The 56,745-nt window shown below is 56.7% G+C and carries 52 protein-coding genes (1 of these 52 only partly in view); 32 read left to right on the forward strand and 20 right to left on the reverse strand.

Translation table 11 applies throughout. The features are described from left to right. Positions 1–537: 537 nt before the first annotated feature. The 4 genes from purU to ABJZ52_RS07425 are packed head-to-tail and all read right to left on the reverse strand — an operon-like array spanning position 538 to position 6,950. Positions 538–1,422 carry a formyltetrahydrofolate deformylase gene (gene purU, locus ABJZ52_RS07410; protein ID WP_348184780.1) on the reverse strand — a complete coding sequence of 295 codons (885 nt, stop codon included), beginning with the start codon at positions 1,420–1,422 and terminating at the stop codon, positions 538–540. Positions 1,423–1,474: 52 nt separating this feature from the next. After that, on the reverse strand, positions 1,475–3,919 hold the full coding sequence (locus tag ABJZ52_RS07415; protein ID WP_348184436.1) for an FAD-dependent oxidoreductase: 2,445 nt from the start codon (positions 3,917–3,919) through the stop codon (positions 1,475–1,477). Between the two features lie 22 nt (positions 3,920–3,941). Further along, positions 3,942–6,383, reverse strand: a complete 2,442-nt coding sequence (locus ABJZ52_RS07420) for an FAD-dependent oxidoreductase (protein ID WP_348184438.1) — start codon at positions 6,381–6,383, stop codon at positions 3,942–3,944. 9 nt (positions 6,384–6,392) lie between these two features. Then, positions 6,393–6,950: an XRE family transcriptional regulator gene (locus tag ABJZ52_RS07425; protein WP_348184440.1), complete on the reverse strand. Its 558-nt coding sequence runs from the start codon at positions 6,948–6,950 to the stop codon at positions 6,393–6,395. A 250-nt stretch (positions 6,951–7,200) separates the two neighbouring features. On the opposite strand from ABJZ52_RS07425, the gene ABJZ52_RS07430 reads away from it, so the two are divergent. The 3 genes from ABJZ52_RS07430 (at position 7,201) to ABJZ52_RS07440 (ending at position 10,090) form a co-directional block, all read left to right on the forward strand. Beyond that, positions 7,201–7,620, forward strand: a complete 420-nt coding sequence (locus ABJZ52_RS07430; protein WP_348184442.1) for a universal stress protein — start codon at positions 7,201–7,203, stop codon at positions 7,618–7,620. 49 nt (positions 7,621–7,669) lie between these two features. Continuing rightward, the gene (locus tag ABJZ52_RS07435) at positions 7,670–9,298 is read left to right on the forward strand and encodes a BCCT family transporter (RefSeq protein ID WP_348184782.1); all 1,629 of its coding nucleotides are present in this window, start codon (positions 7,670–7,672) and stop codon (positions 9,296–9,298) included. 99 nt (positions 9,299–9,397) lie between these two features. Continuing rightward, entirely contained in the window at positions 9,398–10,090 is a 693-nt protein-coding gene (locus ABJZ52_RS07440; RefSeq protein WP_348184444.1) for an SDR family NAD(P)-dependent oxidoreductase, read from the forward strand. A gap of 35 nt (positions 10,091–10,125) precedes the next feature. On the opposite strand, the gene ABJZ52_RS07445 is transcribed toward ABJZ52_RS07440, so the two are convergent. After that, entirely contained in the window at positions 10,126–10,932 is an 807-nt protein-coding gene (locus tag ABJZ52_RS07445) for a creatininase family protein (RefSeq protein WP_348184446.1), read from the reverse strand. Between the two features lie 335 nt (positions 10,933–11,267). On the opposite strand from ABJZ52_RS07445, the gene ABJZ52_RS07450 reads away from it, so the two are divergent. Beyond that, the gene (locus ABJZ52_RS07450) at positions 11,268–12,248 is read left to right on the forward strand and encodes a putative metalloprotease CJM1_0395 family protein (protein WP_348184448.1); all 981 of its coding nucleotides are present in this window, start codon (positions 11,268–11,270) and stop codon (positions 12,246–12,248) included. 114 nt (positions 12,249–12,362) lie between these two features. After that, positions 12,363–13,502 (forward strand): MFS transporter, encoded by a 1,140-nt coding sequence (locus tag ABJZ52_RS07455; protein ID WP_348184449.1) that lies wholly within the window; start codon positions 12,363–12,365, stop codon positions 13,500–13,502. A 45-nt stretch (positions 13,503–13,547) separates the two neighbouring features. Here the strand turns inward: ABJZ52_RS07455 and ABJZ52_RS07460 are convergent, their stop codons facing one another. Together ABJZ52_RS07460 and ABJZ52_RS07465 are read right to left on the reverse strand one after the other, a co-directional pair. Then, the gene (locus ABJZ52_RS07460; RefSeq protein WP_348184451.1) at positions 13,548–14,891 is read right to left on the reverse strand and encodes an 8-oxoguanine deaminase; all 1,344 of its coding nucleotides are present in this window, start codon (positions 14,889–14,891) and stop codon (positions 13,548–13,550) included. A gap of 237 nt (positions 14,892–15,128) precedes the next feature. Beyond that, positions 15,129–15,515, reverse strand: coding sequence for a RidA family protein (locus ABJZ52_RS07465; protein WP_348184453.1), 387 nt, complete (start codon positions 15,513–15,515; stop codon positions 15,129–15,131). 379 nt (positions 15,516–15,894) lie between these two features. Between ABJZ52_RS07465 and ABJZ52_RS07470 the strand changes: the two genes are divergently transcribed. The 8 genes from ABJZ52_RS07470 to ABJZ52_RS07505 all read left to right on the forward strand — a co-directional run bounded on the left by ABJZ52_RS07470 (position 15,895) and on the right by ABJZ52_RS07505 (position 23,335). Continuing rightward, positions 15,895–16,905 (forward strand): ABC transporter substrate-binding protein, encoded by a 1,011-nt coding sequence (locus ABJZ52_RS07470; protein WP_348184455.1) that lies wholly within the window; start codon positions 15,895–15,897, stop codon positions 16,903–16,905. Positions 16,906–16,964: 59 nt separating this feature from the next. Beyond that, positions 16,965–17,780 carry an ABC transporter ATP-binding protein gene (locus tag ABJZ52_RS07475; RefSeq protein WP_289036436.1) on the forward strand — a complete coding sequence of 272 codons (816 nt, stop codon included), beginning with the start codon at positions 16,965–16,967 and terminating at the stop codon, positions 17,778–17,780. Positions 17,781–17,816: 36 nt separating this feature from the next. After that, positions 17,817–18,698 carry an ABC transporter permease gene (locus tag ABJZ52_RS07480; RefSeq protein ID WP_348184457.1) on the forward strand — a complete coding sequence of 294 codons (882 nt, stop codon included), beginning with the start codon at positions 17,817–17,819 and terminating at the stop codon, positions 18,696–18,698. Position 18,699: 1 nt separating this feature from the next. Then, positions 18,700–20,028, forward strand: coding sequence for a cytosine deaminase (locus ABJZ52_RS07485; protein ID WP_348184459.1), 1,329 nt, complete (start codon positions 18,700–18,702; stop codon positions 20,026–20,028). Beyond that, complete coding sequence (locus tag ABJZ52_RS07490; protein WP_348184461.1) at positions 20,028–21,434, forward strand: FAD-binding oxidoreductase; 1,407 nt, start codon at positions 20,028–20,030, stop codon at positions 21,432–21,434. Before ABJZ52_RS07485 ends, ABJZ52_RS07490 begins: the two co-directional genes overlap by 1 nt. A 99-nt stretch (positions 21,435–21,533) precedes the next feature. Continuing rightward, on the forward strand, positions 21,534–22,115 hold the full coding sequence (locus tag ABJZ52_RS07495) for an NAD(P)H-dependent oxidoreductase (protein ID WP_348184463.1): 582 nt from the start codon (positions 21,534–21,536) through the stop codon (positions 22,113–22,115). Beyond that, entirely contained in the window at positions 22,115–22,702 is a 588-nt protein-coding gene (locus tag ABJZ52_RS07500) for an NAD(P)H-dependent oxidoreductase (protein ID WP_348184465.1), read from the forward strand. Before ABJZ52_RS07495 ends, ABJZ52_RS07500 begins: the two co-directional genes overlap by 1 nt. Before the next feature lie 117 nt (positions 22,703–22,819). Beyond that, complete coding sequence (locus ABJZ52_RS07505; RefSeq protein ID WP_348184467.1) at positions 22,820–23,335, forward strand: MarR family transcriptional regulator; 516 nt, start codon at positions 22,820–22,822, stop codon at positions 23,333–23,335. A 78-nt stretch (positions 23,336–23,413) separates the two neighbouring features. On the opposite strand, the gene ABJZ52_RS07510 is transcribed toward ABJZ52_RS07505, so the two are convergent. Beyond that, complete coding sequence (locus ABJZ52_RS07510; protein WP_348184469.1) at positions 23,414–23,866, reverse strand: methylated-DNA--[protein]-cysteine S-methyltransferase; 453 nt, start codon at positions 23,864–23,866, stop codon at positions 23,414–23,416. Positions 23,867–24,023: 157 nt separating this feature from the next. On the opposite strand from ABJZ52_RS07510, the gene ABJZ52_RS07515 reads away from it, so the two are divergent. From ABJZ52_RS07515 to ABJZ52_RS07530, 4 genes are all read left to right on the forward strand, one after another. Next, entirely contained in the window at positions 24,024–24,959 is a 936-nt protein-coding gene (locus tag ABJZ52_RS07515; protein ID WP_348184471.1) for a DMT family transporter, read from the forward strand. A gap of 121 nt (positions 24,960–25,080) precedes the next feature. Next, positions 25,081–25,725: a L,D-transpeptidase gene (locus ABJZ52_RS07520; protein WP_348184473.1), complete on the forward strand. Its 645-nt coding sequence runs from the start codon at positions 25,081–25,083 to the stop codon at positions 25,723–25,725. Continuing rightward, positions 25,668–26,327, forward strand: a complete 660-nt coding sequence (locus ABJZ52_RS07525) for an OmpA family protein (RefSeq protein WP_348184475.1) — start codon at positions 25,668–25,670, stop codon at positions 26,325–26,327. The genes ABJZ52_RS07520 and ABJZ52_RS07525 overlap by 58 nt, the downstream gene beginning before the upstream one ends. Positions 26,328–26,410: 83 nt before the next feature. Next, positions 26,411–27,556: a LacI family DNA-binding transcriptional regulator gene (locus ABJZ52_RS07530; protein WP_348184477.1), complete on the forward strand. Its 1,146-nt coding sequence runs from the start codon at positions 26,411–26,413 to the stop codon at positions 27,554–27,556. Between the two features lie 115 nt (positions 27,557–27,671). Here ABJZ52_RS07530 and ABJZ52_RS07535 read toward each other — a convergent pair whose 3' ends face one another. From ABJZ52_RS07535 to dctP, 4 genes are read right to left on the reverse strand one after another with little or no spacing between them, the layout of a single operon-like run. Continuing rightward, positions 27,672–28,538, reverse strand: a complete 867-nt coding sequence (locus ABJZ52_RS07535; protein WP_348184479.1) for an isocitrate lyase/PEP mutase family protein — start codon at positions 28,536–28,538, stop codon at positions 27,672–27,674. Between the two features lie 9 nt (positions 28,539–28,547). Next, positions 28,548–29,822: a TRAP transporter large permease gene (locus ABJZ52_RS07540; protein WP_348184481.1), complete on the reverse strand. Its 1,275-nt coding sequence runs from the start codon at positions 29,820–29,822 to the stop codon at positions 28,548–28,550. Further along, the gene (locus ABJZ52_RS07545) at positions 29,819–30,379 is read right to left on the reverse strand and encodes a TRAP transporter small permease (protein WP_348184483.1); all 561 of its coding nucleotides are present in this window, start codon (positions 30,377–30,379) and stop codon (positions 29,819–29,821) included. The genes ABJZ52_RS07540 and ABJZ52_RS07545 overlap by 4 nt, the downstream gene beginning before the upstream one ends. Positions 30,380–30,390: 11 nt before the next feature. After that, positions 30,391–31,395: a TRAP transporter substrate-binding protein DctP gene (gene dctP, locus ABJZ52_RS07550; RefSeq protein WP_348184485.1), complete on the reverse strand. Its 1,005-nt coding sequence runs from the start codon at positions 31,393–31,395 to the stop codon at positions 30,391–30,393. Positions 31,396–31,660: 265 nt separating this feature from the next. Between dctP and ABJZ52_RS07555 the strand changes: the two genes are divergently transcribed. From ABJZ52_RS07555 to ABJZ52_RS07565, 3 genes are all read left to right on the forward strand, one after another. Continuing rightward, the gene (locus ABJZ52_RS07555; RefSeq protein ID WP_348184487.1) at positions 31,661–32,623 is read left to right on the forward strand and encodes a 2-hydroxyacid dehydrogenase; all 963 of its coding nucleotides are present in this window, start codon (positions 31,661–31,663) and stop codon (positions 32,621–32,623) included. 132 nt (positions 32,624–32,755) lie between these two features. Next, entirely contained in the window at positions 32,756–33,067 is a 312-nt protein-coding gene (locus ABJZ52_RS07560) for a hypothetical protein (RefSeq protein WP_348184489.1), read from the forward strand. 50 nt (positions 33,068–33,117) lie between these two features. Further along, complete coding sequence (locus ABJZ52_RS07565) at positions 33,118–33,684, forward strand: hypothetical protein (protein WP_348184491.1); 567 nt, start codon at positions 33,118–33,120, stop codon at positions 33,682–33,684. Between the two features lie 28 nt (positions 33,685–33,712). Here ABJZ52_RS07565 and ABJZ52_RS07570 read toward each other — a convergent pair whose 3' ends face one another. Continuing rightward, positions 33,713–34,894, reverse strand: coding sequence for a pyridoxal phosphate-dependent aminotransferase (locus ABJZ52_RS07570; RefSeq protein WP_348184493.1), 1,182 nt, complete (start codon positions 34,892–34,894; stop codon positions 33,713–33,715). 122 nt (positions 34,895–35,016) lie between these two features. Next, the gene (locus tag ABJZ52_RS07575) at positions 35,017–35,721 is read right to left on the reverse strand and encodes a spermidine synthase (protein WP_348184784.1); all 705 of its coding nucleotides are present in this window, start codon (positions 35,719–35,721) and stop codon (positions 35,017–35,019) included. A gap of 236 nt (positions 35,722–35,957) precedes the next feature. Here ABJZ52_RS07575 and ABJZ52_RS07580 point away from each other — a divergent pair, with 236 nt between their 5' ends. The 6 genes from ABJZ52_RS07580 (at position 35,958) to ABJZ52_RS07605 (ending at position 42,315) form a co-directional block, all read left to right on the forward strand. Beyond that, complete coding sequence (locus tag ABJZ52_RS07580) at positions 35,958–36,959, forward strand: fatty acid desaturase (protein WP_348184495.1); 1,002 nt, start codon at positions 35,958–35,960, stop codon at positions 36,957–36,959. Between the two features lie 152 nt (positions 36,960–37,111). Further along, a complete protein-coding gene (locus tag ABJZ52_RS07585; protein WP_348184497.1) occupies positions 37,112–38,179 on the forward strand; it encodes a GTP-binding protein in 1,068 nt (355 codons plus the stop codon). 9 nt (positions 38,180–38,188) lie between these two features. Next, positions 38,189–39,163, forward strand: coding sequence for a WD40 repeat domain-containing protein (locus ABJZ52_RS07590; protein ID WP_348184499.1), 975 nt, complete (start codon positions 38,189–38,191; stop codon positions 39,161–39,163). 26 nt (positions 39,164–39,189) lie between these two features. Then, positions 39,190–39,687 carry a DUF2937 family protein gene (locus ABJZ52_RS07595; protein WP_348184501.1) on the forward strand — a complete coding sequence of 166 codons (498 nt, stop codon included), beginning with the start codon at positions 39,190–39,192 and terminating at the stop codon, positions 39,685–39,687. Positions 39,688–39,716: 29 nt separating this feature from the next. Then, positions 39,717–41,309 carry a gamma-glutamyltransferase family protein gene (locus ABJZ52_RS07600; RefSeq protein WP_348184503.1) on the forward strand — a complete coding sequence of 531 codons (1,593 nt, stop codon included), beginning with the start codon at positions 39,717–39,719 and terminating at the stop codon, positions 41,307–41,309. Positions 41,310–41,400: 91 nt separating this feature from the next. Next, positions 41,401–42,315: a LysR family transcriptional regulator gene (locus tag ABJZ52_RS07605; RefSeq protein ID WP_192109250.1), complete on the forward strand. Its 915-nt coding sequence runs from the start codon at positions 41,401–41,403 to the stop codon at positions 42,313–42,315. 27 nt (positions 42,316–42,342) lie between these two features. Here the strand turns inward: ABJZ52_RS07605 and ABJZ52_RS07610 are convergent, their stop codons facing one another. Beyond that, the gene (locus tag ABJZ52_RS07610) at positions 42,343–43,410 is read right to left on the reverse strand and encodes a Glu/Leu/Phe/Val dehydrogenase dimerization domain-containing protein (protein ID WP_348184506.1); all 1,068 of its coding nucleotides are present in this window, start codon (positions 43,408–43,410) and stop codon (positions 42,343–42,345) included. Between the two features lie 236 nt (positions 43,411–43,646). On the opposite strand from ABJZ52_RS07610, the gene ABJZ52_RS07615 reads away from it, so the two are divergent. Then, positions 43,647–45,461 (forward strand): DUF1007 family protein, encoded by a 1,815-nt coding sequence (locus tag ABJZ52_RS07615; RefSeq protein ID WP_348184508.1) that lies wholly within the window; start codon positions 43,647–43,649, stop codon positions 45,459–45,461. Positions 45,462–45,477: 16 nt separating this feature from the next. Here ABJZ52_RS07615 and ABJZ52_RS07620 read toward each other — a convergent pair whose 3' ends face one another. Genes ABJZ52_RS07620 through ABJZ52_RS07630 form a run of 3 tightly spaced genes read right to left on the reverse strand, consistent with a single transcriptional unit; the run spans position 45,478 to position 48,320 of the window. Further along, positions 45,478–46,230, reverse strand: a complete 753-nt coding sequence (locus tag ABJZ52_RS07620) for a gamma-glutamyl-gamma-aminobutyrate hydrolase family protein (protein ID WP_348184510.1) — start codon at positions 46,228–46,230, stop codon at positions 45,478–45,480. 60 nt (positions 46,231–46,290) lie between these two features. Further along, the gene (locus tag ABJZ52_RS07625; protein WP_348184512.1) at positions 46,291–46,959 is read right to left on the reverse strand and encodes a response regulator transcription factor; all 669 of its coding nucleotides are present in this window, start codon (positions 46,957–46,959) and stop codon (positions 46,291–46,293) included. Beyond that, positions 46,956–48,320, reverse strand: a complete 1,365-nt coding sequence (locus tag ABJZ52_RS07630) for a cache domain-containing protein (RefSeq protein WP_348184514.1) — start codon at positions 48,318–48,320, stop codon at positions 46,956–46,958. The genes ABJZ52_RS07625 and ABJZ52_RS07630 overlap by 4 nt, the downstream gene beginning before the upstream one ends. Before the next feature lie 191 nt (positions 48,321–48,511). Here ABJZ52_RS07630 and ABJZ52_RS07635 point away from each other — a divergent pair, with 191 nt between their 5' ends. The 5 genes from ABJZ52_RS07635 to ABJZ52_RS07655 all read left to right on the forward strand — a co-directional run bounded on the left by ABJZ52_RS07635 (position 48,512) and on the right by ABJZ52_RS07655 (position 55,597). Further along, a complete protein-coding gene (locus ABJZ52_RS07635) occupies positions 48,512–49,612 on the forward strand; it encodes a TRAP transporter substrate-binding protein (RefSeq protein ID WP_348184515.1) in 1,101 nt (366 codons plus the stop codon). Positions 49,613–49,698: 86 nt separating this feature from the next. Then, complete coding sequence (locus ABJZ52_RS07640) at positions 49,699–50,733, forward strand: TRAP transporter small permease subunit (protein WP_348184516.1); 1,035 nt, start codon at positions 49,699–49,701, stop codon at positions 50,731–50,733. Positions 50,734–50,753: 20 nt separating this feature from the next. Continuing rightward, the gene (locus tag ABJZ52_RS07645; protein ID WP_348184517.1) at positions 50,754–53,420 is read left to right on the forward strand and encodes a TRAP transporter large permease subunit; all 2,667 of its coding nucleotides are present in this window, start codon (positions 50,754–50,756) and stop codon (positions 53,418–53,420) included. A gap of 69 nt (positions 53,421–53,489) precedes the next feature. Then, the gene (locus ABJZ52_RS07650; protein WP_348184519.1) at positions 53,490–54,038 is read left to right on the forward strand and encodes a TRAP transporter small permease subunit; all 549 of its coding nucleotides are present in this window, start codon (positions 53,490–53,492) and stop codon (positions 54,036–54,038) included. Then, positions 54,035–55,597 carry a TRAP transporter large permease subunit gene (locus ABJZ52_RS07655; RefSeq protein ID WP_348184521.1) on the forward strand — a complete coding sequence of 521 codons (1,563 nt, stop codon included), beginning with the start codon at positions 54,035–54,037 and terminating at the stop codon, positions 55,595–55,597. The genes ABJZ52_RS07650 and ABJZ52_RS07655 overlap by 4 nt, the downstream gene beginning before the upstream one ends. A 3-nt stretch (positions 55,598–55,600) precedes the next feature. Here the strand turns inward: ABJZ52_RS07655 and ABJZ52_RS07660 are convergent, their stop codons facing one another. Both ABJZ52_RS07660 and ABJZ52_RS07665 read right to left on the reverse strand, forming a co-directional pair. Further along, positions 55,601–56,338: a response regulator transcription factor gene (locus ABJZ52_RS07660; protein ID WP_348184523.1), complete on the reverse strand. Its 738-nt coding sequence runs from the start codon at positions 56,336–56,338 to the stop codon at positions 55,601–55,603. Beyond that, positions 56,335–56,745 carry the final stretch of a PAS-domain containing protein gene (locus ABJZ52_RS07665; protein ID WP_348184525.1) on the reverse strand. Its footprint extends 1,542 nt past the window's final position, so 411 of the gene's 1,953 nt are visible here — the last part of the coding sequence; the start codon falls outside the window, past its right edge; its stop codon occupies positions 56,335–56,337. Before ABJZ52_RS07665 ends, ABJZ52_RS07660 begins: the two co-directional genes overlap by 4 nt.

The following is a 56,745-nucleotide window of genomic DNA, read 5'->3' on the forward strand; positions in this document are numbered from 1 at the left end:
CGTCAAGATAGAACGGCGCAGAAGCGCAAAAAAACAAATCCTGCCCCCCAAAAACAACCGCAAAACAACTCAAGCAGAAAGCCGGGAGCTGCCTAAGCGTCGCGTTCGGAAGGCAGTGGGATATTAAAACCGAAACGAGAAAGCCACTCCCCTGACGAGCCTGCGTTCTTTAGTTCGCTCTGTTCGCTAAACGAGGAGACCGACGATGAAGCGATCCAGGTTCTCTCAAGAGCAGATCCCGGCCTGTTCGATCGATGAGGTCAGCTCGAAAGGACCAGCGGCTGGGGAGGCGACAGTGCCCCGGCACCTGTCCGGGCGGTTTTCATCTCCTGACGGCAGGCCCCGTCAGCTGTTTCGATCGTGTCCGGCGGCTAACGCGCTGCAATCTGCTAGCGGAGTACGCGGAAAGCGGAGCTTGCGATAGAATCGTCAGGCCCAGGTGCCCGTCAGGTCAAGCTCTTCGGTGACACCGAAGAAGCGATTGGTTGGCGCCTGTGTCTGAAGGGATGAAGACGGGCTCTATATGACACGCCTTACTCACCCCATTCGCTCGCTTGAGTAGCTTCCTGGGGAGGCTGGAAAGACGACTGTCTTGTTGCCATTGAGGAAAACACGGTGGTTGGCATGTGCGTGGATGGCGCGCGCCAGAACCTGGCTCTCCACGTCGCGCCCGAGCGAGACATAATCCGCGGCGCTTTGTGCGTGCGTGATGCGGACAATATCCTGTTCGATGATCGGGCCTTCATCCAGATCCGCAGTAACGTAGTGTGAGGTGGCTCCGATCAGTTTCACCCCACGTTCGCGCGCCTGCTTGTAGGGATTTGCGCCTTTGAATGATGGCAAAAAGGAGTGATGGATGTTGATGATCCGGCCACTCATCTTCTGGCACATCGCGTCGGAAAGGATCTGCATATAGCGGGCCAGGACGACAAGCTCCGCGCCAGTGTCCTCGACGACTTTCATGATTGCTGCTTCCGCTTCAGGCTTGTTTTCCTTGGTGACCTTGATGCAATGGAAAGGAATGTCCGCGTTCACCACCGCCTTCTGGTAGTCCATGTGATTGGAAATCACGGCAACGATTTCCACCGGCAAGGCGCCGATCCGCGCCCGGTAAAGCAGATCGTTCAAACAGTGCCCAAAACGGGAGACCATGACCAAAATCTTCATTTTTTGGCTTTCGTCATGGAACTCGAATGTCATACCGAAGTTGCTTGCGATTTCCGCAAAGGCCTGTGAAAGCGCCTCCAGCGCTGCGCCTTGTTCTGAGACGAAACCGATCCGCATGAAAAACTGATCTGTATCCAGATCGTCGAACTGCGAACTGTCTGTGATGTTGCAGCCATTGTCGGCCAGAAAGGTCGAAACGGCAGCCACAATGCCCCGTCGGGACGGGCATGTAACGGTCAGGCAATAGCGGGTCATGTCAGCTTCCTGGGCAGTTGTGCTCTTCATTGGCAGACTCGTGTGATGGGAGTCAGACTTTGACGCGTTCGGACTGGGGGTCGTAGAAGGGCTTCAAGGATGGTGTGGCGGACACGCGTTCGCCGGCAATCTCAATCTCGTAGGTGGAGGCCAGAACGTCCTGCGCCGTCTGGCCTTCGCAAGGCACATAGCCCATACCAACGGCCGCGCCAAGCGTGTGTCCGTAGTTGCCAGACGTGAGATAGCCAACAATCGTGCCATCACGGATAATAGGCTCGGCGTGATAAAGCAGCGGTTCCGGATCGCTTAGGAAGAACTGTACCATGCGTTTTTGCAGTCCTTCTTCGCGTTTGCGCATGACAGCATCGCGGCCGATATAGGGGACATCGGTCTTCTTGAGAGCGAACCCAAGACCAGCCTCGAGGATGTGGTCCTCGCTCGAGATGTCATGGCCGAAATGGCGAAAGCCCTTTTCGAGGCGGCAGCTGTCCATCATATGCAGCCCGCAGAGCTTGGCATCCATATCCTGCCCAGCGGCGAGCAGGGTTTCAAAGACATGCACCGCCATGTCGGAAGAAACGTAAAGTTCCCAACCAAGTTCGCCGACATAGGTCACCCTGTGAGCGCGTGCGAGACCCATGCCGATCTCGATTTCCTGGAAGGTGCCAAAGGGATTTTCCGCGTTCGAAAAACCGTTTGGTGAAACGTGCTCCAGCAACGTGCGTGCATTGGGGCCCATCACGCAAATGACTGCTTCTGCGGCCGACAGGTCAGTCAGGGTGACGCGATAGTCGCCCATGTGGCGGCGCATCCACTCCTGGTCCGCCAGGCGGGTGGCTGCAGGGGTCACGACCAGATAGGCGGTTTCCGACAAGCGGGTCACGGTCACATCCGCTTCGATCCCGCCTCGGGTGTTGAGAAACTGACTATAGACAATCTTGCCTGTGGACACGGACAGGTTGCTGGCGGCGACATGGTTCAAATAGGCTTCGGCATCAGGTCCATCGACCCGGATCTTGCCAAAGGAACTCATGTCATAGATGCCGACATTTTCCCGGATGGCCCTATGTTCGCGCGCCGCGTTGTCAAACCAGTTCTGCCGCTTCCAGGAATACTGATATTCGGCTGTCTGACTTTCATCGGCAAACCAGTTGGCACGTTCCCAACCCGCCAATTCTCCCATCACTGCGCCTTCTGCGTTGAGGGCATCGTGCAAGGGTGAGCGGCGGATACCACGGGCGGTCGCCTTCTGGCGGTAGGGAAAGTGGTCGGCGTAGAGAAGACCAAGCGTTTCTTTCGACCGCTCAAAGAGATAGGTCTTGTTGCCCTGGAAAGGCTGCATGCGCGCGATGTCGACGTCTCCGAGGTCGAACGGTTTTTCGCCCGTGTCCATCCATGCCGCAAGGGCCATCCCAGCACCACCGGCTGACTGGATGCCGATGGAGTTGAAACCGGCAGCAACCCAGACATTGTCCATCTGCGGTGCCAGGCCCAGGTGATAGGCGTCGTCAGGCGTGAAGCTCTCGGGGCCGTTGAAGAAGGTGTGAATGCCGGTTTCGGCAAGTAGCGGCATCCTGTTGACTGCCATTTCGAGGATCGGTTCGAAATGATCGAAGTCTTCCGGAAGCTGGTCGAACTCGAAGTCTTCCGCGATGCCATTCATGCCCCATGGTTTTGCCAAGGGTTCAAATGCGCCCAGCAGCATCTTGCCAGCGTCTTCCTTGTAGTAGGCGCATTCCTCTGGAACTCTCAGTGTCGGCAATTGGGTCAGCCCTGGCACCGTTTCCGTGACGATGTAAAAATGCTCGCAGGCGTGCAGCGGAACGTTGACACCCATCTGGCGGCCAACCTCATGGCCCCACATGCCGGCACAATTGACCACGTGATCGCACTCGATGGTGCCGCTTTCGTCGTTGGCCTCCCAGTTCACACTGGTGATGCGGCGGCCGTCTTTGCCGAAACCCGTCACCTTGGTGCGCTCGAGGATCTTTGCACCGCGCATCTTTGCGCCCTTCGCCAGCGCAAGCGCTATGTTGGCGGGGTCACCTTGCCCGTCCTTGTCCAGATAGACGGCTGCTTTCACATCTGACGTGTTCACATGCGGATAGCGGTTCAACAGTTCGGAGGGGCTGATCTCTTCAACCTCGACACCGAAAGCACGTGCCATGGAGGCCTGACGGAGGATTTCTTCTCTGCGTTCGTCTGACAGGGCAACCGTGATCGAACCGTTGCGGCGAAAACCCGTTGCGACTTCGGTTTCTTCCTCGAGTTTGCCGTAGAGTTCCTGACTGTATTTTGCCAGACGCGTCATGTTCTGTGTCGCGCGCAGCTGAGCTATCAGACCTGCCGCATGCCAAGTCGTGCCTGATGTCAGTTGCTTGCGCTCCAGCAGAACAACGTCCTTCCACCCGAGCTGCGTCAAATGATATGCGACCGAGCAACCGATTACGCCGCCGCCGACAATAACGACACGCGCTTTTTCTGGAGGAAAAGCCATTTCTACAACCCCTTAAGTGTACTCAGGCGCGGATGCGAGCGTTGTCCTGATCCCAAAGACAGGAAGTCTCCTGCACCGTGGCACTCAGCTTTTGTCCAAAAACGTCGATTTCGAGCTGTGTGCCAGGCTTAGTTGCCTCGGCATCGACCATGGCAATCGCAATGGCTGCGTCGACACGATAGCCATAAGCCGATGAGGTGACCTCGCCGACAGGCCTTCCGTTCGCAAAAACCGCAGCCATGTAGGGGGCGTCGTGTTCACCCGGTTCGACGACAAGCGTCACCCTTTGCTTGAGCGGTCCTCTTTCTGCCTCAGCTGCGAGCGCTTCCTTACCGGGGAAATCTTGCTTTTTGTCGAGCCGGACAAAACGATCGAGGCCGGTTTCCAGGAGGGTGTAGTCAGTGGACAGATCCCCTTTCCAGGTCAGGTAGCCTTTTTCGATCCGCATCGAGTTCAGGGCATACATGCCGAACGGTGCCGCTCCAGCGTCACGAATCGCATCGTAGATTGCAGGGGTGTCTTCGCGCGATGCGTGAACTTCCCAGCCCAATTCTCCGGCAAAAGACACCCTTGGCAGGAGAGTCGGCCGACCAGCGACTGTCGCGTCTTGATGCGTCAACCATCCGCGCGACAAGTCCGCATCCGTGAGACCGGAGAGCAGGTCGCGGGACTTGGGGCCCGTGACCAGCAAAGAATTTACGTCCGTCGTGCGGTCGACAAGTTTCAGCTCCCCCGGCAAATGCCGCCAGAGAACCTCAAAGTCGTGCCATTGGGCAGCAGCAGCTGTGATCAGGGTAAAGTGATCATCTCCGTGGCGGATGCAGGACATCTCGGTCAAGACGTGGCCACGCGCGTCGGGAAAATAAAGCAGGTTCATCCGGCCAATCTTCGGAAGAGCGCCAGCGATCCTTCCGCGTAGCCACTCAGCGGCGCTCTCTCCGGTCAGTTCAAAGCGCGAAAATCCGCATATATCTATGATGCCGACGCCATCACGCACGGCTTCGACTTCTTCACGTATGCGGCGTTCCCATGGGCCGCTACGGTTCCAGGTCTGCGTTGCTTCTTCCGATGTGTCATCGCCCGGCTTGGCGAACCAGTTGGCGCGCTCCCAACCGCCGTAGACGCCCATCTGTGCGCCGTCTGCAAGCAGGCGTTCGTGGACCGGCGAGAGCTTTTTGTCTCGCGCTGCGGACCACTCGTGATGGGGGAAGTGCATGGCATACTCGTGACCATAGGTCTCGAGTGCCTTGCCGAGGTTGTATTGAGGGTCCGTGTAGTCGGTGTATCGACGTGGATCGATAGACCACATGTCCCATTCGGTGTGGCCATGCATGATCCACTCGGAAAGGACCTTGCCAGCTCCGCCTCCCTGCGCAATGCCGAAGGTAAAGCTGTGCGCCTCGAACGCGTTGGGAACGCCCGGCATTGGCCCGACCATTGGCAAGCCGTCAGGTGCGTAGGGAATGGGGCCGTTGATGTTGCGCTGAACCCCCTGCGACCCAAGAAGGGGGACGCGCTCCATGGCATCCATGATGTACCACTCCAGGCGATCCAAATCGTCCGGATAGAGCTGGAAGCTGAAATCATCGGGCATCGGATCATCGGCGTTCACCCAGGCCGCCTGACAATTGCGCTCATAGGGGCCGAGGTTCAGTGAATAAGTGTCCTGTCGCAGGTAGTAGGAACTGTCGACGTCGCGCAGCAAAGGTAGCTTGCGGCCATGTTCTCTGGTCCACGCCTCAACCTCGGGAATGGCCTCCGTCAGAAAATACTGATGGCTCATCACCGTCATGGGTACTTTGCGCCCACCGTGGGGCAGGAACCAGTCGCCGACACGTGCCGCATAATAGCCTGCCGCGTTGACCACATAGTCGCACCGGATGTCGCCCTTTTCAGTTTGCACGATCCATTCGCCGTCCGACCGGCTTACCCCGGTCGCAGGTGTGAAGCGCAAAATCGTTGCGCCGTGCGCTCGCGCACCGTTTGCAAGCGCTTGCGTGACCTGGCTTGGATCAATGTCGCCATCAAGCGGGTCCCATAGACCTCCTTCGAGATCGTGGGTTTCCAGGAATGGGAAATGCTGCTGCAATTGATCCGGTGTGCACATGTCCATGGTCAGGCCCATGTGTGCAGCCATGCCGCGGACGCGTTCAAATTCCATCATGCGCTCGTGAGAGTGCGCCAGACGGATTGAGCCCGTTACATTGTAGTTGATCGGATAGTCGACTTCATCGCCAAGCCCGCGGTAGAGCTCCAGAGAGTAGCGCTGCATGTTCAAGATGCCATAGTTGGCCGCAAAATTCGGACAATTGCCGGCAGCGTGCCAGGTCGATCCTGCTGTGAGCTCGTTTTTCTCGAGCAGGACGCAATCTGACCATCCGGCTTTTGCGAGGTGATAAAGTGCGGACACGCCGACAATTCCACCACCGATGATCACGACACGAGCTGTAGAGGGAAAGGTCATGGTCAAACCTCAATAAACAGGGGGAGAGATAACCCAAATGGCCAAAGCCGGGTCATCATAAGGATTGGCCCAGCGGTATTTCGAGCCCTTGATGCGGAAACTGTCACCGGCCTGAATGGTGAACTTCTGATCTGCGATCCAGATGTCGAGCGTGCCGGACATGAGATAGACGACCTCGGACGTCGCGCGCTGGCGGCTTTTCTCAAGCGATGCGCCTGACAGAAAGGTCGAATGAATGACCTCGAAATCATCGGTGAGATCCGGCGATACAAGCGCTTCGAAAAGACCGTCGTCACGTTCACCGATTTCCCGGCGTGCGGAAGCTCGCACGACCACACCATGCTCCCGCTCAGGTGCATCCGGGATGCCGAAGAACATGGAAAGCGGCACATCGAGTATCCGCGCAAAGTTGTGCAGGTCGTCGACGGTTGGCGTCGAGAGATTGCGCTCCACCTGAGAGACCCAACCAACCGACTTGCCGACCGCCTTGGAAAGGTCCTCAAGCGTCATCTTGCGCGTAACGCGCAGGGCGCGAATGTCCTGTCCGATGCCCTTGTCTTCCGACATTTTTCCCTCGTGCGAAAATTGCCTGTGAAAATTACGTCTGTTTTTTCATTTCGTGAAGTGAAAAAATGACTGATTTTTTCATATGCTCAAAATATGATCGAGCTGAGCAGCTTTTCATCAAGGCGAGAGGGCAAGTCAGCAAAAGATTTTTGCATGGAACCAATGCGCGGGATCTGCGTTAATGAAAGTTAACCTTTGCGCATTCTTGAATGCGACTGGTTGGCGGACGAACCAAGGAAGGGGATGGGCTTTGTTTCAGCGCGCGGTCGTACCGATAGACCTTAAACACGCGGAAAACCTCAAGAAGGCACGAGAGGCGGCGATTGATCTCGCTGCGCATTATGGCGCGGAGGTTTGGTATGTCGGGGTGACCTCTGCTTTGCCCGGCGCGCTGGCGCACACCCCTGAAGAATATGAGGCCAAGCTGAAGCAGCTCGCAGAGGATGATGCGGCTGGAAAGGGCGTCGCAGTGTCTGCCCAGGTAATTGTGAGCCATGATCCTACCGCGGATCTGGAGAAAAGCCTTCTCGATGCGATTAGGGCGTCAGGAGCAGACCTCGTCGTCATGGGAACGCATGTCCCCAACCTGGGCGATGGTTTCTGGTCGTCCAATGGTGCGTTGATTGCCCGCCACGCTCCGGTTTCGGTCTTTTTGGTCCGTGCCGTTTGACCTGCGTTGAACAGTATTTTCCGCATTCTGAGGAAACTTGAACATGAATATGGAACCGGACGCTCAAGGTATTCCCGAGCCGGAGGGGGCGGCGAACCTCATCGAAACCGAATATGAAATCGGCCAGGACAACATTGAATCCAGCGTCGGGCCGTTCGGCTTCGACGTCCATAATCCCGTTTTTCTTGTGTCGGGCCTTTCCATTGTCGGCTTCGTCATTCTGACGCTTGCGCTTCAGGATCAGGCGGGCGCGGTTTTCAACGGTCTTCGGGGTTGGTTGACTGCCAGTCTGGACTGGTTCTTCCTTGGAGCTGCCAATATCTTCGTTCTTTTCTGCTTTTTCCTGATCTTGTCACCATTCGGCAGTGTGCGGATCGGAGGGCAGGATGCAACGCCCGACTACAGCTATGCCGGTTGGTTTGCGATGCTCTTCGCAGCTGGCATGGGCATTGGCCTGATGTTCTTTGGCGTCAGTGAGCCTATCTCGCACTTCAACAGTTCTTTGGGTGGCACGACCTTCGAGGGAGGCGTCCGGACCGATTGGGCGCCGCTCGGCGCTGCTGCGAACGACCCAAAAGCGGCGGCAGAACTGGGGATGGCGGCGACCATCTTCCATTGGGGTCTGCATCCCTGGGCGATCTATGCCGTCGTTGCTCTGGCGCTTGCGCTGTTCTCCTACAACAAGGGGCTGCCGCTGACGATGAGGTCGGTCTTTTACCCGATCTTCGGGGAGAAGATCTGGGGTTGGCCGGGTCATGTCATCGATATTCTGGCGGTTTTTGCTACTCTGTTCGGCTTGGCGACGTCCTTGGGATTTGGCGCTGAGCAGGCAAACGCAGGGTTGGAGCTGCTGTTTGGCATTCCGAACAACGATGTCTCCAAGGTCATGCTCATTCTGGCAATTACCGGTGTCGCCCTCATTTCAGTCTATCGGGGCCTTGATGGTGGCGTGAAGATTCTGAGCGAAATCAACATGGGCCTTGCGGCTGCCTTGTTGTTGTTCGTGATTGTAGTCGGCCCGACGCTGGCGATTGTAACGGGTTTTCTCGACAATCTGATTGCCTATGTGACACTGCTTCCGGCGCTTTCCAATCCGATCGGACGTGCGGATGCGAACTTCTCGCAGGGTTGGACCAGTTTCTACTGGGCCTGGTGGATTTCATGGTCACCCTTCGTCGGAATGTTCATCGCACGTGTCAGCCGTGGACGGAGCGTCCGGGAGTTTGTTGTCTGCGTCCTCCTGATCCCCTCTCTCGTTTGCGTTTTCTGGATGACCGCCTTTGGCGGCACCGCCATCACTCAAATCGTCCAGGATGGTGTGACAAGCGTTGCCGATGCACCTCTTGAGTTGAAGCTGTTCAAGATGCTGGCCGAGATGCCACTCGCTGGTCTGACGTCGTTTCTGGGCATCGTCCTTGTGATCGTTTTTTTCGTGACGTCTTCCGACTCCGGGTCCCTCGTCATTGACACAATCACTGCCGGAGGGAAGGTCGACGCGCCGATGCCTCAGCGGGTCTTCTGGTGCACGTTCGAGGGATTGGTCGCGATCGCGCTCCTGCTTGGTGGAGGGCTCGGTGCGCTGCAGGCTATGGCCGTATCTACAGGATTTCCCTTTGCCGTCGTGCTGCTTCTCGCCTGTTACGCAACATACAAGGGGCTTGCCGATGAACCGCGGTAATCCGTAAATGGGGCTGCGGTCCAGTTGTGCGCAGCCTCTTGCCTTTCAGGTCGTCTGCTACAGATGACGACGTACGCCATATTAAAGTGAGGGTTCGATTTGTCTGATCGTTTGGCTGTTGTGATCGGGAGCTCAGGCGGCATCGGTAGCGCGTTGTTGCAGACGTTGACCCGAGAGGGGCGCTATGACCGGGTGATCGGATTGAGCAGATCTTCAAACCCGTGCATCGAACTGACAGACGCAGAGGCGATTGAATCTGCCGCTGACTGGATTGGCCAGCAAGCCGGTCAACTCTGCCTCGTGATCGACGCGACCGGCGCCCTGACACTTGACGGACACCGTCCCGAGAAAAGCTGGCGAGATCTGGACCCGGCGGCGATGGCGCGTTCCTATGCGATCAACGCGATCGGTCCGGCTTTGATCATAAAGTCTTTTCTGCCGAGGCTTGCTCGGGATCAGCGCAGCGTTTTCGCTACCTTGTCGGCGCGGGTCGGGTCGATTTCGGATAATCACCTGGGTGGTTGGTACAGCTACCGGGCTGCCAAGGCAGGGCTGAATCAAATTGTTCGCTCTGCGTCGATCGAGCTGGCACGCAAGAACAGTGAAGCAGTTTGCGTTGGGCTCCACCCTGGCACTGTTCGCACGCCATTGACCGAGAGCTTCGCTAAATCGGGTCTCGAGGTTCAATCACCTGAAGATGCAGCAGGGCGCCTGATTCAGGTGATTGACGGTTTGAAGCCGGAGCAGTCAGGGGGCTTTTTTGATCATCGGGGTGTTTCCATCCCGTTCTGATCCTTGAGCCCCGCACCGTGTAAACGGTGCTGGACTCACTTCGGTTGATAAAGCCTCGATAGATCAAAGGCATGGATATCCTTCAATAGATCTACAAATCCGTGGGCCGCATGATCGAGGGACTTCTTCCCTTTTTCTGCGGCTGCATTGGCAGCGTTTCCGAGTGCGCCTTTCGGAGACAGGTCCTGTGCCTTCCATCCGAACTGCTGAGCACCGTGCCCGCGCAGATATTTGAACTCCTTGATGAACTCCTGCTGCGCGGATGTGAAATCCTCGGCGAGGTTCATCCGTACCAGTTCTGGATGCAGGTGGAGCATGATTGACGTTTCGACGTCGCCGCCGTGAATGCCATAAGTGAATTCCTCGGCCGGAAACACCCCGTCAGGCTGTCCAAATCTCGCCCACGCAGTCGCCGTGACAAGCATGTCGTGGCTGACGCGAAGCTCGCGTGCGATCGTGTCGATCACTGGAACATTTCCTCCGTGGGAGTTGATGAGGACAAGCTTTTTGATCCCGGCACGTGCAACGCTTTCGCCGATCTCAAGCCATGCCTTGGTGACGGTGTCCCAGGAGAGGGTCAATGTGCCCGGTGACGAGATATGCTCATTCGATTTGCCAACCGCTTGCGTTGGAAGGAATGTCGCAGGGATGTCGGCCGGAAGAAGCTCCAGGACGCGGCGGACCTGTCCCTCGGCAATTGCGGTGTCCGTGAATACCGGCAAATGTGGTCCGTGCTGTTCGATTGCGGCGACCGGCAGGACAGCGATCCAATCCTTCGTGTCCGGGCTCGCAAAGTCGAGCGTCGTCATTTCGTGCCAATACCGTTTGGGAAGATTTGTCATGGAAAGATCCGCTGCGAAGTGAATTGAGCAATCGCCAACATACTGCCGAAGGGCAAAGTTGCCAGTGCCTTGTCAGAATGGACATGCCTTTCTAAGCGACTGTGGAGGCCGTGATAAAGCCTGTTAAACGCTTCACCGCGAAATTTTGCAGTACGTAGCGCGTTTCTCTTCAAATCTGCGTGTGAATTGGCACTTGCTAACATTTCTTAATGTTTCCGAAAGAGGCTGGAGCAACGCTCGCCCTCATGCTCAGCGTCATTTCGACATTTCCAGCTCAAACCGGTCTGAGAGGAACCGGTGCGGTGCGCGGCCAAGATGAAAACCAGGAGAGGCAATTGGCTTCTCAGGTGGTTCAGGAGGAGGCGCGCTCTTCCGTTGGCCGGTCGCAGGCGGCTGCCCGCGCTGGTGCTGTCTCTCCCTTGAGCGCCGAAGCGGTCCTTGCGCTGCAAGTGGTTGATGAAACGCAAGGTGATGGAAAACGTGGTCGCGAGACGCATGGCTCTGCTCAGAGCTTGGCAAGCCCGCCAGAAGGTACAGACGACACCGCTGGCGATCCTGCTGACGTAAATGCTGGTTCGGCATCAGATCAGAAAGACGCCGGAGGAGCTTCAGGTGGCGCGCAAAATGCTGGTGCTCCAACCGGCGTTGCCCAGTCTTCGTCCAGCGGAGAAACGGAAGAAGATCCGGATGGGGATGGACTGACCGAAGCGGAAGAAAAGCAGGTCGAAGAGCTGAAGCAACGGGACCGTGAAGTGCGTGCGCACGAGCAAGCGCATGCGCGCGTCGGAGGACCCTATGCCGGGGCTCCAACCTATACCTTCCAGCAGGGGCCAGATGGCGGCCGTTATGCCATCGGCGGTGAGGTCAAGATCGATACCTCTGTCGAAAGAACTCCCGAGGCGACCATTCGCAAGATGCAGATTGTCATTCGTGCTGCGACCGCACCGGCGGAGCCTTCATCGCAGGATCTGAAGGTCGCTCAGCAGGCCCGCTCGCAGTTGGCGACCGCACAGGCGGAAGCAAGAGCCGAGGCGGCGGAAGAGCTTTCCGGTGACGACGAAACCTCCGGACCAGGCAATCAAGATGCCGCAAGCACTGATGCGGCGCAGCCCGCGTCCACGAGTGCCAATGAACAAGCGGATACTGGTGCAGGGCGCGATGGCTCGGACCAGCAGGGCTCAGGGGAAAATGAGCGCAGTGCCGATGCGCGGAAGGATGCCGAAAGAGCATCACGTCTTTATCAGGCCGCCGGTGACATTCTGCTCGGCGTGTCTGGAAATTCCTCAAGCGGTTCAGGTCTTGCTGCGATTGCCTAAACTTGTGACGCACTAAATTCACGGCAAGCGCTTGCTAGGTTGTTTCTTTGAAGCGTAGTGTGGCCGCGCCTTGTCGATCAGGCGTTCTGCGCATTCTTTCCTTATGAGTTTCTCATGCATATCAAACGTGCCCGGCACGCCGTCGGGATTGTCTTTCTGCTATTGGGAACCCTTATTGGCGTCTGGGCGACGCGCATCCCTGACTTTAAGCTGATGCTTGATGTTGACGAGAGCGGATTTGGCCTGGTTCTTCTGGCCATGGCGCTCGGTGCTGTGCTTGGTTTTCCGATTGCCGGCTATCTGATTGACCGGTTCGGCGCTGCTTCAATGTCGAAGGTTTTCGCGGTCGGCATGCTGATCGGCTTCGCGATCTTGCCATTCGGCATGTCTGTGGCGGTGATTTTGCCGTTGATGCTGGTGGTCGGTTTTTGCATCGGTACATTGGATGTTGCGATGAATGGCTGGGGCGCTGAAGTCGAAAAGGAACTGGGCCGGTCTGTCATGTCATCTTACCACGGGCTTTACAGTCTTGGGGCAGCACTTGGCGCAGGAGCAGGCGCGCTTGCGCTCTGGTATGAGCTGGATCTTCTGCCGCACTTTGCCGGTTGGTCGTTGTTTATGGCGATCCCGCTTGTGTTCGCGCTGAGAACGCCTTGGGCTTCGGAGAAGACAGGGCCGGGTGGAAAGAGACCGCCGTTTGTCGCAATTCCAAAGGGTGGCTTGTTTTTCGTCGGGATCATGGCCCTCATCGCCGCGCTGGGCGAGGGCGCGATTACGGATTGGGCCGCGCTCTATCAAATTCAGGAACTTGGCTTTGAAAGCTCCGAGGCCGCGGTCGGATTTGCCGCGTTCTCGGTTGCCATGGTGGTCATGAGATTTTGCGGCGATCAGGTGATCGCACGTTTTGGGGCAGTCCCAGTCGCGCGCGCCAGTGGCATTGCCGCAGCGTTCGGCTGTGTGCTTCTGGTCTGGGGGCAAAGCATCTGGATGATATGGGCAGGCTGTGTTGTCATGGGCCTTGGCAATGCGGTCATTTTTCCCCTCGCCATGTCGCGGGCCGCCGCTGACCCAACGATGTCCAAGGGAGCAGCGCTGGCGTCCGTCGCAACGCTTGGCTACGGCGCCTTCCTGTTCGGCCCGCCTATACTGGGTTTCATTGGTGACGCGTTTTCGCTGAGAGCATCCTTTGCGCTGGTTGCCATGTTGGCGCTTTTGATCGCAGGCCTTGCAGGAGCATTGAAGGTTCGACCCTGAAGCCTGTTCAGCGCCGCACTTTACCGAGCGCGGCGCCAGGGTCGCTCAGAGGCTTTCGAGAAACCGTTTTGCAGCAGCGCCATGTTCGTGGCGAAGTTCCGCAATGTCGATGCTGGTCGGAATGCCGTCTGCGACGGTCCAGTCGCCACCAATCATGACGCGGTCAGCAGTGTGAGCGCCACACAGAACGAGTGCGGCGAGAGGATCGCCTGCGCCTGAGAACCGAAGCTCATCCAGCTTGTAGAAGGCCATATCGGCCATCATCCCAAGTTTGATGGCGCCAATGTCTTCTCGCCCAAGGCATCGCGCAGAGCCTTCGGTAGCCCAGCGGAACGCATCGAAATGTGTCACCGACGCTGCGTCATAGGTCAGGCGGTTGATCATGAGGGCGTGACGAACGCTTTCGATCAGATTGGAATTGTCATTGGACGCTGAGCCATCCACTCCAAGTCCGACAGGGCAGCCAGCTGCTTCAAGCTCCTTGGTCCGGCATTGTCCCGAGGCAAGGACCATGTTCGACGTTGGACAGTGGCAAACACCGACGCAGGCATGTCCCAGACGCTTGACCTCATCATCATTGAAGTGAATGCCATGGGCGAGCCAGACGCGCTCGTTCAGCCAGCCGCACTCTTCAAGATAGTCGACAGGGCGACAATTGAATTTCTCGAAACAATAGTCGTCTTCGTCGATGGTTTCGCCGAGATGCGTATGGAGACGACAGTCGTATTTCTCGGCGAGGCTGACGCTTTCCTGCATCAGGCGTTTGGTCACCGTGAAGGGCGCGCAAGGGGCAAGCGCAACCTGCAGCTTCGCCCCCTTGGACGTGTCGTGGTACCTGGACAGGACACGCTCGCAGTCTGCCAGGATCGTATCCTCGTCCTGGACAACCGTGTCAGGTGGGAGCCCACCATCCTTCTGGCTGAGGTTCATGGAGCCGCGGGTGAGGGTCATGCGAATACCAACGCGTTCCGCTTCCTCAGCCTGAATGTCCATGGCGGATTCCAATCCGTCCGGGAAAAGATAATGATGATCCGATGCGGCTGTGCTCCCGGATATCATGAGTTCCGTCAATGCGAGGCGCGTCCCAAGGCGAAAGTTCTCGGGCGTAACGTTCTTGGCCCAAATCGGGTAGAGCGAGTGAAGCCAGGGAAAAAGTTCCTTGTTGATTGCCTCCGGATGAGCCCGGGTCAACGTCTGAAAGAAATGATGATGTGTGTTCACGAGACCCGGTGTGATGACATGCCGGGACGCGTCGAAGGTTTGGTCCACCGGCAGCATCGGTTCCTTGCCTGCGCCGATCAACTCAACGATGACGCCATCTTCGATGACGACGCCGCGTTCGGCACCTTCGGCTAGGATTGCAATTGGGTCTTTGATCCACAAACGCATGGGACTGGTCCTTGTTGTCGGACCTGTCGGCTTTGATAGCAGCCAGAAACGACCGGCTTGCCCGAGTTCCGCACAGGAGTGGTTGCGGCGAAGACAAGCGCGGCAAAGGCGCTGCTTCAGCCATTAAAGGCGAGTGCATTTTTCAAGGTGTTTGCCCTCAGACGCAAGAGTTGCCACCAAAAGAAGTGCACCTGCCTGGAAGATCGGTCGTTCAGACCGAATGGCGCATGAGTTTCTTCAGGGTTTTGCCGCGATCACTTCGACTTCGACAACGAACTCTTCGCGGGCAAAACCCGAGACGATCATCAATGTTGATGCTGGCGGCGGGGCCGCAGTGAATTCATCTCGTGTCTTCATGTAGCCTGGGAGATGCTCGCGACCAGTGACATAGGCGTTGATGCGGACAAGATCGGAGAGGTCCATATCCGCCTCCGCGAGAATTGCCGAGATGTTCTCAAAACACAAACGTGTCTGGCTTTCGACATCGCCGGGGATGCTGTCGTCGCTTGAGATTCCAAGCTGGCCGGAGGCGAAGACGATGCGATGGTCCGCAGGCACTTCAATGCCGTGGCTGTAGCGCGCGAAGGGGGGGCGTATTGTTTCGGGTGTCAGCGGGTGGGGCATTGATGTCGCCTTGGTGTCATGTGTCTATGATCAAAAACTGCCTTGCTCTGCATTCGGGAGCAAGTCAGTGTCTGGTGAAGCTGGTGGCAATTTCGCACAGTATGTGCACAATAAAAGTGCAGTGGCGTTTTGGGTTTTCCGAAGGCAATGTCGATAGCGGCGTGCTGGCAGGTGGCATGTTAAATGAACATGGCTGTTTCTTGCGACGGAACGACTTTTTGGCGCTTATCGTGCGGCGATTGGCACAGGCTTTGCTTTTCAGGGGCTGCATGATTGCCTGATCCGCTCCCAGGGCCTGAGGAGGCACAGCGGCAGAGCACAACGTTGGCGCGCCCGATGCGTGGTGCCGACTTAGAGCGATTAGGAGACGGAAGACAACATGCGTATTCTCAAGTCCTTTGGTGTGGCAATTGCCGCCCTGTCAGTTTCCACCAGCGCCTTTGCGCTCGAGAAGGTTTCTTTCGGCACAAACTGGGTCGCCCAGGCTGAGCACGGCGGGTACTATCAGGCTGTCGCCGATGGTACCTATGAAGCATGTGGTCTCGACGTCGAGATCAAGCCGGGTGGGCCTCAGGCCAACAATCGTATTCTGCTTCCGGTTGGAAAGATCGATTTCCTCATGGGCGGCAACATGCTGCAGGCGTTTTCCGCTGTAGAGCAGGGTATCCCGACAACAGTGGTCGCCGCGCATTTCCAGAAAGAACCGCAGGTTCTTCTGACGCATCCGGACGCTGGACACGATACCTGGGAAAGCCTGAAGGAAATCAACCTGCTCATCGGCAAGGGTGGTTTTAACTCTTACTATCAGTGGATGATTTCCGAGTTTGGTTTCTCAGCAGACCAGGTTCGTCCCTACACCTATAATTCTGCGCCTTTCCTTGCAGACAAGGACCTGGGCCAGCAGGGCTATATTACGTCAGAGCCCTTCGCGATTGAAAAAGAGGGTGGCTTCAAGCCGAACATCTTCCTGATCGCCGACTATGGCTATGACAGCTATGGTACGACCGTTGAGACGCGCACCGACCTGATCGAAAATAAGCCGGAAGTCGTGAAGTGCTTTGTTGATGGGTCCGCGATCGGCTGGGTCAATTTCCTTTATGGCGATAATGCTGCAGCTCTTGAGATGATCAAGAAAGACAATCCTGGCATGTCTGATGAGCAGCTCGCGTTTTCCATTGAGAAAATGAAGGAATACGGCATCGTCGATTCCGGCGACAGTCTGACAATGGGCATTGGTGCCATGACCGACGAGCGCAACAAGTCCTTCTTTGACAAGATGGTTGCATCCGGCGTCGTGAACGCTGATGTCGATGTCAGCAAGTCCTACACCCTGCAGTTTGTAAACGCGGGCGTTGGCGTCGATCTCAAAAAGAAGCTGACCGGTAACTGATCGCAGGAAACCCGGACAGTGATTATTTCAGGCGCGAGCCGTGGCTGTGAGGCGTACGCATGACAGCCACGGTATCGGAGTCGGGACAGGGCGCTAGGGCGTCCTCTCCTGCCATCGTTTCTCTCAACCAGATCTCCAAGACGTTTTCCAATGGCACCATTGCGCTGCGGGAAATGTCTCTGGATATCCGACAGGGTGAATTCGTTACGTTGCTGGGCCCCTCAGGGTGTGGCAAGTCAACCGTGCTCAGGATATTGACCAGTTTGACCAGCCCGACAACCGGGCGCGTCGAATGGCCGATGGAGCAGAGTGGACAAGACGAGCATGAAATGAGCTTTGTCTTCCAGGAGCCGACCTTGATGCCCTGGGCGACTGTGTTCGGAAATGTCTGGCTTCCGCTCCGGTTGAAGGGCATTTCCAAAAAGCAGGCTCATGATCGGGTCATGGAAGCGCTTGAAATGGTTGGGCTCGCCGGTTTCTCGGAAAGCTATCCGCGAGAGCTTTCAGGTGGCATGAAAATGCGTGTCTCGATCGCGCGAGCACTGGTGACCAAGCCAAAGGTCCTCCTGATGGATGAGCCTTTTGCTGCGCTGGACGAGATCACTCGATTCAAGCTGAACAATGACATCCTGCATCTGTGGGAAACCTTCGGCTGGACCGTGGTCTTTGTTACCCACTCGGTGTTCGAGTCTGTGTATCTGTCCAACCGGATTGTGGTCATGGCTGCACGTCCAGGACGTGTGGTCAACGACATGACACTGGATGCACCCTATCCACGCGGTGATGAATTCCGGACGTCTGCGGAATACGGAGACTACTGCCGGACAGTGTCCGATGCGCTCCATGCCGCGATGGATGCCAACGACCACCTGTAATCAGTTCCCACGGGTGGGAATGGAAAGATCGAAGCAATGACTGTTCTAACTGAACATGCTGTCGCTGTGCCCGAGAATTCCGGGCAGGCCGTGCCGCTCGACCCGTTGGAGGTCTCCAAAGCACGCGCAGCGAAAATCGAACGCCAGGGCCGCTGGATTCTGCCGGTCCTGATTCTACTGGTCTCTATAGTTCTTTGGGACCGGATTTGCGTCTGGAACGAGATACCGCACTATATTCTGCCACGGCCAATATTGGTCTATGAGGCGTTGATCGCCGACTGGCCCATCCTTTCGATTGCGCTTTTGAACACGCTCAAGATCACGCTTGGCGCGATGCTCATCGCAACCTTCGGAGGACTGGCGCTCGCGGTGCTTTTCACACAATCCAAGTGGATCGAGATCTCCTTCTTCCCCTTTGCTGTGATTTTGCAGGTGACGCCAATCATCGCAATCGCACCGTTGATCTTCATCTACGTGGATTCCGTCGAAGCTGGCCTTTTGATCTGTGCGTGGATCGTCGCTTTCTTTCCTGTGCTGTCGAATACGACGCTCGGCCTGAACTCGGCGGATCATAATCTGCGCAACCTCTTCCAGATGTATGGTGCGACACGCTGGCAAACTCTTCGCTATCTGCGACTTCCAGCGGCGATGCCTTATTTCCTGGGAGGCTTGCGTATTGCTGGTGGTCTGTCGCTTATCGGTGCGATTGTCGCCGAGTTTGTGGCGGGGTCTGCGGGCTCCGGCTCAGGTCTGGCCAATCAGATCCTCGAGTCCAGCTACCGCTTGAATATTCCGCGCATGTTCGCAGCCCTGATCCTCATCTCGGGGACCGGCATCGTGATTTTCTTGCTGATGAATTTCCTCTCGCATGTTTTTCTGCACAAGTGGCATGAGAGCGCATTGAAGCGGGAGAACTGAGATGGGCGCCGTTTTGGGAATGGATGCGCAGGAAGACATTCTTCTGCGCAATGCGACGGTGCCTGCCTGCATGTTGCCGGCTGACCTTGCTGGAACTGATGAAGTCGCCTTGTTGTCGATGGATATCGGCATTGTTGCAGGACGTATTGCTCGTATCTCAGCCGCCGGGGAACTGGATGGTACGGACGGGTGGAGTTTTGATCTTGATGGCGGCATGGTGCTGCCAACCCTGGTCGATATGCACACGCATTTGGACAAGGGGCATATCTGGCCACGACGCCAAAATCCGGACGGGACGTTTCTCGGTGCCTTGACGGCCGTTGGTGAGGACCGCCTCGCTTGCTGGACAGCAGAGGATGTACGCGCGCGTATGGAGTTCGGCCTCCGCTCTGCTTACGTCCATGGAACCTCTGTCATTCGGACACATATTGACAGTCTCCCGCCGCAGGATGAAATTTCCTGGCCGGTATTCGTGGAGCTTCGGGATGAATGGAAAGACCGGATCCTTTTGCAGGGCTCGTGTCTTTTTGGCGTTGACCGTCTGATTGACCACCCAGGTTACCTGGACAGTATTGCTGACAGGGTTCTGGCCGCCGAAGGTGTGCTTGGTGCTGTTACCTACATGGTGCCGGGGCTGGATGATCATCTGGATGGAATTTTCAAGGCAGCGATCGATCGAGGGTTATCGCTGGACTTCCATGTTGATGAAACCAAAGATCCCGATTCGCGAACCTTGAAACACATTGCCGAGGCGGCAATCCGCTCGGGCTACGATGGCAAGATCGTGTGCGGCCATTGTTGTTCGCTAGCGCGCCAGGAATCTGATGAAATCGACGCAACGCTTGATCTGGTCGCCACGGCTGGTATCGGCGTCGTGTCCTTGCCTATGTGCAATATGTATTTGCAAGATCGCGAGCAAGGCAGAACACCCCGCTGGCGCGGCGTTACCTTGTTGCATGAGATGAAAGCCAGAGGGATCCCGGTGGCTGTCGCTTCCGACAACACACGCGATCCCTTTTATGCCTATGGCGATCTCGATTTGATCGAGGTCTATGCGCAAGCGACCCGAATCCTGCAACTTGATCATCCGATCGCTGACTGGGTTTCAACGGTGTCCTACGGCGCTGCAGAGATGCTGAACGTGGATGCAGGGAGCCTGACAGTTGGCGCAGTCGCGGACCTGATCCTTTTCAGGGCACGTGATTGGAGCGAGTTGCTATCACGCCCGACTGGCGCACGCGAAGTGCTGCGCGGGGGGCGGACGGTTGTTGATGCCCTGCCAGATTATCGGGAACTGGACCATTTGATGACGAAGAGCGGAGCCGCATGATGAGTACTCTTGAGACGCTCAAAGCCGAGCTTGACGGCTTGCAGATTGAAGATAACCCACAGATCGTGAAACAGAAAAGTCGAGACTTTTTCTGGTATTCGCCGGTGCTAAAGCATCAGCTTGAAAACGTCTCTGCCGAGCTGGTGGTCACGCCGAAAACCGAGGACGAGATCGTTCGGGTCCTGAAGGCGTGTTATGCTCACGACGTCGCCGTCACAACGCGCGGCGCTGGTACGGGAAACTATGGTCAGGCAATGCCCCTGGCGGGCGGTGTCATTCTCAATCTCGCCGAGATGAACAAGGTCAAGGACATTCGGCCTGGTGTCGTCGTTGCCGAGGCTGGAGCGATCATTTCCAAAATCGATGATGAATGCCGGGTTCATTCGGGTCAGGAACTCCGCCTGCATCCGTCGACTTACCGAACTGCGACCATCGGTGGATTTATTGCCGGCGGATCCGGCGGTGTCGGGTCGATCAACTGGGGTGGCTTGCGCGATGCAGGCAACGTCATCAGGCTCCGTGTCCTGACCATGGAAGCAGAACCCCGGGTCCTTGAGATGACGGGCGAAGATCTGCAGAAGGTCATGCACGCGTATGGCACGAATGGCGTGATCACGGAGGTCGAGATGCCATTGACGGCGTCTTGTGACTGGGTGGACGTGCTGGTTGGTTTCGATGTGTTTATGGACAGTGTCCATTTCGCAGATGCACTTGGAAACCAGGACGGTCTGCTGCTGAAAGAGATTGCGCCGATAGCAGCTCCTGTTCCGCATGACTACTTCTTGCGGCATCAAAAGTTCATCCGCAAAGATCAATCGGTCGTTGTCTGTATGGTCGCACCGTTCGCGATGGACGCCTTTGCGGCCTTTGTTGCTCGCAATGGTGAGGCTTCTATTCTTTACCGCTCGGATACAGCCGACGAAGGCACCAAGAAGGGGTTGCCGCCCGCCTATGAATTGGCCTGGAACCACACCACCTTGCGTGGTCTGCGCGTCGACCCGAATGTGACCTATCTTCAGGTTCTTTATCCCTATCCGAACCAGGTGGAAAAAGTCCGGACGATGGTCGAGCTGCTTGGTGATGAGGTGCCGGCCCATCTCGAATATGTGCGGTTCGATGGCAAAGTGACCTGCTTCGGCTTGCCGATCGTCCGTTACAGCAGTGAAGAGCGGCTGAACGAGATCATCAAGCTTCATGAAGACAATGGGTGCCCGGTCTTTAACCCGCACCGATACACCCTCGAAGAGGGCGGGATGAAGCAGACCGATGCTGTCCAGCTTGCCTTCAAGAAAGAAGCTGATCCAAAAGGCCTGCTCAATCCGGGCAAGATGATTGCGTGGGAGGACCCCTCCTATGACTATTCGTCTGAAAAGCTCTTTCTTTTTCCCGGATTGCAGACCGGCTAACGGAGCGTTTTCTTTTTCGATGAGGTTTGGCCGCCCTGCTTCCGAGCGGGCCGTCCCTTTGTCATGTCCAGATTTTGATACGAGGGTTTGAGGTTTTTCATGCGGGTTCTGGTGTTATTCGCACATCCGGTCGAAACGAGCTTTGGCGCAGCTCTCCACCAACAAGTGCTCAGTTCGCTTCATGAAGCGGGGCATGACGTGGATGATCTCGATCTCTACGGAGATGATTTTGATCCGCGTCTGACGCGTGATGAACGGCTTGGCTATCATGAGCTGGAGACCAACACGAGTTCGGTTGCAGACTATGTCGAGCGATTGCAGAAGGCCGACGCGCTGGTGATCGTGACACCGGTTTGGAACTTTGGTTACCCGGCAATCCTCAAAGGATTTTTTGACCGGGTGTTCCTGCCTGGCGTGTCGTTTGAGATGAAAGACGGCAAGGTTGCGCCGTGTTTGCGCAACATCAAGAAGCTGGCGGTGGTCACCACCTATGGTGGCTCGAGGTTGAGGGCTTTTCTGGTTGGCGACCCGCCGCGCAAGATTGCGACGCGGGTTCTTCGTGCAACCATCAAGCCGGCAGCACCGATTTCCTATCATGCCCTTTATGACATGAACCGACGGACGCAGGCTCAGCGCGAAGCGTTCTTGGCTCAGGTGGCAGACAAAATGGAGGCATTTTAATGCGCACGCTCGTCGTCTATTGCCACCCTTGCCCGGAGAGCTTCAACGGCTCGGTGCTTGCAACAACAGTCGAAACGCTGAAGTTAGCGGGACATGAGATAAGGATTAGCGACCTTTATGCCGATGGGTTTGATCCGGTGATGAGCGCGGATGAACGACGCGGTTATCACACTCCAGAGACCAACGTGACGCCGGTGGCAAAACACGTCGATGACATTCGCTGGTGCGAAATGATTGTGTTTGTCTACCCGACCTGGTGGTTTGGCCTGCCCGCGATGCTGAAGGGGTGGTTTGACCGGGTTTGGGTGCCACATGTAACCTTCGAAATGCCGACGGCGGACCAGGGCATGAAACCGAAGATGCAACACATTGGGCGTATCGCGATCGTGACCACTTGCGGTGCGACCTGGTGGATCTCCAAGCTGATTGGTGAGCCGGGGCGCAAGACGATCCTGCGCGGTATGCGCGCCCTCTGTGCTCCGCGTTGCAAGACGCTTTATCTTGCGCACTACAAGATGGATTCATCGACCGAGCAGACACGATCCAATTACCTGGCTAAAATTCGTCAACGCTTGGCAAAATTTTGATTTTTTGTGCTCCTGTGCCCAGTGTCATTTGACGGTTAAATATCGAGGGTAGGCTCCGTTTAAATCCGGGGGCGTTGGCCGCCGATTGTCATTCGAAAGACAAACGGAAACCTGACGATGGCATTTAACTACAAGAAGAGCGTTACGTTTCGCTTGGTTCAAGCTGCAAAGGCTCAGCGGGCAAGATCTGGCAGCCACTTGATGCGCATTGGATTGCATCCAGGCCAGGAGCTGGTGTTAAAGGTTCTCGCAGACAGCGATGGCCGGACCATGAGCCAGCTCGCCTTGGCTCTTGGCGTCCAGCCTCCGACGGTTACGAAGATGGTCACTCGTCTGTCCGCACAGGGTTATGTTCGCCGACAGGTTTCCGACACTGACGGTCGGCTCGCGCGTGTTTACCTCACAGATGAGGGCAGGGGGCTCGTCGATAATGTTGACAGAGCCTGGAAGCGTCTTGAACGTGAGGCAATGTCCGGCCTCGATGACAAGGACCGCAAGAAGCTGAGGAAGCTGCTACGGCAGATCGAGAAAAACCTCTCCCTATCCCTCGACAACGACCCAGAGCACGAAAGTGAGACGGAAACCGACACAGACAACGAGCCGGGAACCAAGCCAAAGCTGGCTACGGTCTGAGGTCGCGGAAGAGAGGAAGCAATCCTTCTTTGCCGCATTCGCGCTGAGCATATGCCGGAGCGCGTGGCGGAGCCTGCTTCAGAGAAGGAATGGGTATCCGCCTTCGTGCTTCAAAAGCGCGATTTTCGTATCCAGCCCGCCAGAGCCTGAGTACCCGCCCAACCCTGTGGCTGACAGCACGCGATGGCAGGGTATGATCAGCGGTATCGGGTTTGCGCCGCAGGCTTGGCCTACTGGCTGGCCGTATGTGTCGAGCTCCTTGGCGATCTCGCCGTAGGTGCGAGTTTGGCCAAAGGGAATGTCGAGCATTGCCTGAAAGACCGCCTGATGAAGCTCTCCTCCCTTTGGATTGAGCGGAAGGTCGAAGCGGTCAAGCGCGCGGTCAAAGTAGGCCAGAAGCTGTTCCCTGGTTTCTTCCAGAAGGGGCGTTGTTTCATCCTGCCCCTGGCCCCAGTCGAGCCTTGTGAGATGCCCGTCCTGCTCGGTCACACGGATCCAACCGACTGGTGTTGGTATAGAGGCGGTTGGCATCGTCGGGTCCAATGCGTGTTTGCGGGCAGGTGGCACTTCGAACGGAGAACCGTACCGTTCGAGGTTGATGCGGCCTTTTAACGAAGAAAATCTCACGGTAACATTTGCAAGTTGTGTGGCTTTTTTTCGCCACACCGATCGTGGAAGTCATCCTTACATGTCCGGCAAGAAAAAGATCAAAGTTCCCGGCGGCTCCGCTACCGGACCGGTGGAGACAGCCGCTTCGCCGGTCGCTCAGGCGTCTCTTGCCGCAATAGGCCTGATCCTGTTGGCATGCCTGTGTTTTTCCGGGCTTGATGCGACGGCGAAATATCTCAGCCAGTCTCTTCCACCGCTTCAGATCGTGTGGATGCGATTTGTCGTGCATGTTGTTCTGGCGCTCATCATATTTCAGGTCTGGAAGGCGCCAAGCCGTTTCAAGACAAGGCGCCCCTTTCTGCAGATTGTTCGCGCCTTTTGCCTGCTTGCGACAACCACAGGGAATTTTTTGGCGGTTCAGCACCTTCAGCTGGCCGAAACAATGTCGATCATGTTCGCGGCACCCTTTGTGGTCACCGCGCTCGCGGGGCCGATGCTGGGTGAATGGGCCGGCATAAGGCGCTGGGCGGCCATTCTTGTCGGCTTTATCGGTGTCCTTATCGTGACGCAGCCAGGCAGCGGGGAAATGCACTGGGCCGCCATCTATGCGGTCGCAGCTCTTTTCTTCTATGCGCTCTACGCGCTCTTGACCCGAAAACTGGCGGCAACGGATTCGTCTGCCAGCATGTTGCTGATTTCCGCGGCTGTCGCCGCGGCGGCGATGACGCCGGCCGGCCTTTCAGTCTGGGTTACGCCATCCAATTGGTTCGATTGGGGCTTGCTTCTGTCCACGGGCGTCTATGGTTGTGTTGGGCACTTGATCTTCATTCAGGCACATCGGCTTGCGCCGGCTCCCGTTCTTGCACCGTTTATCTATGTTCAGATCGTATGGATGGTGACCCTCGGGTATCTCGTCTTCAGTGACGTTCCTACGATCAGCACGATTGTCGGTGCCTCTATCGTCGTTGCGTCTGGCCTCTATATTCTCTACCGAGAACAATTAAAGGCGTCCTGATGTAATGAGTGCTCGCACAGCAGTTGACGCTCGCCCTGTAATTCAGGCTTAATGCATCCTGACTTGAGGGGCGTAGATTTCCGAAAGTCTAGATCTTTGACTTGCAATGCGGGAGGCAGCAATGTCCTTGACGCGACGGGGTTTTCTTGCTGGCAGTGCAGCGATGGGCGCGTCCGCGCTGGTAAGCAGTCCAGCTTTTTCGAGCGCTGCGGCGAATGCATATTTTGACGGCTATCGTGACGACAACGGGTTTCGGTATCGCTCGACCAATTTCAACAAGATCGACCCTGTTTGGCACCGCCAGATGGTCAAATACTTCAGTCCCGAAGCTCCGGGCACGGTCGTTGTCGATACGCGCAATCATTTTCTCTACGTAGTTTGGGAGAACAACACGGCATTGCGTTACGGCGTTGGTGTTGGTCGCGAAGGCTTTCAGTGGTTCGGACGAGCGAGGATCGATCGAAAGGCATTGTGGCCCAGATGGGTTCCGCCGCCCGAAATGCTTCAACGGCAACCTGACCTTCCGCGCCGTGTGGAAGGTGGGGCCGCCAACAACCCACTTGGCCCACGGGCGCTGTACCTCTACCGAGACGGTGGCGATCTTGGGTATCGACTGCATGGAACTCTAGAGCCCTGGAGCATTGGGCGAGATGTTTCAAGTGGCTGCGTCCGCATGTTCCCGGAAGACGTCATCGATCTTTATCAACGATGCCCGAAAGGAACAAAGGTGCTTGTTCTGGAGCATCTGGGCGCGAATGCGGGCTGATCAGAATTCATAACAAGACTATCTGGCAGGCGGCCGTTTTGAGCCGCCTGCCTTTTTTCAAGGGGGCTAATTTGACGGGCTTTGGAATTTTTCGGTGGAGCGGGCTTTTCGTGGTGCTGATCGCAGGGGGACTGCTTTCCGCATGTAACAGCGCGAGCAATCTTGCCACTCCAGATGTCACGAACGCGACCGCCGCCGGTTTTGTCGACATGAAACCTGGTTCGGAAGAGGAATTCATGCTGAACGTTGGTCGGAGGATTTACTTCGACCAGGGGTCGTCAACGGTGTCCGATGAAGCCCAGATGACGATTGTGCGTCAGGCGGACTGGCTCAAGGCCAATAAAAAGTGGCTTGTCAAAATTCAAGGTCATGCGGACGATCCGGGTAGTGAAGCGGCGAACAAGACGCTTTCGACCCAGCGTGCCGATGCTGTCCTGAGTGCTCTCGTCGCCCGGGGTGTCGACCGAAATCGGCTTTGGACGAAAGGCTATGGTATTGAGCGCCCCGTAACCGATTGTGATGATATAACCTGCAAGTCGCAGAACCGGCGCGTGGTCGTGAACCTGCGTGAAGAGTTTGACGATTCTGCACCTGGGCGCTAAGCGAGTTGTGAGGGTCGGCAGGTCGCTGAAGGCGTGACCGATCCAACCATTTTGGCGCGAAGCGCAGGCTTGAGACGAATTGCATGACGGACGACACCGGTTCTGACAAATCGCCCTCCGACGAGGAAGCTGCAGAGGTGGGCCGCGATGCGGATGGGCCGGATACATCCCCCTCTGATTTCCACAAGCCCGGCAAGAGACTGACGCTCGGACATATCGCCGATCAGCTTGGCATCTCGACTGCCACGGTGTCTCTCGCGTTGCGCGACAGTCCGCTCGTTGCTGAAGACACGCGCGCGAAAGTCAAAAAGACCGCAGAAGAGATCGGCTACATCTACAACCGCTCGGCTGCTTCGCTGCGTACAGCGCGCAGTCAGATTGTCGGTGTGGCAGTACACGACATCCTCAATCCCTATTTTGCCGAGGTTTTCACGGCCCTTGAGGACGTGCTGGAAGAGCAGGGGCAGATGATTTTTATCTGTAACCACCGGGATGATGTGAAGCGCCAACGCGCCTTCATCAATACGCTGCTACAGCACCGTGCCGACGGATTGATCTTGTGTCCTTCGGTCGGTACGACCGCCGAAGAAATCAATCGGCTTGTCGGCCAAGGGGTTCCCGTGACCTTGATGTGCCGTGAGGTGCCCGGCGTTTGGGCGCCCTGTGTCCACGGCGATGATGTGGCTGGTGCCTATGCGGTCACCAAACATCTCATCAACCAGGGCCACAAGAAGATCGGGATGATCGGTGGACGAAGAGAAAGCTCCACCGGCCGCGACCGGCATGCCGGGTGGCTCAAGGCATTGGAGGAATCGGACCTCGACCCTGAAAAGCAGGTCGATGTACCTGAACTGATGACGCAGGCGGATGGGCGGCGCGTTGCACCTCAGATCGTGTCATCGGCAGACCGGCCGTCTGCCTTGATGTGCTTCAACGACCTTGTTGCGCTTGGAATGATGCCTGTTTTCCGGCGCATGGATGTGGAGCCTGGTCCGGACATGGCGATCACAGGCTACGATGACATTGACGGTGCCGCGAGCCGCACACCGGCTTTGACCACGGTCTGTAATCATGCGGACAAGATCGGACGGCTTGCTGCCTTGACACTCCTGCGCCAGGTTGCCGGTGAGCGGGTGCCCAACAAACCGATCCTGATTGAGCCCGACCTGCGCATCCGTGAAAGTTCGCCGCCCAAGGGCATCAGGCTCGGGCCGCGGCTGGTCGAATGATGCTGGCGTTTGCCGAATTCAATCGCTGCTGAAGAACTTTATATTGGCTTCCGATTGCCTGATCACGTCGCTCTGCCAGGTGCAACGGTTGTTTCGTCCATTGCCCTCGTCTCTACTATCTGTCTGAAGTTTCGTACCGACCGGACATCTCATAATAGTGTTCGAAGCCGATTTTCTGCCGCAGCGTTTTGAAGTCCATGAGCTGGGGCGTTCTGTCGGCATCGGTGGACAAGCAATGAAGAACTTCATTCATGGCCTTCATTGCGGCTGCCATGAGAGTGAGTGGATAGGCTGCGATGGAAAAGCCGATATCACGTAATTCATCGTGTGGCAGATCCGGAGTTTCGCCGCCTTCAACTATATTGGCCATCTTCGGACCTGGCAGCTCACGACACAGAAGCTGCATTTCCTCTACGGTCCTGGGCGCCTCGACAAACAGGATGTCGGCTCCCAGTTCCTTGAACTTTTGTGCGCGGTCTATCGCTTCATTCAGGCCATGATCGTGTCGCGCATCGGTCCTTGCCAGGATCAAGATGTCGGCACCTTCGTCGCGTGCGTCCCGAGCTGCCCGAATGCGATCGAAAGCTTCTTCCCTTGAGACGACGGCTTTACCAGGCGTGTGGCCGCATCGCTTGGGCGCAAGCTGGTCCTCAATCATCACGGCTGCGGCACCGGCCTTGGCAAAGCCGGATATTGTCCGACGGACGTTCATGGCGTTGCCATAACCGGTGTCCCCATCGGCAATCAGCGGAATTGAAATGGCGTCGGTGATGTTCCGTGCCTGATCCAACACTTCACCATAGGACATCAGGCCAAGGTCGGGTTCCCCGATCCGAGATGCAGATGTCGCGAAACCGGACATGAATGTCAGGCCAAAACCGGCTTGGTCAATAAGCTTTGCGGAGAGCGCGTCAAAACAGCAAGGCATCACGTGCAACTTGTCTTGGGCAAGCAGTGCACGGAGCTGGTCGGCGGGAGACATGGCGAATTCCTAGAGTTTGAACGGTATGTAGAGCGCGATGTCAGGCAAGAGATAGAGCAGCAACACACTGATCAACATGATGACCAGGAATGGCAGGACGCCCCGAGAGACATCGCCGAGACTTGCGCGTGAGACGGATTGGATGACGTAAAGGTTCAGGCCAACAGGCGGTGTTATCAGCGCACACTCGACTAGGATGACCATGTAGACGCCGAACCAGATCGGGTCGAAGCCCATCGCAAGCGCGGCAGGCAGAAGCACGGGCGTCATGATCAGGACCATGGACAAGGCCTCGAAGACAAGCCCCATGAACAGGAGCACAATCGAAACGACAATCACAAAGGCAAAGGGGCTGTCGATCGTCTGTCCGATAAACATCGAAATGTCCTGGGGTATACGGTAAAGCGTGATCGCTTTTCCGAAAACCTTTGCCCCGGCGATGATCAGCAGGATCGCGACTGTGGTTGCCATGGCCTCGAAGGCTGCGTCACGAAAACCCTGCCAGGTCAGCGTGCGCAGAATGAGCGTCGTGATCACGAGAGCCGCCGCAAAACCAATAGCTGCCGCTTCTGTCGGCGTGGCTGCGCCTGTGTAGATTGCTCCGATCACAATGGCTGCCAGGAGCATGGACGGTGCCGCGCGGAGTGTAGAGGCCTTGCGTTCTGCCCAGCCGGTTGCGGGTTCGGGCGTGTATCCGCCAAACCAACGTGCGTAAACCATGGCAAACAAGATGAAGAAGATGACGAGCAAAATGCCCGGTCCGACACCTGCCAGGAAAAGAGCGATTACCGATTGTTCGGTGACGAAGCCATAGACGATCATGGGGATCGATGGCGGGATGAGGATCCCGAGTGTGCCTCCTGCAGCCAGGAGGCCATAGACGAATTTGCGTTCGTATCCGCGCTGAATCATTTCCGGAATTGCGACGGTGCCAATCGTTGCTGCGGTTGCCACCGAAGAGCCGGAGATGGCTGCGAAAATCGCGCATGACAGAATGGTCGCGACGGCCAACCCGCCGGGCCAATGTCCAACCCATGCATGAACAGCGGCAAAGAGATCCTTGCCGACACCGCCCTTCAAAAGGATGTTCGACATCAGCAGGAAGAGAGGAACAGCAAGCAGAATAAATCCGTCAAGCGTCGAGAGCACGGCCTGTGGTGCCATTAGAGGCGAGAAGCCTCCTGATACCAGCAGTGCCAGGCCGAGGCCGCCAAGTGCAAAGGCCACCGGCACCCGAAGGAGCAGCAACGCAAAAAGCGCCACAAGGATCATCAGGGTGCTCATTCATAGGCTCCATGAGACGCGCTGGCGTCGCGCTTGCCGGTTATTGCCAAATAGGCTTCAATCACGCCCTGAATGAACAGAAGTGCAAAGCCGACAGGGACGGCGAGCTCGGACACCCAGGTTGGCAAGTCGAGCATCGAACCGGTGGTTCGACCGCGTTCGAAGGAATCGAGAAAAATTCCCCATCCCTTCCAGGAAACGGTTGCTGCAAAAATCGCCACTGCCAGCATGGCAAAGGCCTCGGTGAAGCGTCGTTGTTTTACGGAAAGAAGCTCTACAAGTGCATCGACCGCAATGTGTCGCCGGGCGCCCAGAAGCCAGGTCATGCCGAGCAGCGAACCCCAAATGAGACAGAGTTGAGAAAGCTCGGCCGCCCAAATGGTCGGAGCTGTAAAGAAATGGCGCGCGACAACCTCAAAGGTCAGCATGAGCCCTGCGGCCACGAACAAGCCAGAGGCTGCCCACGCGAGCGCTTTTGTAAGGTGTTGGAAAAGTGTCATGAAACAACGATCGCTGGAGGTCAGACCGCGGGCAAGTGCATTGCCCGCGGTGGTCATTCAGTAGAAGGTCAAAGACCTTGGGCGGCTTCAAGAACCTTGCCGCCGAGCTCGCCAGCCTTCTCACGATAGTTTTCGTAGACTGATTCAGAGACGGCCTTCCAGGCGGCGATTTCATCCGCGGTGGGCTTGTAGATCGTCATGCCGTTTTCTTTCGCCGCCTCATATGCGCTGGCTTCGATTTGGGACATGTTGTCACGAACATTCGCCTCCGCCTTGAGAGCTGCTGCCTCGATCAACGCCTTGTGGTCGTCCGAAAGTCCGTTCCAGAAGTCGGTGTTTACAACGACGATGAACTCGATGTCGGCATGATTGGTGACCGTGATTGTATCCATGACCTCCCAAAGCTTGCGCGATTTGACGCCGGATACACCTGTCATTCCGATGTCCACCGTGCCGCGCTGGTAGGCCAGGTACTGCTCAGAGCCCGAAATCAGGGTCGGCGCACCACCGGAAGCGGTTACGAAGTCGCCGAGTGTTTTGCCGAATACGCGTGCCTTTTTACCCTTCATGTCTTCAGGCGTTTTGACCGGACCGCCATTCGAAAGCATGATGGCACCGCCATAGGCTTGCCACCAGAGCACAGTCGAACCTGTGTCTTTTATGGCGTCATCCAGTGGACCTCGTACCGGAGAGCCCTTGGCAACCGCGGCCCGAACCTTCTCTTCGGTATCAAAGAGGAAGGGCTGGTAGAAAATGTCGACAGCGGGGATGTCGCCGACATAGCGCGTGAGCGATGCTACGCCCATCTCGATCGCGCCGGAGCCAACAGCTGCGGGAACTTCCTTGTCCTTGTAAAGCTGGGCGCTGTCATAGATCTCGACTTTGATCTCGCCGTTGGAAGTTGCTTCGACTTCTTCCTTGAACAAGCTGAGGTTTTGGCCAAGGTGGCTGGTGAGCGGCAGCTGCAACGAAATGCGCAAAGTCGTGTCCGCCGCAAGAGCGGAGGTGGACGCAATTCCGGCCATGAGTCCAGCAGCAAGGGCTGCGCCTGAGGCCCAGTTAAATGAAATCATGATTATTCCTCCCAGTTTTTATGCGTGTCAGATTGACCTATGGTGAGGGGCCGGTCAACACGTTCTAGAATTTACTGTTTTGGCCGCAGATGTTTGCTTTTTTCGACAAGGCGCCCTTGTGGTTGAAGGTGTTTTTCCGAATTTTATAGAAGCAAACATGTTGATCCGGAGACGATCTCCGTCATCCTCCGGTGCCCAAGGGCGTCTCCTGAAGGGCGCGATCATCACCCGAAATCAACCTCGATACATACGATTGGGAAAGCGAATGCAGAGACCAGACATCCTGATGCCAGCCCCCTTGCGCGCAATCGTTCCTGAGGGGCTCGAGAAAATCTCGACGCTGCACAAGACTTTTGAAGCAGCTGATCCCGAGGCTGCTATCGACGCAGTTGCCGACAAGATCAGGGGGCTTGCGGTTGGCGGCTTCAAGGTCGACCGGGCGCTGCTCGACCGGTTCCCCAATCTGGAAGTCATTTCGAACTTCGGAGTCGGCTACGACAGCATTGATGCGGTGTTGTGCGGCCAACGGGGCATCATGGTGACCAATACACCTGACGTTCTGAGTGATGAAGTTGCCGATACGGCCCTGGGCCTCATGATCATGACAGTGCGTGAGCTGTCCGCGGCTGAACGCTGGTTGCGCGCGGGGAATTGGAAGCCGGGACAAAACTATCCGCTCACCAAGGCAACCTTGCAGGGCCGAACTCTCGGGGTGTTCGGGCTTGGGCGGATCGGAAAGGCGATTGCTACCAGAGCCGAGGCTTTCGGGATGACGGTTCACTATCATGGCCGGACCAAGCAGGAAGATGTCTCCTATCCCTATCATGCGACGCTGAAGGGGCTTGCGGAAGCATGTGACACGTTGATGGTCGTTGCACCTGGTGGTGCCTCAACGCGGCATATGGTCAATGGCGAGATTTTGGAGGCCTTGGGACCGACTGGTATCCTGATTAATGTCGGTCGCGGAACTGTTGTTGATGAAGCAGCCCTCATTCATGCACTGCGCTCGGGTACGATCCTCTCGGCAGGTCTCGATGTGTTCGAAGATGAACCAAGCGTGCCCCAGGCACTGATCGAAATGGAAAATACTGTCCTGTTGCCGCATGTGGCGTCGGCCTCGGTGCATACGCGCGACGCCATGGGCCAACTGGTCGTCGATAATATGAGCAGCTGGTTCAGCTCCGGCAAGGTCCTCACGCCGGTTGCGGAGACGCCTCAGTCCACTTGAATTGTGTGGGAGCGTCTTTGACGAGGGAGCCGACCATATGGCCGGCTTTTCTTTTTGATCCTGGTTGATTCGGATCAACGTTGGCGGCGCTGTTCAAGGCTAGCGTGATGGAAAGATCAGGGAGCCAAAACGATGAGCGGTACTGGCAAGGCAATCGACATGGAAAAGGCATTGCTTGATCCATCGTCTGTTTTCGCATCTCCGGAAGAAGTCGCCGAGCGAAACGATTTGAGCGTTGAGCAAAGGATCGAAATCTTGCGGCGATGGTCCTACGATGCGGCGGAAGATGCGGTCGCGCTCGAGGAAGGTATGCCTGATGGCAACAGCGATTTACAGCATCGCGTCCTCACCGTCCTTGACCGGCTGACGGGCGGCCTTGATGTCGAAATGGTGGCATCCGGCAAGCATCATGGCTTGCGGCGTGAAGCGACCGAAAAGAAATAGCAGCCAAATCTGCGCTCAATCCAAACTCAGAAACACCCGAGGAAATGGTTATGGCAAAAAGCTCTGCCTATCAGTCAGCACGCGAAGCTGTTGGTCTCTTTCATAGCGCCGAAGAACTGCAGGCGGCAGTGGACGCCTTGCTGACCCACGGTTTTGATCGTGCGGATCTCAGCGTTCTCGCCAGCGAGGATGCTATTGGCAAGGCATTCGGGGATTCGCACATTCCGGTGCGCGACCTGGAAGACCGCCCGGACGTTCCGACGATGTCCTATGTGCCGAAAGAAACGATCGGCGATGCCGAGGGGGCGGTGCTTGGTGCTTTCATCTATGTTCCAGCACTCGCTGGAGCGGCGATGGTTGTCGCATCGGGCGGCGCACTTGCCGCAGCGATCGCGGCGGCCGCAATCGCTGGCGGTGTTGGCGCGAGCCTCGGCGCCATCGCAGCCTTGGTCATTGGCGAGACCTATGCCCTCCAGATCGAAGAGCACATCAGCGATGGTGGTTTGTTGCTCTGGGTGCGGGCGCGAGATGCCGCGCATGAAGAGCGAGCCGTTGCGATCTTCAAGGAAAATGGCGCCGCCGATGCGCATGTCCACGACTTGCCGTCACTGTCTTGACGATCGGCAGTGCTTTTTTCGCTGCGGTTCAGGCTTTTCTGTTCTGTGTCAGAAAGTCTTCCATACGCTTTAGGGCGCGCTGAATGTTCTCGGTCGAATTCGCATAGCTGAGGCGGATGTAACCTTCGCCCAGAATTCCGAAGTCCGGACCACCGATGATGGCAACGCCTGCCTCTTCGAGCAGGGCAGATGCAAGCTTCTTGGCTTTCCAGCCTGTCGCCTTGATGTTCGGGAAGGCATAGAATGCGCCCAGAGGCGTTCGGCAGCTGATGTTCGGCAGAGCGTTCAGGCCATCAACGACGACCTTTCTGCGGTTGTCGAATTCGGCGACCATGGAACGCACGTCATCCTGTGGCCCGGTCAAGGCCGCCAAGCCAGCAAATTGTGCGGGTGCATTGACGCAGGACCAGGCGTTGACCGCAAGCTTGCGGGCCTTGTCGATGAGCTGGTCCGGCCAAAGAGAGTAGCCCATCCGCCAACCTGTCATGGCGTATGTTTTCGACCAGCCGTCGAGCAGTATCAGGCGATCGCGAATCTCTTCGAAGCTAAGCAGAGACACGTGCTCGATGCCGTCATATGTCATCTGGGCGTAGATTTCGTCGGACATGATGGCGAGGTCGGGAAACGCTTCCAGTCCCTTGACCAGCTTTTCGATCTCGGCGCGTGGAGTCACGCCGCCAGTTGGGTTCGCGGGCGAATTCAGGATAAGGAGCCGCGTCTTGTCGGTGAGAAGCGAGAGGGTTTCTTCTGCCGAAAACGCAAAGTCATTTTCTTCACGGATCGGCACCGGAATCGGCGTTGCACCGGTAAATTCGATCATCGAGCGATAGATCGGAAAGCCGGGATCGGGATACAGGATCTCTACGCCGGGCTCGCCAAACATCAGGATCGCCATGAACATCGTGACCTTGCCACCCGGTACGATCAAGATGTTGTCCGGGTTGGTTTCCACGCCGATACGCTTGTGCAGATCCGCCGACACGGCTTCGCGTAAAGGCAGTATGCCTGTGGCAGGTGTATAGCCATGGTGCCCGTCGCGCAGCGCCTTGACCGCGGCTTCGACGATGTGTCCTGGCGTCTGAAAGTCCGGCTGGCCAATGCCGAGGTTTATGATGTCCCGGCCTTCAGAGGCGAGTTGCGTGGCGCGGGCCAGCACCGCAAAGGCGTTTTCTTCACCGATACGGTCAAATCCGGCAATCGTCTTGAGCATGGTTCCACCCGAATGATCTTGTCGCTTGTTCGATTGCTCACAGCTTTAGCCGAATTATCTGCCGCGTGAAAAGTGCCGCAGGCCTAAACTGTTTTTCCAAAGTCCCCTACAGGGCGTCAGCCTCAAAGCGTTGCGACGTAAACTGTGTTGGATTCCTTGACGTCATTCAATGGGCTGTCGAAGGACACAACATGGCTCTCGGCGTGCGCGAAAACACTTTTGAGAGCGGCTCCGAAGACGGGATCTGGCGCGTCGTTTGACCAGAGGGCAAAGACACCGTTTGGCTCGAGATGTGCCGCCAGTTTTCCTAGTCCCTCAGGCCGATAGAAGTCGAGATTCTTCGGATCCAGAACGTTGGTCGGGGAATGATCGATGTCTAGCAGGATGGCGTCAAACCTCTTGCCTGGCTCTTTGGCGTCGAACCCCTTTGATGATGCTGCGAGTTCAAAGAAATCTCCTTCAACGAAGTCGCAGCGGTCATCGGCCGTGAGGTGCTTTCCAAGCGGCAACAAACCCTCCTTGTGCCAGTCGATGACTGGTCCCAGGGCATCAATAACGGTCAACGAGGCGACGCGCTCATCATCGAGAGCGGTCTTTGCCGTGTATCCAAGGCCGAGGCCGCCAACAGCAACTTTGAGGTTTTCACCTTTGGCTGCGGCGAGGCCCATGCGGGAGAGTTCTTCCTCGGCGACGGTGAAACGGCTCGACATCAGATAGGCCTCGCCGAGGATGATTTCGTAGATGTCTTCGCCAGACGAGAGGTCGCGTCGGCGGCGCAGGCTAAGGGCGCCAATTGGCGTCGGACGGTAGTCCAGTTCTTCGAACATAGCGCTCAAGGGATGTCTTTCCTGTATGCGCAAATTGCGCGAAGTGGTTGATCCAGCATAGAGGACGGGGGCAGGGGCGCCAGAAAAACCCTTGCTCCATCTGCTACCATCATCAGAAATTATTCACTTCTACGACGCAAGGCTCGTTGACCTGAGGCCTCATGTCTGGCACGACCTTTCGCCAAGGGGAATAATCCCGAACAACAAGAAAACAACAATAACTGTCGGGACACCCATTGCTACAAGATCAGATCCAAGAGCTTGCGGCGCATTGCGCACGCTACCGCACTCCGAATGCCTGGCGCGCAGCCGGTCAGATAGTGACCACCCTGTTTCCGTTTCTCACGCTTTTTGCCGGCATGTATCTCAGTCTTGACTACAGCTATTGGATCACGCTGCTTCTTGCTGTTCCGACTGCCGGGCTTTTGATCCGCTTCTTTATCATTCAGCACGATTGCGGGCATGGATCTTTCTTCGCGTCCAAGACTGCCAATGACATCACGGGCCGCATCGTGAGTGTTCTGACGTTGACGCCCTACGCTTACTGGCGCCGGGCACACGCACTGCATCATGCTTGCTCTGCCAACCTTGATCGACGGGGCATTGGGGACATCAGTACTCTGACAGTTGAAGAATACCGGGCGCTGCCGCTGCTCAAACGGATCGGCTACCGCATATACCGGAATCCGTTCTTCCTGACGCTTGTTGGAGGCGTGTTGCACTTCCTCGTTATTCAGAGGCTGCCGTTTTCCGTGCAACGCCCCTCCTGGCAGATGACAAGCAGCGTTCTTGCTCTCAATTTCGCGATTTTGGTCGTCTATGGAACATTGATCTATGCGCTGGGCTGGGTTGATTTTCTCATGCTGTTCGCGCCGATCGTCTTTGTGTCGTCAGCGGTCGGTGTCTGGCTTTTCTTTATCCAGCATCAGTTCGAAGAGACGCATTGGTCGAAGGACGGCGAATGGGACCGCAAGACTGCAGCGATCCTTGGCTCTTCCTATTATGATCTTCCGCGTGTGCTTGACTGGTTCACGGGCAATATCGGCTTGCATCACATCCATCACCTGTGCAGCCAGATACCGAATTACCGGCTCCAGGAGTGCATGGCAGCGAAGCCGGAGCTGGCGAACATCAATCGCCTGACGGTGTGGGAAAGCCTGAAATGCGCCAACCTTGCGCTTTGGGATGAGAAGTCGAAGCGGCTGGTTTCCTTTTCTGGAGCCCTTGCTGCAGCGTGAGCTTTTTCCGGCGAGGGGCCTGAATACCGTTTGCTGCTGGAATTATAGGTTCCAGGACCCTCCCACTCGTGAGAAAACGTGCCTATATTCGGCAAGACTCGACGCCGGGCATCAGCTCGGCCACATCTGTTTTATCCGCTAGGGATTTCCCCATGTCTGCGCCTCAAGAGACGACCAACCAACAAATTCCTGTAACAGTGCTCACGGGCTACCTTGGTTCCGGCAAGACAACGCTCTTGAACCGGATCCTGACTGAAAGTCATGGCCAGAAATATGCCGTCATCGTCAATGAATTCGGCGAGATCGGCATCGATAATGACTTGCTCGTCGAATCCGATGAGGAAATTTTCGAGATGAACAACGGCTGCATCTGTTGCACCGTTCGCGGCGATCTGATCCGCACAGTTCAAAACCTGATGAAGCGCAAGGGTGCGTTCGACGCGATTATCGTTGAGACGACGGGCATTGCTGATCCTGCACCTGTTGCGCAAACCTTCTTCATGGATGATGACGTGCGGGCGGCCTCCAAGCTTGATGCAGTGGTAGCCGTCGTGGATGCGCGCCATGTGCTGCAGCGTCTGAAAGACACCGCGGAAGCTCAGGATCAGATTGCCTTTGCCGACGTGATCCTGCTTAACAAGACCGATCTTGTGACGAAAGACGAGCTTGCGGCGGTGGAAGCGCGTATCCGTTCAATCAATCCCTATGCTGTTTGCCATCACACGGAACGTTGTGCCGTAGACCTGAAAGCGGTTCTGGACCGTGGTGCATTCGATCTTGATCGTATTCTCTCGCTTGATCCCCAATTTCTGGAGGATGACGAGCATACCCATGACCATGATCACGGGCATGACCATGCCTGTTGCTCAAGTTGTGATCATGAAGACCATGCCCATGACCACCAGCATCATGATGATGGTCTGCACTCGGTCCAGAGCATTTCATTGAAGGCAGGTGACCTCGATCCGGAACTGTTTTTCCCCTGGATCAACCAGATCACGCAGGCGCATGGTCAGGATATTTTGAGGCTAAAGGGCATCATGGCGCTCAAGGATGACCCGCAGCGCTACGTCATTCAGGGTGTGCACATGATTGTCGAAGGCGATCATCAGCGTGACTGGAAAGACAATGAGCCGCGCGAAAGTCGGCTTGTCTTTATCGGGCGTGATCTCGACTGGGATCTGCTGAAGCAGAGCTTTGAAGCCTGCGCTGCGCAGTAGGGGATCAACGTGCCGACACTTGCTCCTGTTGATGTGGATGGTTTCGTCGTCCGCGCCGGCTTTTTGAACGGCGGACCGTTTTTTGCTCTTGGCGACGGCTCGCTCTGTTTCGCCGAAGGCGGCGAGCGACGGGTTCGGCCCCATAAAAACGGACTTCTTGCCGCGGAGAAGACGCTGGACGAAAAAGCCCTGGTGACTTCCGGAGATGACGGTTTGATCCAGAGGGTTGAGCTCGATGGAACGGTCTCGACACTGGCGGAACGACCGAGAAAGTGGATTGACCTTCTGGCATGCGGTCCGAACGGAGCTGTTGCCTTTGCTTCGGGGCGGACTGCATGGGTGCGGCTGGACGATGGCAAGGAAAACGAGTTTGCCCATGAACGCGCCGTCGGAGGTCTGGCCTTTGCGCCTAAAGGCCTGAAATTGGCGGTGGCCCGGTATGATGGGGCGACGATCTGGTGGGCCAGCGCCGGCGGGGTGGCGCAGGAGCTTTCCTGGAACGGCGCTCACCTGGGGATCAGTTTCTCGCCTGACGGAAAATACCTTGTTACGGCGATGCAGGAAAACGCGCTCCATGGTTGGCGTCTGAGTGACAATCAGGACATGCGGATGACGGGTTATCCGGCCAAGGTGAAGTCCTGGAGCTGGTCGCAGAAAGGACGCTACCTTGCGACGTCCGGTGCCAATGCGGCGATCTGCTGGCCGTTCTTCGGGAAGACCGGGCCAATGGGCCAGAACCCGCTGCAGCTTGGTACGCGAGGCGATAGTCTTGTTTCTGCCGTTGCCTGCCACCCGAAAGAAGACGTCGTGGCGGTCGGCTATATGGATGGCATGATCATGATGTGTCGGTTTGAAGACAATGCTGAAGTGCTGCTGCGTCGGCCCGGAAAGGCACCGGTGTCTTCCATGAGCTGGGACGTTGAAGGCGATCGACTCGTGTTTGGTTCCGAAGATAGCGAAGCCGGGATTATTGCTCTTCGGTAGGTTTCGCGAACTGGAGAGAGGCCGATATGACGAGAATGCTCATGTTGATCGTTGCAGTCATATGTGGAACAGCCACCTCGCAACTGCCTGAGTTCGCGCAACAATATCGTCAGCGTATTGGCGGCGCGATCGATGCGCTTCAGGAAGTCATGGCCGATTTCGAGGCCGATGCGAGCCAATTCGGGTTGACTGTTGACGAAGCGATCGTCCGCCTGAAGTCAGGCGCGGATGACTTTGCCCGCGAGCGCGGCGAAACCATGGAGCAGACGCGAGCCAGGCTTTCAAAGCTCGTCGATCAACGCGATGCATTGGCCACTAGCGGGCCCTTTGCCCGGCTGGCTGTGGTTTTGGAATCAATGGACCCTAAGCTGGCGCAGTCGACGGCAGAAGACTATGAACCTGCCTTGCCGGTCACCATGGAAGGAGCCGTCAGCGCCGGACTTGGCGGTGTGGCGGGGTTGCTTGGCGTCCGTTTCCTGGTTTCCCTTGTGAACATTGGCCGACGTCGTCGCCGCGTTTATTAGCATTCAAGACAGCGCATAAGGATTTCATCATGGATACGACCACTTCATCGGGCGGCATGGTGGTTGCCCCGCACAAGGCGGCAGCCGACGCGGGAGCTGATATTCTGGCCGAGGGGGGCTCTGCCATCGAGGCGATGATTGCCGCGGCATCGACCATTGCTGTTGTCTATCCGCATATGAATGCAATCGGCGGTGATGGTTTTTGGCTGATCGCGGAACCTGGCAAGGACCCCAAGGCGCTCATGGCCTGCGGCAGTGCCGGCTCTGGCGCGACGATTGAGGCCTACAACAAGGCTGGGCATGGCGTGATCCCGACGCGAGGACCTCTGGCGGCACTTACGGTCGCCGGAACCATTGGCGGCTGGGCCAAGGCCAAGGAGGCCGCCGAAGCAATTGGCGCTGGCAAGATCCCGAATACAGAGCTTTTGAGTGCTGCTATTCGCCATGCAAAGGAGGGGATCAGTGTTACGCGCAGCCAGGCCGCACTGACTTTGGAAAAACTCGCGGAGCTGAAAGATCAACCTGGTTTTGCAGACGTGTTCCTGGTTGATGGCGAGGTTCCTGACGAGGGCTCGCTGCTGAAACAGGCGCGGCTTGCCGATACGCTGCAACATCTGGCCCATGAGGGGTTTGATGAATTCTACCGTGGCGATGTCGGGGCGGCGATCGCAGATGATCTGGAGCGCATCGGGTCTCCGGTGACCAAGGGAGATCTTGAAAAATTCGAGGCGCGTTTCAAGGATGCCCTGAAGGTTGATCTCAAGTGCGGTACCGTTTTCAATGCGCCGCCTCCGACCCAGGGGCTTGCCTCACTGATCATCCTTGGGCTGTATGACCGTCTGAAGACAGATGGCCGTGAGGGCTTCGACCTGGTGCATGGTCTGGTCGAAGCGACAAAGCGGGCTTTCCTGGTGAGAGACCGTGTCGTCACAGACCCGTTGAGATTGCCCGAACCTCCCAGGACATTTCTGGCCGCAGACTGGCTCGATGAAGAGGCTGCCAGGATCGACATGCGCCGCGCTCTTGAATGGCCGCAGATCGCCAAGCCCGGCGACACGATCTGGATGGGCGCAGTCGACAAGAAAGGCGTGTCGGTCTCGTTCATACAGTCGATCTATTGGGAATTCGGCTCTGGATGCGTTCTGCCGAAAACAGGAATTACCTGGCAGAATCGCGGCGCCAGCTTTTCCCTCCGACCTGATGCACTGAATGCTTTGGAGCCAGGCCGGCAGCCGTTCCATACGTTGAACCCGGCAATGGCAAGGCTCAGCGATGGTCGCACAGTCACCTACGGCACGATGGGCGGAGAAGGACAGCCACAGACCCAGGCCGCGATTTTCACGCGTCATGTGCTGAATGGCATGCCGGTTGGCGAGGCAATTGACGCTCCCCGCTGGCTTTTGGGCCGGACATGGGGCGATGAAACGACGTCCTTGCGTCTCGAAGCGCGGTTTGATCCGGATCTTGTTCGGGACCTGGAAAAAGTCGGTCATGAGGTCGTTCAAATTGCAGATGATTACTCCGATACCATGGGGCACGCCGGCATGATTGTCCGCAATGCGAAAGGCGGCCTTGAAGGTGCGCACGATCCGCGCGCGGATGGCGGTGCGTCCATTGTCTGACCAAGGCGAAGAGCAAGGTCGCTTGCAAAGCTGATGGTTTTCGGGACACTTCTCGAAAGTTGGCAGTTTTTATCGTTGCTTCGGAGAGATCATGGACGCCATTACCCGCATGCGCTGCTTTATCCAGGTGGTCGACAGCAAGGGCTTCTCGGCGGCCGCCCGTGAAATGGGTCGGTCAAAGGCATTGGTCTCGAAATACATCGGCGAACTGGAGGATGAACTCGGTGCGCGTCTTCTGAACCGGACGACCCGGCAGGTGTCCCTGACCGAAGTCGGTGAGGTCTACTACAAGGAGACGACAGAGATCCTGCAGCGGATCGATGATCTTCAGGCGTCTGTCCAGTCTTCTCACCAGGCGATACGTGGTCGTCTGAAGGTGTCGGCGCCCCGCTCGATGGGTGACAGCCTGATCAATCGCGCGATGATGGAATTTCTCGTCGCAAATCCCGAAGTCAAAATGGACCTTCGCCTGGAGGATCGCTTTGTGGATCTCGTGGATGAGGGTTTCGATGTTGCGATCCGTGTCACCGACCTGGAAGATTCCAGCCTGATCGCGCGGAAAATTGCGCCCTTTCGCGCGGTCGTCTGTGCGACGAAGGAAGTGACGCAAAAATATGGTGTTCCAACGCAGCCGTCGGAACTGGCCTCACGGCCCTGCATTATCGACACGAATTACCGGCAAAAGCAGAACTGGAACTTCATTGTTGAGGGCCAGCGGATCGTCGTTCCGGTCAAGGGGCCCGTCGAAGTGAACAGCGCCTCTGCGGGGCGTGATGCAGCACTGTGTAACTTGGGATTTCTTCGAACCCCGTTGATGTTTGTGGCTGAAGATATTCAAAAAGGTCTGTTGACCACCGTGCTCGATGAATTTCAGCCGGACAACCTTGGCGTCTATGCAGTCTATCCGCACCGCCGGCATCTAACCGGCAAGGTGCGGGCGTTTGTGGATTTTCTGGTCGCGTGGTTCTCGGAGCGCAAAAAGGCAGGTGAGCCTTGCCCAGGTTAACAACGCCAATTGCCAACGGATGCGGGATCAGCGTCGCCGGTTGAGCCGTTCTTCGGCGATTTCGTCCGCGATCTGTTCAGGAGGGCGGTTGGCTTCTTCCGCACGGCTGAAGATTGCGCTCATCGTGTCGGCTATGGCGAGTGTCTTGGCGCGGACAGCCTGCTCTCCGCCACCTGGTGTCGCCAGGGCGATGGAAATCACGCCGCCAGCATTGATCGCGTAGTCCGGGGCGTAGAGGATCCCACGTTTTTTCAGTGCGACACCATCTTCTGGAGTCTGCAGTTGATTGTTGGATGCGCCGGCGACGATTTTTGCGCCGATCTCCAGCACCGTCTGCGCATTGAGGACGCCGCCGAGCGCGCACGGGGCGAAGATGTCGGCGTCGACCCTATGCGCATCCTCCGGCTCTACGGCTGTCGCATCAAAACAGCTGACCGCTCTTTCGACCGCAGGCTCATGGATGTCGGAAACGATGAGGCTTGCGCCTGCTTCATGCAGGTGTTTGCACAGATCGAAGCCAACGTGGCCCAGCCCTTGAACAGAAACACGCTTGCCGGTCAGATCGGTAGATCCAAAAACATGTCTCGCGGCGGCTTTCAGACCTTCAAACACACCGAGCGCCGTGAAAGGGGACGGGTCACCAAGCCCTGTCGCCCTGGTTCCGCGGACGTGACGCGTCTTCTCGGCGACGGCTTCCATGTCCTCGGGCGAGACGCCAACATCTTCGGCGGTGATATACGTCCCGGAGAGCCGCTCGACATGAGTGCCGAAAGCCTTCATCATTTCCGGCGTCTTGTCTTTTCGAGGGTCGGCAATGATCACCGCCTTGCCGCCGCCAAGGTCCAGGCCGGCCAGCGCATTTTTGTAAGTCATTCCTCGTGACAGGCGGAGCGCATCAGTCAGCGCTTCGGCCTTTGACGGGTAGGGCCAAATACGACAGCCTCCGAGAGCCGGCCCCAGGGTCGTATCATGCACAGCTATGATAGCGGTCAGGTCGCTTTCCCGGTCACGCGCGAACACCACGTTCTCGTGGTCATCAAACTCGTCGTGTTCAAATGCAGTCGGGACGGGTGACTTTGAAAACTGGACGTTCATGGTCGTTTCCCAAGGCTGTTGTTACTTGAGATGAATATGATCGAAATTTAGTGGTTTTTGCGTTCTGTTTTCCTTTTGCTCGCCTTATGTGAGAGGAAAACTTTCCAGTATCGCGTAGCTATCGGAAAAATCATGCGATAAATCATGAGTGACTATGGGTCGCCCAGGCCTTGATCCTGCCGCGTTCTCGGGGCACAGATCCCCTGTCATTCTTGCCGATCGATCGGAAACCTGCCTTGTCTGCTGCATCTATGGGCCTCACAGCTCGGATTTTCCTGGTTTTTTTAGCCCTTTTTTCCGCGAACGTTGCGGCTTTGGCCCATCCTCACGTCTTTGTGGAAGCGCGCACGCGGCTCGTCTTCGATGATGACGGCATTGCATCTGCGGTTCGCCACGTCTTTCGGTTTGACGATGCCTTTACGGCCTTTGCCATCCAGGGATTCGATACAAATGGCGACGGGTCTTTTTCCCGCGAAGAACTGGCCGAACTCGCTCAGGTGAATATCGAAAGCATGGCAGAGTTCGGGTACTTCACATTTGGAGATAACACCCGTATCGAATTCGATTTTGATCCGCCAGAGGACTATTGGCTGGAAGTTGCGACAGTTCCCCTTGAGGACTACTGGGCAATGAAGCCGGAAGACTTTGAAGCGATGGCGGAGGACGTCAAGCTTAACGGTACTGAAATGCCAGAAACCGTTCAGCTTCTGGAATTGAACTTTCTTCTGCCCCTGAAGGAAGGGTCTGATGCCGATCAGACGATCACGCTCGATGTCTATGATCCGACCTATTACGTCGATTTCCGCTTCGGTGCGGAGCCCGAGGCCACTGGCCTGGAAAATGCTCCGGGTAGCTGCAAGGTCGAGCGCAAAGAACCACCGGCACTGGATGATGCGACAGCGTTTGCTCTTGCGCAGATAGGCCCCGAACAGCGCAACCTTCCGCCGGAACTTCAGTCGGCAGCCGCCAGCCAGGTCAATCAGATGATCATCAATTGCTCTGCTGTGGGCTCTGGTGCCGCCAGCGACGGGAAAGCTGTTGTTGCTGAAGCTGGCGAGGCGGCGACTGCGAATGACGCCGTATCGACACCACCAGCGGAGCAGTTTGATGTCAGTCTTGCAGACCGCTGGTTTGGCACGATTGCTCGTCTCCAGCAGGAATTTTATCAAAAACTGATCAGCGCGATGCGGGCGTTTCGTTCCAATCCAAACGCTGGTTGGCTTTTGATTGGTCTGTCCTTTGCCTATGGGATTTTTCATGCGGCAGGCCCAGGCCATGGCAAGGCGATCATTTCTTCCTATGTGGTGGCCAACAACGAAACCTTGATGAAAGGCATAGCGCTTTCTTTCGTTTCAGCTTTTGCGCAAGCGGTGACAGCAGTTTTGTTGGTGGGTGTCGCAGCCGTCGTCCTGAAGCTTACATCGATTGCGATTCAGGACACGGCAAGATGGTTTGAGATCGGCTCCTATGCCCTGGTCACGGCGCTCGGCGGGTATCTTCTTTGGCAGAAGGCCTTGCTTCCCGTCTTCAGGCCGGGCCATGCGGCCCATGACCATCACTCGCACGACCATCATCATGCCCATGCCCATGCCCATGACCACGATGTTCATGGTCACCACGACCATAGTCACGCGCACCACGATCATGATCATCACATTGGTGATGACGGGGTCTGTTCGACCTGTGGTCACGCGCATGCGCCAACGCCGGAGATGCTGCAGGGACGCATGACACTCGGACGTGCCGCGTCAATTGTACTTGCAGTCGGTCTGCGTCCGTGCTCGGGAGCCTTGATCGTGCTTGTTTTCGCCTTGTCTCAATCGATGTTGGGGGTAGGTATCGCGGCTACATTCGCAATGGCGGTTGGCACGGGAATTACGGTTTCCATTCTTGCCGGTCTTGCAGTGGGCGCCAAAGGGCTTGCGGTTCGATTGTTCGGGGATGGATCCGTCATGGCAACGCGTGTGCACCGGACGATCGAGATCGCCGGTGCACTGACCGTTCTCTTGCTCGGCCTGTCGCTTCTGATTGCGGCAATAGGCTGGGGTTAATGCAGAACTGTGGTGCTCAGGTTCTCTGGCCGGCGTAAGCGCGGGCGGCGTCTCCAAATGCCTTGAACAGCTTTTGGGACGGCCCGTCGCTGGCAACCCAATACTCCGGATGCCATTGCGTGGCGACGACGTAGCCTTTTGCCCCTGTCACGGAAACAGCTTCGATCGTGTCGTCCTCGGCCATGGCCTCGATCTTCAGGCCTTTGCCAAGGCTTCCAAGCGCTTGACGATGGAGCGAATTGACATTGAATTTCGCATCACCAATCACCTTTTCAAGCTGACTGCCTGATTCAACATCGACCGTGTGAGCGATCCGGAACCGTTCATCCTGATGCTCGGAGGTTGGTGCGCGGTGATCAGAGCGGCCCGCCATTTCCTGAATTTCAGTCAGTAGTGTTCCGCCGAAGGCGACATTCAGCTCCTGCATGCCGCGGCAAATCGCGAAAACCGGGATGCCGCGTTCGACAGCCCGGCGCAGAAGCGGAAGGGTGGTTGAATCACGGGCCGCGTCATAGGGGCCGTTGGCTTCTGTCGCCTCCGCACCGTAGAGCTGTGGGTTGACGTTGGAGCGCGAGCCGGTTGCCAGCACGCCGTCCACGCGGTCGAGGGCTGCGTCGAGATCCACTTCTGCGCCGAGTGAGGGAAGAATGACAGGTATCGCGTCGGCGCCGCTCAAGGTCGCTTGCAAATAGGTGGAGGGTGCTGCGTGCCAATTGTAGCCATCGAGAGGTTTGACGTCGGCTGTGACAAGAATGAGCGGCTTTTTCATTTTCTGAGGGTCCGGCTGGATAGAGTATTTGTCTAATGCTTGGAAGGTGCCTGTCGGAAACTAATCGAGCAATTTGAGTTCCTGCGCGATCTTGTAGAGTTGGGCGGCGTTCTTGCTGCCTACCTTTTCTCTGAGATTGAGCCGGTGAGACTCCACCGTGCGAACACTGATGCCGAGATTGGCAGCGATTTCCTTGTTCGGCTGCCCCTCGGCGATACCTGACAGAACCTGTTTCTCACGGTCCGTCAATCCATAAGGGTCATTCACCTGGGCTGTCACATTGCCGCCGACGAGCGTCGGGCCGACAGCGGAAGAGAAATAGTAGCCGCCACTGGCCACACTGGTAATCGCCGTCAGCATCTCTTTCGCCGAAATGTCCTTGAGAATATATCCCCTCGCGCCTGCCTGTACGACGCCGCGGACATATTCCGGATTGTCGTAGATCGAAAGCACCAGAATGCTGGTTTCGGGAAAACGCTTTCTGATCTCGTTGGCCGCATCCAGTCCGTTCATGATAGGCATGGAGACGTCCATCAAAATGATGTCTGGTCGAAGTGCTTCGACTTGTTCAACGGCTTCGCGTCCATTTGTGGCCTCGCCGACGACTTCAAGCGTTTCCGTCTGGGCAAGGCGCGCACGAATGCCATCTCGTACGAGTTCATGGTCATCGGCCAGCAAAACGCGGATCGGGCGCATATGAAGAGTGTCGGTGATCTGCGCCATTTTCATGATACGGCTTGTTCCGAAGTCTTGTTGAGAGGCATCGTTACGCGGATGCGGGTGCCTCCTTCTGCCATGTTCTGAAGCTGGAGAAAACCATCGTGAGTTTCCATCCGCTCACGCATGTTTCTGATACCGAGACCACCGCCCTGCGGCAAGGGATGCGGCAGGCCGCAACCGTTGTCTTCAATTGCCAAACCAAGGGTGTGGTCGCCGACAGCCAGGGTTATGGAAACATGGGTTGCGCCGGAATGACGTGCGACATTGGTCATGGCCTCCTGAACGACACGGTAGAGGGCAGTCTTGGCGTTATCTGACAGGCGATCGTGCGTCCGTTCAGCGGACACATCGACTTTGATGCCCGAGTGCGTTTCAAATTCCTTGCCCAGGCTCACAAGTGCGGTTGCCAGACCCATGTCATCCAGAACGCTTGGCCGCAGGTCCCTTGAAATGCGACGGACCTCCGAAATGGCACCATCCAGAATCCGCATGCACTTATCGGCTTGGCTTCGCAGGTCTGGCGTCCGGCTGGCTTCAGACTGGATCATTTCGATGCCATATCGAACGGAAACCAGCAGCTGGGAAATACTGTCATGAAGTTCGGTGGAAACGCGTTTTCTTTCCTGCTCCTGTGCCTCGAAAATCCGATTGGTCAGCTCTTTAAGTTTGCTGTCGGCAAACCGCTGTTCGGAAAAGCGCACGCCTGCAATCAGCAGTCCTGCGATCACGATCGCAACCAGCGTGATCGCGAAGACGACGATAACAGTCTGCCGGATGGACTCCGAAAAGTCGGCACGTATGGCGGCAACCTCGCGGGCAATGTCATCGGTGTAAAGGCCGGTCCCCAACATCCAGTCCCACTTGTCCAGGATGATTGCAAAGGCGAGTTTTTCCTCCACCAGTCCGGTGCTGGGTTTGTGCCATACATATTCATGGAAGCCGCCGCCGTTTTGAGCGGTTTCGATCAGATTACGAATGACGAAATCGCCTTCAGGGTCCTGAAGATCCCACCATTTCTTGCCAACCAGGTGCGCAAGTTTCGGATGCACTAAATTTGTGCCGTCCAGCGAGTAGACGAAAAAGTAGCCATCCTCACCGAAGGTCATGTTGTGAAGGATCTGCTTCACGCTTTCCTGGGCAGCCTCGCGGCCGCCGGGTTCGCCCTCATAGATGCGTTCAATCGATGTCAGCGCAAGATTGAGGTAATTTCTGATTTCCTGTTGTTTTGTGGCGAGAATCCGCTGTTCTACAGAGTGTGTTTCAATCTCGATAAGGCGCCTGGCCTGGAAGTAGCTAACACTCCCGATCAGGATCGAAACAGTGATCAGCGGCAGGATCGTGATCAGCATCAATTTTGTCTTGAAGGTCACCTGAGCCTACCAATTATTTCGCGAGGCACGCACGTGGCGCAGGAGTCTTGTTGGTCATTCAGTAGTAATACTGAATTGATGCGCAAAACCACGAATAGCGCTTAACTCCCTGCATCACCTAGACATATCGTCAGATCGGTGCAAGGGTACGCGCCGATTGGATGTGTATCCGATTTGGGAGGAAATAGTTTATGGATCGTCGTTCCTTTATCAAGAAGGCTGGCCTGGGTGCTGGTGGTGCTGTTGCAGCTTCCACTCTTGCAGCTCCGGCTATCGCACAGTCGACCACCGACATGGTCATTGTTTCGACCTGGCCGCGGGATTTCCCGGGTCTTGGTGTTTCCGCGCAGCGCCTTGCAGCGCGCATCGGTGAACTCACCGAGGGTCGTATCAACGTTCAGTATTTTGCTGCCGGCGAACGCGTTGGCGCATTCGACTCCTTCGATGAAGTCGCTTCCGGCAATGCTCAGGCCTATATCGGCGCCGACTACTACTGGAAGGGTAAGCACCCTGCATGGGCTTATTTCACGGCTGTTCCGTTCGGTCTGACTTATGCCGAAATCGACGCCTGGATTAAGTTCGGTGGCGGTCAGGAGCTCTGGGATGAGCTTGCTGGTGAGTTCGGTCTGAAGAACTTTGCTTGTGGTAACACCGGCGTTCAGATGGGCGGCTGGTTCAACAAGGAAATCGAAACAGCTGATGACCTCAAGGGTCTGAAAATGCGTATTCCAGGCCTCGGCGGTGACGTCATGGCCAAGCTTGGCGCTTCCCCTGTTTCGCTTCCTGGCGGTCAGATCTACGAAAACCTCGTATCTGGCGCTGTTGATGCAACCGAGTGGGTAGGTCCTTACAACGACTACTTCATGAAGTTCTACGAAGCTGCGAAATACTACTACTACCCGGGCATGCATGAGCCGGGCTCGCAGCTTGCCATGGGCATGAACGCTTCCTGGTGGAACTCCCTGTCCAAGACGGACCAGGCAATCATCGAAGCTGCTTGTAACGAAGAAAACGCACGTCAGATGGCCGAGACCAACGCTGAAAACGGCGTTTACCTCGACAAGCTGATCAATGAGCACGGCGTTGAAGTGAAGAAGTTCTCCGACGAAGTCTATGACGCATTCGGCGAAGCTGCGGAAGAAGTGTTTGACGAAACCATCCAGCATGGTGATCTGACCGCTCGTACGCACGAGAGCTTTGCAAAGGCTCGTTCCGAAATCGGTCGTTGGATGCTTCTTGCTGACACTGGTTACACTGAACAGCGTAACCGCGTTCTGGGCATCACTGTCTAAGTATTGCGGTTTTAAACGCAGGGGACGGGAGAAATCCCGTCCCCACTCTTGTTGCATCTAAATAAAAACCAAAGGGCACATCCGCAATGACGGCCTTGAACACCGTTCAAGACGTGTCTGCCAACTCCAACGCGACAACGGGCTCGTCGAAGAGCCCTGTCCCAGTCCGGGCTTTCGCCTGGATCATTCTCGCGGTGATGGCAGCGTTCTTGCTGAACAATTATCTCAACTACTGGCAGGGACTTCCTGGTGTTGCGCCGATTTTCGGTGGCCCCGTGAACGGTTCCATGCCGATCCTTTGGTCTTGGGTGCAGCTGGGCCTTTATGCCCTGGCTGTCGTCCTCGCCTTTGTGCATGTCGGGCGGACGAAGCCCGTCACCCTGCGTGAGGATGCAAAGCGTATCAGTGACATCAACGCGTTCCTGATCCGTGCTGCTTTCTGGGCAGTGCTCATCGTCGGGCTCGTCGATACGGTCATTTCCTTCCTTCGTGTCGAAGGGATGCTTGAAGGCATTGTCGGGACAGAGCTTGCTGCTGATCTGGGCAGATCCCACTTCCGCGGCGGTTACGTTCATATGCCGCTTATCGCGCTTTCCGTTGTGATCGCTGCCTTCACCCGGACGCTCGGCTTTACATGGCTCGCACTGCTCGTGGTCGCAGCCGAACTCCTGATCGTGATCGGGCGCTTCATCTTCTCCTACGAACAGGCCTTCATGGCCGATCTGGTGCGCTTCTGGTATGCGGCGCTGTTCCTCTTCGCCAGTGCTTACACGCTTTTGCAAGAGGGGCATGTGCGCGTTGACGTGTTCTATGCCGGGTTCAATTCGCGGCTCAAGGGCAAGGTCAATGCCGTCGGCTCGCTTCTTCTTGGCATATCCCTGTGCTGGGTCATTTTGATCATTGGCATGGGCGGCAAGCAGAACATCATCAATAGCCCGATCCTTTCCTATGAAACGACCCAGGCTGGCTTCGGGCTTTATGTGAAGTACCTGATGGCTGGCTTCCTGGGCGTTTTTGCCGTGTCCATGATGATCCAGTTTGTCAGCTACCTCATGGATGCCGTTGCCGATATGCGCGGTGAACCGGGCGGTCGTGACCACGACGTCCCTGCTGCCCACTAGACCGTCAGAGACTGCTTGATATGGAACTCTTCTTTCTAGCCCTTCTTGTGATCCTGATGGCGACCGCGCTTGGGTCAGGATTTCCGGTGGCCTTTGCGTTGCCGGGGTCGGCGATCCTAACCATCGGCATCGCCGCCCTGTCCGGGTACATTTTCTCGACTGGGACAGATGCGTTCTTTGCGCATGGTGGTCCAGGCCAGTGGCTTAGTGCCGGTGTTACCAACTTCCGCGGGATCTACTGGGAGGCCGAACGAGATACGCTGATCGCCATCCCGCTGTTCGTGTTCATGGGCATCATGCTGCAGCGTTCGAAGATCGCTGAAGATCTGCTCGTGACCATGGCGCGCCTGTTTGGACCGGTGCCGGGCGGACTTGGCATTTCCGTCGTGTTCGTGGGTGCACTTCTTGCTGCGACGACAGGTATCGTTGGGGCAACCGTTGTTGCCATGGGTCTTATCTCCCTGCCTGCCATGCTGCGCAACAACTACTCCGTTCCGCTCGCGACCGGCACGATTGCTGCGTCAGGCACGCTCGGTCAGATCATTCCGCCGTCTATTGTTCTGATCATCCTTGCCGACCAGCTTGCCAGTGCGGTTGATCAGGCAGGTGCTATCCGGCAAACGCTTTACAAGCAGACAACCGGCGAAATTTCGATGCCATCGGACTTTGCCGTCGTATCGACCAGTGCCGGTGAAATGTTCCTCGGCGCGTTCCTTCCCGGAATGGTTCTTGTCGGCCTCTACATGGCCTTCATTCTCGGGTTCGCACTGATCAATCCGAAGGCAGCTCCTGCGGTCCACCACGAAGGCAAGTTTGATCGCAAGTTCGCGGTCCAGGTTTTTGTAACGCTGGTTCCGCCGTTGGCGCTGATCTTCCTCGTCCTGGGTTCTATCATCGCGGGTATCGCAACCGTAAACCAGGCCGGTGCCATTGGCGCTGTCGGCGCCATGGTTATGGCCGGTTATCGACTGCGGGACGGTAAGCGCGGGGCGTATTCGCCTGCGATTATCGCTATCCTTTCGCTTTTGGCGATTGCGCTGGTTGTCAGTTTCATCGGTGAGATCAACATCAAGCGCATCGAAACCAGCCAGGACCTTCTCGGGCTTGTGATCGCACTGATCGCCGTCTCCATGCTGCTGATCGCAGTGTTCTGGAGCGGTTGGCGCACGCTGAAGATTGAAGACACGCTGCGCGGGGTGATGGTCGAGACAGCGAAGACGACCTCGCTGGTGTTCATCATTCTCGTTGGTGCGGCCATGCTGACGTCTGCCTTCCGGGCGTTCGGTGGCGAAGAGCTGGTCAAGGAATTCCTTCTTGGATTGCCTGGCGGCTTCTGGGCGCAGTTCCTTATTGTCATGATGGTCATCTTCATCCTCGGCTTCTTTCTCGACTTCATCGAGATTGCTGTGGTTGTCGTGCCGATCGTGGCTCCGATCCTCCTCGCTGATCCTTCCGCCAATGTGACCGCGGTCTGGCTCGGTGTGATGATCGGTCTGAACATTCAGACGTCGTTCCTGACGCCGCCGTTTGGCTTTGCCTTGTTCTACCTGCGTGGTGTCGCTCCGGCGGTGGTCAAGACCATCGACATGTACAAGGGTGTCATCGCCTTTATCGGTCTTCAGTTGTTTGCTCTGGCAATCGTTGGGCTATACCCGCAGCTGGTGAACTACCTGCCGAACAGGGCGTCGCTGCTTTCCGAGACAGCGCCTCCGCCGAAGAACCCGCGTCTGCAGTATTGCATGGAGACCCTCGTCTACGAGGACTTCCAGCAAAACGGCGAAACCATCCTCTCCGCGATCCAGACCGCCGAAGCGCTCGATGTGAGCTACCTTCCGGAAGACCTGCAAAAGGATCTGGCGAAAGGGTTTGAACAGGCTCGCAATGCGATCCCTCAGATGACTGCTATCGTCGATGCGGAAAAGGGCGTTGCCGCCGCTGCGGGAGACTACCGGCCGCTTCACGGCGAAGTGCGCGCCCTTGAGCGTGATGCGCGCCGTATTGATGAGACCATCGAGGAGTTGAAGGTTATCGTCAGCCGCTCAGGCGAAAACGCGATCTATACCGCCGCGCAGGGCGAGCGGGCTCAGGAGCGGATCGACGCACTGACAGTTGAGCATGACGCGCTGTTGGCGCAGATCCCGGCCGAATGGGAAGAGGTCAACAAGACCTTTGCGGATATCCAAAAGGCCGAGACCAAGGCGCGTCAGACCTATCGGCGAACGGTCGATCAGGCCTATGAGCCTTTGAGCGAGGTTCGGCTCATTCTTTCCGATGCGGACAAGCTTGCGTCCAAGGAAGCTGAAATCGAAGGCTTGAAGGAAGCGATCTCTACTCTGGATGCGGCTGCGGCCGTCGAGCAGATCGAGGCCGTACGGTCGTCTGTGGGCGAAGTCGAAGGTGCAGGCGATATTCGCAAGGGCCTTTCTGCCGCGCGCAAGATCATGCGTGGGAAGACGCCAGACAAGGAGAAGGCGATCGCCGAGATCGTCAACTCTCTGGCGGAACTCAAGGCTGATCTGGAATGGCGGGAAAGAGGGGCAGCAGAACTTTTGCCCAAGCTTGCAGCGTATGATGAAGTCATCAAAGACAACATCGGTCTTCGCCAACAGTCGCGACTGCCCGACGGGCTTGCGCTGGACGTAGCTGCCTGTCTTTCCGGGCACCGCGATATTTCACTGAACTTCTAAAGTTCAGCGAAACAGGGGATCTTGAACGGGGGAAAGGCAACTTTCTCCCGTTTTTTGTAGGCACGAACAATGATGAAGCAGATTCCAATAGTGGTGACGCAGGTGAACCGCTTTGCCGCCTCGATTGCGTCGACATGCTTGTTTTTTTTGTTCGTAACGCAATTCTGCGTTGTTCTGCTTCGTTATGTTTTCGACACCGGCTTTGTCTGGATGCAGGAGTTGCCGCTCTATTTTCATGGCGCAGCAGTTCTCTTGGCCATTGCTTATACGCTTCATACGGGTGGCCACATTCGGGTGGATATCTTCTATCGCTCGGCGGACCGCAAACGAAAAGCACGCATTGATGCCGCCGGCAGCCTGTTTTTCCTGTTGCCGGTCTCGGTCACGATCTTCTGGTATTCGCTTCCCTATGTGATAGCCTCATGGGCGGTCATGGAAGGATCGGCGCAGCCGGCGGGTATTCCAGCGGTTTTCGTTCTCAAAACACTTTTGCCTGTCTTCTCGCTCCTCTTGGCGTTTCAGGGCATCGCACAATTCTGGCGAGCTTGTGCGGTGCTGTCAGGCGAGCATGAGGCTGACCTGGCTGCCCCTGGTTCTGAAGATGAGGACCTGGCTTGACCTTGCTCCTTGAACATCTCGATCTGCTTATGCTGGCCATGTCCTTGCTGATGCTCTTGTTCGGCTATCCCGCAGCGTTCACGCTTGGCGGTGTTGCACTTGTCTTCGCGGGAATTGGCTTTTTCAGCGGGGCGGCGCCAACAATGGGGGCCATCCCGATACGTCTCTTCGGCATCATCAGTAACGAGACGCTGATAGCGGTGCCGCTCTTCATCGTGATGGGTATCGTTCTGAAAAAGGCCCGAATAGCGGAGGATCTTCTGACCGCGCTTGGATGGTTGTTCCGAAAGGTGCCAGGCGGGCTTTCGGTCTCGGTGACTGTTGTCGGAGCACTTCTTGCGGCGTCCACCGGGATTGTCGGCGCGACCGTTGTGACTATGGGGTTGATCTCGCTGCCTTCGCTCCTGAAGGCAGGCGTGTCTCCACGTTTGGCAACAGGATCCATCGCAGCAGCGGGAACGCTTGGCCAGATTATCCCACCGTCCATCGTCCTCGTTTTTCTCGCTGATCAGCTCTCGAACGCCTATCAGACCAGTCAGCGTGAAATGGGAAATTTCGCGCCTGATCCGTTTTCTATCGCCGACCTTTTCGCCGCAGCCTTTTTGCCGGGCCTCCTCTTGGTCGGCGTCTATGTGATCTATCAAATTGCGGTGTCCTTGCGAACAGACACCGGAGGTCGGGATCGCTCTACCGGATGCGGCGCGATGACAGCGATCGATGTCTGGTTCGCAATGGGGCCGCCGCTTGCATTGATCCTATGCGTTCTCGGTGCAATCCTGGGCGGTGTGGCAACGCCTACGGAAGCTGCGTCCCTTGGGGTAGCAGGCGCCCTTGTTCTTGCAGGAAACAGGCAGCTGCCCGGCCGCCGTTGGTTGCTTCTTGTGCCTTTGTCAGGGGCTTTCATCCTTGTCCTCACTCAATTTGGCGAAGCACTTTGGGATGGCTCGGGCTCCGTCTTCACCTTCGCCGTCTCAGCCATCGGGGCGCTTGCCGTCGCCGGAGGGCTATTTGCCAATATCATCGTCCTGTTTCGAAACGGGATATTGCAGAATGTCTTGAAGTCCGCGGTCGAATTCACTGCCATGGTCTTTGCGATCATGATCGGAGCGACGATTTTTTCGCTTGTCTTTCGGGACTTGGGTGGAGACGAGACCGTCTCTGTTCTTCTTCAAGACCTTCCAGGAGGCACCCTTGGTGCGGTCCTGATCGTCATGGCGGTGATGTTCGCACTTGGGTTCTTTCTGGATTTTCTGGAGATCGTCTTTGTGGTCGTGCCTTTGGTGGCTCCGATCCTGCTGCAGCTGCCGATGCCGGACGGCAGTCCGATGAGCCCAGCCTGGCTTGGTGTGATGATGGCTGTAAATCTTCAGACGTCTTTTCTAACGCCACCTTTTGGCTTCGCGTTGTTCTATCTTCGCGGGGCTGCACCTAAGGAGGTCGCGACCGCTGACATATACCTCGGGGCAGCGCCTTTCGTTGGACTGCAGCTGCTGGTTCTGATCTGCCTCTGGTTCTTTCCCGATATAGCTACGTGGTTGCCTCGGTATCTGTTCTCGTGAGGGTCAGGACCAGGTAACCGCAGCGGCAAGCATGTATCCGGAGCCATAGACCGTTCTGATAAGGCTTGGTTTGTGCTCTGTGCTGAGCTTCTTGCGGATGCGCGAGATCCGGACATCTATCGAACGGTCCATGCTCTCATCACGCCCGCCATGTTCCAGAAGATAATCCCGGCTCAGCACTCTCTTGGGCGCGCGCAGCAGCGCATCGAGCAAGGTGGCCTCTCCTGTCGAGAGGAAAGTCTCTTCACCGTCTGGCGAGGTAAGACAGTGCGATAAGGGAAGGTACGTCCAGCCTTCGAAGCGGGCTTGCCGTATCGTCGGCTCCGGGGATGGATGATCGCCAGAGCGCCGCAGGATGGATCGGATCCTGGCGACCACTTCACGGGGGTCAAAGGGTTTGACGACATAGTCATCGGCCCCCATCTCGAGGCCCATTACGCGATCTGATGAGTGATTTCTCGCAGAAAGAACGATAATCGGAACCGAAGATGTCTTGCGGATCTCATTGATCAAGGACATTCCGTCAATGTCGGGCAGGCCAAGATCAATCAGGCAGACAGCAGGTGTTTCGAGTTGCAGGGCTTCCAGAAGCTCTCCCCCGGACGCGAATACGCGCCCGGAAATGCCGAACGGTTTCATCGCATCTGTCACCAGCGCGCCGATATCTGGCTCATCGTCTACAATGAATGCAAGCGAAGAGGGTATATGGCCGGGGTCTGTGAAGCGGGCGGTCAAGGTCATATGCTCGTGATCTGCTTGAGAACGATGGCGAGTTTTTCCGGCCGTAGCGGCTTGGTCAGGACGGGAAAGTCGATTTCCTTCTCCGGTGTCTCAAGATTGCCCCAATCCGCGTAGCCTGTCATCAGTGCTATCCCGACATCTGCGCGACTGGTGCGGATTTCACGTGCAAGGGCAAGGCCGTTCATCTGGCCGGGCATGACAATGTCACTAAGCACGGCTCGAAGTTCAGGGAGTTCCGCCGCGAGAGATCGGGCGTCTTCCGCCCCCTCTGCCAGGAGTGCCGTGTAGCCTAGATCTCGCACCTGCTCTGCGAGGACCTCCGCAATGTCGGCGTTGTCTTCGACAATCAATAGCAGTTCGCCGTCGCCGAGCGGCAGATCGCTTGAGTCGTTTGCACTATTGGACTT

Source organism: Roseibium sp. (genome assembly GCF_039982295.1).
GTDB lineage: Bacteria > Pseudomonadota > Alphaproteobacteria > Rhizobiales > Stappiaceae > Roseibium.

What these genes read in the sequence shown, in the direction of transcription:
- ABJZ52_RS07560 (WP_348184489.1), top strand. Translation starts at nt 32,756, where the DNA reads ATGAGCGGTACTGGCAAGGCAATCGACATGGAAAAGGCATTGCTTGAT.
- ABJZ52_RS07650 (WP_348184519.1), top strand. Translation starts at nt 53,490, where the DNA reads ATGATGAAGCAGATTCCAATAGTGGTGACGCAGGTGAACCGCTTTGCC.
- ABJZ52_RS07490 (WP_348184461.1), top strand. Translation starts at nt 20,028, where the DNA reads ATGAGTACTCTTGAGACGCTCAAAGCCGAGCTTGACGGCTTGCAGATT.
- ABJZ52_RS07475 (WP_289036436.1), top strand. Translation starts at nt 16,965, where the DNA reads ATGACAGCCACGGTATCGGAGTCGGGACAGGGCGCTAGGGCGTCCTCT.
- ABJZ52_RS07485 (WP_348184459.1), top strand. Translation starts at nt 18,700, where the DNA reads ATGGGCGCCGTTTTGGGAATGGATGCGCAGGAAGACATTCTTCTGCGC.
- ABJZ52_RS07455 (WP_348184449.1), top strand. Translation starts at nt 12,363, where the DNA reads ATGCATATCAAACGTGCCCGGCACGCCGTCGGGATTGTCTTTCTGCTA.
- ABJZ52_RS07435 (WP_348184782.1), top strand. Translation starts at nt 7,670, where the DNA reads ATGGAACCGGACGCTCAAGGTATTCCCGAGCCGGAGGGGGCGGCGAAC.
- dctP (WP_348184485.1), bottom strand. Translation starts at nt 31,395, where the DNA reads ATGATTTCATTTAACTGGGCCTCAGGCGCAGCCCTTGCTGCTGGACTC.
- ABJZ52_RS07445 (WP_348184446.1), bottom strand. Translation starts at nt 10,932, where the DNA reads ATGACAAATCTTCCCAAACGGTATTGGCACGAAATGACGACGCTCGAC.
- ABJZ52_RS07520 (WP_348184473.1), top strand. Translation starts at nt 25,081, where the DNA reads ATGTCCTTGACGCGACGGGGTTTTCTTGCTGGCAGTGCAGCGATGGGC.
- ABJZ52_RS07500 (WP_348184465.1), top strand. Translation starts at nt 22,115, where the DNA reads ATGCGCACGCTCGTCGTCTATTGCCACCCTTGCCCGGAGAGCTTCAAC.
- ABJZ52_RS07620 (WP_348184510.1), bottom strand. Translation starts at nt 46,230, where the DNA reads ATGAAAAAGCCGCTCATTCTTGTCACAGCCGACGTCAAACCTCTCGAT.
- ABJZ52_RS07415 (WP_348184436.1), bottom strand. Translation starts at nt 3,919, where the DNA reads ATGGCTTTTCCTCCAGAAAAAGCGCGTGTCGTTATTGTCGGCGGCGGC.
- ABJZ52_RS07420 (WP_348184438.1), bottom strand. Translation starts at nt 6,383, where the DNA reads ATGACCTTTCCCTCTACAGCTCGTGTCGTGATCATCGGTGGTGGAATT.
- ABJZ52_RS07565 (WP_348184491.1), top strand. Translation starts at nt 33,118, where the DNA reads ATGGCAAAAAGCTCTGCCTATCAGTCAGCACGCGAAGCTGTTGGTCTC.
- purU (WP_348184780.1), bottom strand. Translation starts at nt 1,422, where the DNA reads ATGACCCGCTATTGCCTGACCGTTACATGCCCGTCCCGACGGGGCATT.
- ABJZ52_RS07535 (WP_348184479.1), bottom strand. Translation starts at nt 28,538, where the DNA reads ATGTCTCCCGCCGACCAGCTCCGTGCACTGCTTGCCCAAGACAAGTTG.
- ABJZ52_RS07660 (WP_348184523.1), bottom strand. Translation starts at nt 56,338, where the DNA reads ATGACCTTGACCGCCCGCTTCACAGACCCCGGCCATATACCCTCTTCG.
- ABJZ52_RS07575 (WP_348184784.1), bottom strand. Translation starts at nt 35,721, where the DNA reads ATGTTCGAAGAACTGGACTACCGTCCGACGCCAATTGGCGCCCTTAGC.
- ABJZ52_RS07595 (WP_348184501.1), top strand. Translation starts at nt 39,190, where the DNA reads ATGACGAGAATGCTCATGTTGATCGTTGCAGTCATATGTGGAACAGCC.
- ABJZ52_RS07515 (WP_348184471.1), top strand. Translation starts at nt 24,024, where the DNA reads ATGTCCGGCAAGAAAAAGATCAAAGTTCCCGGCGGCTCCGCTACCGGA.
- ABJZ52_RS07510 (WP_348184469.1), bottom strand. Translation starts at nt 23,866, where the DNA reads ATGCCAACCGCCTCTATACCAACACCAGTCGGTTGGATCCGTGTGACC.
- ABJZ52_RS07465 (WP_348184453.1), bottom strand. Translation starts at nt 15,515, where the DNA reads ATGCCCCACCCGCTGACACCCGAAACAATACGCCCCCCCTTCGCGCGC.
- ABJZ52_RS07495 (WP_348184463.1), top strand. Translation starts at nt 21,534, where the DNA reads ATGCGGGTTCTGGTGTTATTCGCACATCCGGTCGAAACGAGCTTTGGC.
- ABJZ52_RS07600 (WP_348184503.1), top strand. Translation starts at nt 39,717, where the DNA reads ATGGATACGACCACTTCATCGGGCGGCATGGTGGTTGCCCCGCACAAG.
- ABJZ52_RS07635 (WP_348184515.1), top strand. Translation starts at nt 48,512, where the DNA reads ATGGATCGTCGTTCCTTTATCAAGAAGGCTGGCCTGGGTGCTGGTGGT.
- ABJZ52_RS07470 (WP_348184455.1), top strand. Translation starts at nt 15,895, where the DNA reads ATGCGTATTCTCAAGTCCTTTGGTGTGGCAATTGCCGCCCTGTCAGTT.
- ABJZ52_RS07525 (WP_348184475.1), top strand. Translation starts at nt 25,668, where the DNA reads ATGCCCGAAAGGAACAAAGGTGCTTGTTCTGGAGCATCTGGGCGCGAA.
- ABJZ52_RS07610 (WP_348184506.1), bottom strand. Translation starts at nt 43,410, where the DNA reads ATGAACGTCCAGTTTTCAAAGTCACCCGTCCCGACTGCATTTGAACAC.
- ABJZ52_RS07545 (WP_348184483.1), bottom strand. Translation starts at nt 30,379, where the DNA reads ATGACCACCGCGGGCAATGCACTTGCCCGCGGTCTGACCTCCAGCGAT.
- ABJZ52_RS07570 (WP_348184493.1), bottom strand. Translation starts at nt 34,894, where the DNA reads ATGCTCAAGACGATTGCCGGATTTGACCGTATCGGTGAAGAAAACGCC.
- ABJZ52_RS07640 (WP_348184516.1), top strand. Translation starts at nt 49,699, where the DNA reads ATGACGGCCTTGAACACCGTTCAAGACGTGTCTGCCAACTCCAACGCG.
- ABJZ52_RS07460 (WP_348184451.1), bottom strand. Translation starts at nt 14,891, where the DNA reads ATGCGTTTGTGGATCAAAGACCCAATTGCAATCCTAGCCGAAGGTGCC.
- ABJZ52_RS07605 (WP_192109250.1), top strand. Translation starts at nt 41,401, where the DNA reads ATGGACGCCATTACCCGCATGCGCTGCTTTATCCAGGTGGTCGACAGC.
- ABJZ52_RS07530 (WP_348184477.1), top strand. Translation starts at nt 26,411, where the DNA reads ATGACGGACGACACCGGTTCTGACAAATCGCCCTCCGACGAGGAAGCT.
- ABJZ52_RS07645 (WP_348184517.1), top strand. Translation starts at nt 50,754, where the DNA reads ATGGAACTCTTCTTTCTAGCCCTTCTTGTGATCCTGATGGCGACCGCG.
- ABJZ52_RS07540 (WP_348184481.1), bottom strand. Translation starts at nt 29,822, where the DNA reads ATGAGCACCCTGATGATCCTTGTGGCGCTTTTTGCGTTGCTGCTCCTT.
- ABJZ52_RS07480 (WP_348184457.1), top strand. Translation starts at nt 17,817, where the DNA reads ATGACTGTTCTAACTGAACATGCTGTCGCTGTGCCCGAGAATTCCGGG.
- ABJZ52_RS07505 (WP_348184467.1), top strand. Translation starts at nt 22,820, where the DNA reads ATGGCATTTAACTACAAGAAGAGCGTTACGTTTCGCTTGGTTCAAGCT.
- ABJZ52_RS07585 (WP_348184497.1), top strand. Translation starts at nt 37,112, where the DNA reads ATGTCTGCGCCTCAAGAGACGACCAACCAACAAATTCCTGTAACAGTG.
- ABJZ52_RS07555 (WP_348184487.1), top strand. Translation starts at nt 31,661, where the DNA reads ATGCAGAGACCAGACATCCTGATGCCAGCCCCCTTGCGCGCAATCGTT.
- ABJZ52_RS07625 (WP_348184512.1), bottom strand. Translation starts at nt 46,959, where the DNA reads ATGAAAATGGCGCAGATCACCGACACTCTTCATATGCGCCCGATCCGC.
- ABJZ52_RS07425 (WP_348184440.1), bottom strand. Translation starts at nt 6,950, where the DNA reads ATGTCGGAAGACAAGGGCATCGGACAGGACATTCGCGCCCTGCGCGTT.